Genomic DNA, 57,671 nt, shown 5'->3' with positions numbered 1-57,671 from the left:
AGATCAAAAGCTACAAGCAGCTGCCGGCCAATTTCTACCAGGTACAGACAAAATTTCGCGATGAAATTCGCCCGCGCTTTGGTGTGATGCGCGCGCGTGAATTCACCATGAAGGATGCCTACTCCTTCCATATCGATGCGGATTCCCTGCAGGAAACTTACGACATTATGCACGGCGCCTACTGCCGCATTTTTGATCGTATCGGCCTGGACTACCGCCCGGTGCTGGCGGATACCGGCTCTATCGGCGGCTCCAGCTCCCATGAGTTCCACGTTCTGGCACAGAGCGGTGAAGACGATATCGCTTTCTCCACCGAATCCCGCTACGCCGCCAATGTTGAGCTGGCCGAAGCCTTGGCCCCTGCTGGCGAGCGCGCCGCACCGAGCCAGGAAATGCAGGAAGTACACACACCAGGGCAAAAAACCATCGCCGATGTCAGCGAATTCCTGAACAGCGACCCCACCCATTCGGTAAAAACCCTGATCGTGCTGGGTGAATGCGAAGAGGGTGAAACCGCGCCCCTGGTTGCGCTGGTGCTGCGCGGCGACCATGAACTGAACGAACTGAAAGCAGAAAAATTGGCCGGCATCGCCAGCCCATTGCAGTTCGCCCCGGAGCAACGTATTGCCGATGAACTGGGCTGCAATATCGGCTCTTTAGGACCCGTCGGCATGAAGCTCGAAACCATTGTGGACCGAGCTGCGGCACACCTGGCGGACTTTATCTGTGGCGCCAACCGCGACGATTACCACTTCACCGGCGTGAACTGGGGCCGCGACGTGGAACTCGGCCGCGTTGAAGACCTGCGCAATGTCGTTGCCGGTGACGCCAGCCCCGACGGCCAGGGCACCCTGGAAATCAAACGCGGAATCGAAGTCGGCCATATATTCCAGCTGGGTGACAAATACAGCCGCGCCATGAACGCCACCGTACTCGATGAGAACGGCAAGGAGCAGGTCATGTCCATGGGCTGTTACGGCATTGGAGTATCCCGGATTGTCGCTGCAGCTATTGAGCAAAACCACGACGACTCCGGCATTATCTGGCCAGACGCCATAGCGCCGTTCCAGTTGGCAATTGTGCCCATCAATATGCACAAGAGCGATGTGGTACGGGAAAAGTGTGAGCACCTGTATGAATCCCTGCGCAGCAAAGGCGTCGATGTACTGCTAATGGATGAGCCCAAGGCTCGCTTGGGTGGCATGCTCGCAGATGTCGAATTGATTGGTATCCCCCACCGCATCGTTATCGGCGACCGCGGCCTGGAGAAAGGCATTGTGGAATACAAGGGCCGCGCCGATGCTGAAAGCCAGGAGTTTGCGGTATCCCAGCTGGAGGAAGTACTGCTGGAGAAATTCGACCTGCGCTAATCTGATGATGAGATAGATTTTCTTTATCTATCTCAAAATACCTCCGTGAAATACCAACACAGCACTTTAAGTCCGTTGGTATTTCACAGCCCCATTCAATTCAAATGCCTTTCCCTGTCCAGATTTGCGTAAAAGGTCCATAAAAGGCGCTACCCAATCTCCCTGGATCTCGTAAAATTCCCAACATGATAAGAAAAGCTATTACCGCGATGGGGTTCTGCCTTATCTGCTGCGGTGCGATATCCCAGACTAACACCAAGCAAGTGGACCCCGAGTTGCGGCTCGCCCTGCGCGAGGCCATTACTCAGGCAGACAGCTTTGTCGATCGCTTCGATGCGGAGGTGTGGCTGATGTCAAAATCCCAGCCCTTAGCACGCTACATCAAAGACCCTAAAAGGCGCATGCACATTCTTAAGGCTGTGCATCGCGAGGCAACCCGAGCGGGTTTACGCCCGGAAATTGTTCTAGCGGTAATCCAGATCGAGAGTGCCTTTAACCCCTACGCAGTATCCCGGGTAGGCGCACAAGGCATGATGCAAGTAATGCCATTTTGGAAGAAAGAGATCGGCCGTCCCGGTGACAACCTGATTGATATGGATACCAACCTGCGTTACGGCTGCACCATCCTCAAGCACTACATCAAAAAAGCGAAGGGCAATCTGGCCAACGCCCTCGCCTACTACAACGGCAGCTATGGCCGCCACACCTATAGCAGTAAGGTGCTGGATGCCTGGGCCAACCGCTGGAGATAAGTCGTGACTTCAGGCTATTTATTTTTTTCCGGCGGTGCCTGCGCCTTACTCTTACTGGCCGCAACCAAGGTTTCTGTCAATCACCGACGTCTCGCGGCGGGTCGCTGGCTGATTTTGGTTTTGATCGGTGTTATCTGTTATTTACTGTTACCGACACTCCCTCCCCTTGTCGGGCTCATGGGGCTGCTGATTCACCTGCCGGTGATTCTGGTGCCCGCCGCCTTCTGGCTGTTTACCCACTTGCTCTGTCGCGAGGAAGAACCCTTTCCCCGCTGGGGCTGGATGCCTATCGGCCTCTCCATTGCCTTTAGTGTCGCCGCTAGTCACTCACCAATCCCTTTAGGCAATAGCGCCGAAGAGGTTTTTTTTAATCTGTCCCAATTTACCCGCTTAGGTCTGATTGGCCTGGGCATGCTCACTCTACTCGGGCAGTTTCACTCGGATTTGGTGGAGGAGCGCCGTCGCTTGCGCGCCATACTGTTGATTGCGGTAGGCACTTATATGCTGATCGTTATCAGTGCTGAATCATTGTTTGCCTACCGCCCCGTCCCCAATGGTGTGCCAACTCTTCACGCCCTACTCGCCAGCCTGCTGTCCCTGGCAGCCTGTTTATGGCTGCTTGCGCTCTCACCCAGCGCCCTGGGCGACTCTCTACCACAACCAGCAACAGATATCCCTGAAGAGGAAGCACCACCTCCAGCACCTGTACCAACCTTGGATGAGCAGCAGCAGATGCAATTGGCTAAATTGCAAAAGCATATGGAAGGTGGAGGCTATCGACACACCGGGTTGACCATTCGCGAACTGGCGGAGCAACTGGATACCCGCGAGCACCTGCTGCGCACCCTGATAAACCGCCACTTGGGCTATCGAAACTTCAACGAATATCTCAATCAATTTCGTATTGATGAGGCCAGCGCCCGCCTGGCCGACCCGGAACAGGCGCATCTACCAGTGCTGACCATCGCCCTGGATATCGGCTACCGATCTCTCAGCCCGTTTAATGCCGCTTTTAAGCGTCGTCACAACCAGACCCCAACCGAGTACCGTCGCGACAAGCTGCCCGCCTAAGAGGGCAGCAATTCGGAATTCGTCAGCATTTTTTCATTTTCCGTAAGCCTCAGTCAGCAAAGCCCCCCAGACTGCAAGCACTGATGCAAAAGCTCCCCATGTGAGTAGCACCTAGAATCCCAATAGATCCTCAATATCCAACGCTGCCCCTTTAGCAACGCCGATGAAAAAGGATGGTGAAAAAGATGGATTTCTTCGCAGATGTGGCTGATTACGGAACCACCCACTTTAAATTGACCCTATTTCGCTATGTGTTGGCGGCTTCTGTGATGAGTATCTTCGCGAGCTGGCTGTTTCGCGCCTGGATGAACCGGCGCCGCATCCAAAAACGGCGTGCTAGCTGGGGGGATATTCGCCGGGAAGTCAGCTACTCCATGCTGACCGTTTGTATTTTCACCCTGTTTGGTATCAGCATAAATTTGCTACAGGATATGGGGATCGCCAAGCTGTATTGGAACTGGAGTGACTACCCACTCTGGTGGAGCATCTTGAGCCTGCCTGTGGTAATTCTCCTGCATGACGCCTATTTCTACTGGACCCATCGGGCAATGCACCACCCAAAGCTGTTTAAGCACTTCCATAAGTTGCACCATATGTCGCGAACCCCAACTCCCTGGACTGCCTATAGCTTTTCTATCGGTGAAATATTTATCAACGGACTTTTCTCTCCACTGATCGCCCTAACGATACCATTGCACCCAAGTATCTGGCTTAGCTTCCTTTTCATAATGATTTTCCGCAACGCCATGCTGCATACAGGCCGCGAATTCCACCCACGCAGCTGGGTCGATGGCGTGCTGGATAATATGACCACCACAACTCATCACGACCTGCATCACCAGCGTTTTCAGGGCAATTACGGTTTTTACTTCACTTGGTGGGACCGCCTAATGGGCACGGAATTTAAGGACTACAAAGAAGTTTTCCGCCAGGCTGTAGACGGCAAACTACACGGCGGACAGCAGGTGGAAACTACCACGCTGGAACAGCACTCCGCAGATGACAACTCTGGGAAAATAACCGCCTGATCAATGGCTACAGTGCAATCACTGGCTTTCAAAGTAGAGAGTCAACGGAAGTGTTATCAAACTGATAAAAGAGGTGGCAACCACCATTGCGGATGCAACACCACCATCGCATCCATAGCGTTTCGCCAGTACGGCGGCAATCGCCCCAGAGGGCATTGCCGCCTGTAAAACCAATAGCTCCCGCTCGATGTGCGGTAACTCAATTGGCATTGCCAGAGCCCATGCCACCATAGGCTCTGCCACCAGCTTTAACAGGACGACCACCAGGATCAGGCCCGCCAGTTGGCGCACAGCGATGGGGCGCAGGGCCAGACCGATACTAAATGCCACCAGCACTATCAAGGATTGTCCGGAAATCCGTAATATATCCTCCAGCAGCTGCACAGTAACATTCCCCTGGGGCAGGCCAAATAGGGAAATAATTGTGCCTAAAACCATCGTGATAAAAATTGGTGATACAAAGAAAGGCTTACAGGCCTGCCAAACATTGACCTGCTCTCCCTCATCCCGGCCGAAATAAATGGCCACAGCAACACCGACAGTAAATACAGATAAAAGTGCGCCATATTCACCAATGAGAACACTGTCTCTCATAACCAGAGGGTTATCGTGAAAAATTCGACGAATCAGCGATAACCCTAAAGTCGAAGAGCCGCCAAAACCCGCAACCAACACAATCGAGCCGAGGGTCTTACGCCCCAGCCCCATCAATTTACCCACTGCCCACGCAGGCACCATGATTGCAATACTCACAGCAAATAAGGCCAGTGCGGGAAGAAGAGCCTGGGAAGAAAAAGGGACTTTAATCAAGCTATGTAAAATTACTGCCGGCAGCGCAAAGTCTGTTGCCAGACGCCCAAATACTCCTTGCTCTTCTCTAAGAATCACCCCGCGACTTCGCAACCAAATCGCGCAGGCACAGAGCGCAACCAGGATAACCAGAGCTTCCACCAAACTTTGGAATTGAGACATTACTCATATCCATCAGTGACAGGATGCGGCAAACACCAGGCCAGTGCCTTTAAACACAGGCCAGACTTCTCTCAGTATTAACGCGAAAAGTAAGAACTGCCCTGCCCACAGGCCAAAGTCACCGGTGAACAGAGCTAAGGGCGGTCCCAGTATTTAGCTGGTTTGGATTAATGCCCGTGTTGCAGGGGAAGCCAACGAGATTCCCGATAACAGTAGAGCCCCCAAATTACCATGATCACTTCCAGGGCGAAGAACAGTAAATTGCGTTCATCGAAGCTACCGCTGGAAAACATGCCAAAGAGACGGCCAGCCGCAAATCCAATGTAAGAGATTGAGAGTGAAGCATAGGCGGCACGGCGGTGAGGGCGCATGGCCAACGCAATCAGTAAGAGAACGGCGATTGCCAACATAAAGCCGGCGTAAGTTGCAAGAAACTCGGGCACAGCGGTAGGTGAGGTAAATGAAAACCCGATAGCCGCAGCAAACGACTCCGGATTAAATAGGGCCCCAAGACCGATAGACGCAAAAGCCAATAAATTGAGAGTCAGGTAGACTCGCCCTAAATATTTCAACTGCCACTCCCCTGCACCAGCGGTGATTACCAGCCTCTGGATAGCAGCTTTCCAACCGCTGTCGCTACACAGAAGCCTGTCTAAAGTATATATGAGGTTACAGCCGCCACTCTTTCAATTGGATCACCAACCTCACAAAATGGACATAAAAGGGAGGTAAGTTCTTTAAATTCGTCACAGGATCAAGCCAGACTACTCGCCTGGCAGCTAATTCAACCGATTAGAATCCCCGAAGAAAACGGCTCAAAACAACATGGGCACCCGCCACCTAGGACAGCCCGAAATTAATCTGGCCGACTAGAGACACCACATTTAACACGCTTGTACAAGAAGGCAGGGTTTACCGCAACAAAATTGTCATACGCATGGCACAGACTGAGCAGCTCTCCGCAATCTCTAGGCTAGATAACTATTAATCATGCTCAACTCTTTGAGCTGGGGGCTTCAAGCTATTGAACAAACAGCAAAGAAAGCAAGAGAAAGGATTCCTGACCAGCTGGCAACAGTCTCTATTCGCTGTAGGTATCGTCGAAGAATAAGGATCACTTTTTGACCAGCATGTCAGAAAGTGCAAACGAAAGCCGCACCATAAAATAAGGAGCAGGCAGTGGCATTAAACCTGCCCACTGCCTGGCCTGTTCCTAATCCTGGAAGAGAAGCTCCAATGGATAACCGGTAAAAGGCTTGGTTTTCTCGATCACCAAATGCGAAGTCATACGCGAGATAGCGGCCTCCTCATTGGCCAGTAACTGCTCGGAAACCCGGTTGAAGTCTGCCGCATCAGGGCAAATAAAGCGCAGCATATAATCGAATTCACCAGACATCTTCACGCAGGAAACGATCTGTGGGATATCACTGATAATTCGCCGGAAGTTTTCACTGGTGCGCGCATCCTGGCGCTTCAGGGCCACATTCACATAAAACTCAGCGTGGCGCACCTTGTCCAGATTGATTTCGGCAAGGAACTCACGGATATAACGCTCACTGGTAAGGCGCTTCACCCTGGCCAGGCAGGCGCTCTCCGACAAGCCAATTTGTTCACTCAAATTCAGGTTGCTAATACGGGCGTTAGTTTGCAGAGCCTGCAAAATACGCAAATTATGCCGGTCAATTTTCACGGAACTGATTTCTTTTGAATCTGAAAGGGGGCAAGGATAGCGGTAATCGCCGGAGGCTGAAACTCTATAACCTCCAGAGATGAAAAAGCCAGCCCCCGGCAAGAGAGGCTGAGAGCTGGCTACCGCCACTTGGGTTAACTAGCCTGGCGATTAGCGCAGGTGACAAAACGCTCGATTCGGTCCAGAGCGCGTGACAACTCACTGTCATCGGCCGCTAGCGTCAAACGCACATGATTCACCGCACTTTCACCAAAAGGTGTACCCGGCAATACTGATACCCGCTCGGCTTCCAGCAGGGCCTCGGCGAATACCTGACCAGAGCTGGCCAACTCGGAAACATTGACCATCACAAACATACCCGCATCCGGGCTGTAACAGCTAAGCCCCGGAATTTTGCCGATTCTCTCAACGATCAAATTGCGGCGACGCTCATAGGCGTCACGCATCTGTTTCACGAAATAGGTATCGAACTCCAGGGCAAAAGCCGCAGCTTCCTGGATAAACTGTGGACAGCCGAAGATAGTGGCTCCGGCGAATGCCGCAAGGCGCTCCACCAGGGGGCCACGCGCTACCGCCCAGCCCAGACGCCAACCACTCATGGCATGAGACTTAGACAGACCATCAATCACCACAATATTGTCCAGAGACTCTGCTGCTGTGCGCAATGAGGTATGGCGGCGGGCAAAAGTGATCATGGAGTACATTTCATCGGACACCAGCCAGATGTTGCGCTCACGGCAAAAGGCAGCCAGTTCACGCAACTGTTCAGGAGTTGCCATTGCACCGGTGGGGTTGACCGGGGTATTGATCATGACCACTCGGGTCTCTTCAGTGACTGCCGCTTTGATCGAGTCCACATCGAACGCAAAATTCTGTTCCGCCGGGCAGGCTACCCGCTTTACAGACAGCCTGAGACTGTCACAAATGGGGACATAACCGATATACATCGGTTCTGGGATAACAATCTCCTCACCAGGGTTCAACAGGCAGGAAAGTACCGCGTAGATAGCATTGGTACCGCCGGGAAACACCACAACATCATCGGGATTGCAAGGGTGGGGTGAAACCTTACTCTCGATATCCGCGATAGCTCTGCGCAACACCGGCTCACCGGCGGCGGGAGAGTAATGAGTCCGCCCGACACCCAGGCGAGCGCGGGCAAAATCCAGAATTGGCTCGGGGGTATCGAAGTTTGGGTCCCCCACACAGAGGAAAATGACATCCTCCCCCTTATCGGCAAGATCATGGGCCCGGTCACTGACCGCCCAGACATTGGAATCCTCACAGTTCAGAGCCTCGCTTTGAAGGCTGAATTGGGGGGTAAAATCTGTCACGTTTTTCACTATTTATCTGCCATTTATGCCTGCTAAGGTAGCAACCATCAAAGTAATCTATACCGCTATATAGCCGCATATTTCGCATTACTCAGGAGTTTCTATGGGTATTACCGCAGAAAATTCTGAAGGCATTGTCTATGCATAAAGGTGGGATAGACTATTTGAGATCAGCCGGTCATAAAATATTTATCGCAGGCGACCGAATAGCCTATTAGGCAGATGCCAGTACATCTGCTTCCTCCGATCACACACAGAAACAGATTCTCCAAACTGGCTCTATAAACGAATCCAGACTCCAAAGATGGCGCCCAGTCTTGGGCGCATTTCAACAGCAGAAGAAAAGATAAGAGTCATACATCTGTCACTTACAGCCAAGCCCCCAGTCAACCCCTCCCTACCGACTTAACTGAGGCAAATGTGCCAGAAATTATCTTTGGCGGCCTCTTTTTTCTGCAATCCAGGCCCATATATTGATTTCGAGGGAATAACGAAAACAGAGGGTTACTGTAATGAAGAAATATCTAGCGGTTGTATTCTTGCTTATCTCATCGCACGGCTTCTCCGCCACCTTCTCAGCAGAGCAAAAAAAGTCTCTCATCGATGCCCTTGAGCTTGAGATTTCCAACCGCTATATACTTCAGGAGAACATCCCCTCAATTCGTGAAAGCTTGCAAAAAATTGCACACTCCGAGGCCCTAAAAAAAACTAAAACTCCAAAACAAACAGCCGATCTACTTACTAAGGCACTGGAAAAGCACGATAAGCATTTTGGTGTGCGTTGGTACGATCCAAACATCCCAAAGAAACGACCAAAGCGAGAGGATTGGTTCAGTAAACTAGCCAGGAAAAATTCTGGTTTTACGCGAGTTGAAGTACTCGAAGGTAACATTGGCTATATCGATTTCTGGGGCTTTGATCATGTCAACGAAGTCTCAAAGAAACGTCTAGAAGCCGTAATGACCTTGATTGAAGATACCGATGCCATCATCTTCGATCTTAGAAATAATGGCGGCGGTGATGGCAATATGGGCCGCCTAATTAGCAGTTATCTTTTTGAGAAGCCCACCCACCTAAACAGTATTTACTGGAGAGCAACAGATAGCACCACCGAATTCTGGACTTTCGAAACCCTCAATGGCAAAAGAAAAGCCAAAGTTCCAGTCTTCGTTTTAACCAGTAAAAATACCTTTTCGGCCGCGGAAGCATTTACTTATTATCTAAAACATCTTAAACGAGCCACAATCATTGGCGAAGTCACCAAAGGTGGAGCCCATCCCATACAATTTCTCAGCCTTGATAAGGAGTTCAAGGTATCAATTCCTATCGCAAGAGCTGTAAATCCAATTACCAAAAGCAACTGGGAAGGTACCGGCGTTTTACCAGATATTATCGCTTCAAAAGAGGAGGCTTTTGATATTGCTTACCAAAAGTCTCTACATATCATTCAAAACACAACAAACAATCCACAACAACTCAAGGAAGTTAGTGAACAATTAGAAGTATTGACTAACAAAGAAAGACGCAACTAGATCAACTTCAGCCTGAGTGATTTCCTCGAATGAAGAACTTAAAGAAGAATTTAAATCAGACAAAACACATCGGTCTTGTTGGTTGCTCCTCTGAGGGCGCAGCCCTATGCTATAAGACAATTTGCACAGAAAGTGGCAAATATCTTGGTGAACATGCTCATCCCGAGATATCCATGCACACTCATTCACTGGCTCGATATGTAGAATATTTGGATTCCAATGATCTTCAAAGTGTTGGCGATCTAATGCTCTCTTCCGCTGACAAGCTCGAATCCCAGGGGGCCTGTTTTCTGATCTGCCCCGATAATACTATTCACCAAGCCTTTGACTATGTAATAGAGAGATCCCCCCTACCCTGGCTACATATTGCCGACAGTGTTATTGCTGAAGCCACCATCAAGGGCTATAGAAAACTGGGCCTACTCGGTACCCGATGGTTAGTTGAGAGCGATGTTTATCCGTCGAAAATAGAGGCGGCAAACATAGGTTGGTTACGGCCGCCTAAGAAGGCTGTTGAAAGGATCGGGCAGCTGATTATGGGAGAGTTAGTCACTGGGGTATTTCGACAGGAAACAGTGCAATACTTCCAAGACACTATTAACAACCTCAAACAGGATGGATGTGATGCAGTTGTCCTGGGTTGCACCGAAATACCATTGATTATCGATGATAGTAATTCTGCGTTACCAACGTTAAACTCTAACCACCTTTTAGCTGAGGCCGCGATAAAAGAGGCGATTGTAGCCTCTTGAGTCAGGTGTCAGTCAAAGAATCATAGTACCAACTTTCAATTAGTTAAAAGTTTCTAGCAGTGACTCCTCACCTACCAGCTGTATTAGCTACTCTTCTGTCTCTAATTCCACTAAACGCAACAGCCAATATCTACAAGTGGATCGATGAAAATGGCCAAGTCCACTTCAGTGACAAGAAAATAGAAAATATTAAACAAGAAGTTATTAAGCCTAGAAAGCACAAGTCTGATTGGTCTCGATTTGATATTTCCGTCGAAGCCATTGACACCAACCTGAGCAATCAGGAATTAAACAGGATTGTTACAGATGTCAACCTCGTCTATGAGTTTTACGATCGCGTTCTGTTTTTTGACTTTTACAAAACGGTACCCGTTAAGGTCTTGGTTCTAAAGGATAAAAAAGCCTACTACGAACACCTAAGAAAGAGAATGGGAAAAGAACCATCAGCCTCTTATGGGATATATTTCTCTCAAGATAACCAAATTATTGTTTACATCCAAGAGGATAGAGCCAGAACATTCCGCACTATTAAACACGAGGTTAGTCATGCAATAACCGATACTGTCACTCCCTACGCCCAATCCTGGCTAAATGAAGGTTTGGCCGAGCAGATGGAAACCCTCACTAAAGTGAACGGGCAACTGCGCATCACTAGTCACTGGGAAAATTATAGATGGGTAAATCCTCTCAAGCGCCATGAGAGGCTTATGGATATCAGTACATTCCTTAGGATCCCTAACACAAGATGGCGACATGCACAAAGAAATGGGACTGCGCCTTTACAAGCACAGGCCGGGCAATTTTTATACTTTCTATTATCAACACCAGTCGGTAAAAGCTTTGTAATTCGTTTAGTCCATAAGCTGGAGCGTGGTGATCGTACGCACTCGTATTATCTGGTCGATAAAGACTATATTGGCGGGATCAGAGGTCTGGAAATCAACTGGAGAAATTGGTTAAGTGGGGAAACTGATAAATACATCACTTTCTAAACTGAAAGATTAGTTCACTCTTATAAAATTTATTGAGCTAAAACCAATAAAAACATTAGATCGAGCATTACATACAAGACTCATCATGAAAAATCGTTTAACTATTGCAATTACACTTTTACTTTTAAGCCCACTCTCTTTTGCGAAGAATAAGGATTCATTTGATCATATGGTTGACATTGCGAGCTTCAAAAGCAAAGTATCGAGCTCCACATGGAATTACAAATGGAGGAATCGAAACTATATTTTCACTTTTGAACCCGACGGCACCATCTCCAAACTTAAAAGTTGGTCAGGGGTGACCTGGGATATCACTCAAAAGAATGAAGTCATTCTTAAAGCAAAAACTGACAATATGTATCTTTACTTTAATGAAGCCGTAACAGAATTTCAGACAGTTGACTGGAATAGAGAAAAAGCGAGCGGAGAGTTGGTATTCAAAAATAACAAATAGATCACTCACCTCAAAAATACAACCTTCTTCGCGAGTATTTTAGACGACCTCCATATTACAATACTGCTAATTAATTTAGATTTATCCGGCACGTTTATGGAACATAAAATAAAAATTTAAGGCTAGGTTTTTTTAATTTATGTACTTATAGGAACACCCCTATAATGAAAACTCTAAACTGGCAGCAGTTAGCATGACCACCATCTACTTCCAACTATACAAAAAAGGCCAGGGATAAGAGTGAGCTTATACAAATTAACAATATCTTTTTCTGTACTGATAAATACCGCACAAAAATCAACCAACCCAAAAAATTAAAAAAACTATCCCCAAACTCTTAAAACCAAGATCATCCACCTCAAATATAAAGCCAGACATTATTCCGGCATATAACTTGAAAGCTCTTGACAATCTGACCACAATCGATACTTTATGGTCATACTCTTCGAAAAAAATAATTGAAAAATCAGAAAATAACGTTACTAAAAATCATTAAATTTAAGAAACCTGCAACACCATATAACTAACAACTACATAGCGCAAAAGCTTACCTGCCGTCACCAAAATCAAAAACCATAACAATCGTATTCTTAACACCCCCGCCATAACGGTTAATGGATCTCCAACAACTGGAACCCAAGCAAAAGCTAATGAAATCAGGCCATATTTTTTAAAACGCTGCTCAGCCTTTACAAATTCATTTTCTGACATCCTTAACCATTTTTTTATAATACCCAAACTGGCCCAATAGCCAAGAGCATAATTCACCAATGAACCGGCCACATTACCAATTGTTGCAACAGTCACCAATGCAACTGGAGAAAAACCATTGATCAGCAGAGTGGTTAATACGATCTCCGAACTTACTGGCAAGATTGTTGCCGCTAGAAATGCTGAAACAAAAAGACCGACAAAGCCTAATTCGACCAAACTCCCCATTTAACAAAAACATCCTCCAGGAAAACCATAAGAAACCTATAGGGTTTATGCAAAAAAATTTACTATCTTACCATTTCATTAACCCCTAAAACTGTCAACACCCATACTCAAGAAAATAAATATACTCCCCTTGAGCAATCACATACCTCAACTCCCCAACACTACTAATTTCCTAGCTAACTTATTAGCAAGAATTACAGAAAGATAGAATTTCAAAATATCACTCCAGACATTCAACTAGAAATAAAATCATTCTGGCATTTTACGTAGGCTTTAACCTAAAATTCAAAAATCTCGAATTAGATAGGCTTTACTTCAGCATGAACCCAATCCTAGAAGAAACTATTCAATGTCCCTACTGCGGCGAACACTTTAGTACACTCATTGATATTTCTGTACTTCCGCAAGAATATATAGAAGACTGCCAGGTCTGCTGTAAGCCCATAGTTTTTCACGTTACCGCTGACCTAGAGGGCTCTATTTCTATCAATTTATACAGGGAGGATGAGTCGTTTTGAATACTATCAAATAGTCGACATAGTTCTCTTCTATTTATCTAGAGTACCTGCTCTACAAAACTTATCTCTGCCTACCAACCTGCCTCTGAACATGGTTATTTAAGGTTGGCAAATACCTCTATCGCTCGCTTGCGCCCGGCACTCACATCACAAATTACTTGGGGATACCCTTCAATCATTGGGGGCTCATGAATCTCCTTATTACTTAGTGAGGAAATTTCCGGCACATAATGTCGAATAAACTCTCCGTTAGGATCGAACTTCTGCGACTGGCTATAAGGGTTAAATACCCGGAAATAAGGTGCTGCATCCGTACCGGTTGAGGCGGTCCATTGCCAACCGCCATTGTTTGAGGCAAAGTCACCATCAATCAAGTGCTGCATAAAATAGCGTTCACCCCAACGCCAGTCGATCAGCATATTTTTACTCAAGAACGAGGCGACAATCATTCGTAAGCGGTTGTGCATCCAGCCGGTTTCATTTAGCTGGCGCATTGCAGCATCGACAATAGGCACTCCGGTTTCGCCACTTGCCCAAAGGGAAAATAATCCTTCATCATAGCGCCAAGGAATTTGTTCTGTTTCCTCTTTAAATGGCCTGCCCATACTCAAGCGGGGAAAGTCAGTCAGTAAATGTGTATAGAATTCCCGCCAGATAAGTTCGATGATCCAGCAGGCAATCCCTTCATCTCCACCCTGCCAAAGGCCTTTATTCTGGCTGAGGGCCATCTTGACGCACTGGCGAATAGAAATAGCTCCACTATTTAAATAAGGGGAAAGGCGAGAGGTACTATCTTTCGCTGGAAAATCTCGTTCGGCCTGATATTGATCAATAATTTTGGCAAAAACTTTCAAGCACTTTTGCGCAGCTTGCTCACCACTCTCCCAACCTTTAACACTACCTGATCCATCAATATTGAGTGAGTAGCCCAATAACTGGTTAGGTATTTTCTGCGTTAGTTTTCGATTTCCTTTTACATCCACTGCGAACCACTTCGGCCAATGTTTGCTATTGGCAGAAGGTGGTATTTTCCTGGGAGTGGGCAAGGGCTTAACCTCGCTCCCTGCACATAACTGGATTAGGGCACGCTTGAAAGGGGTAAACACTTTGTAGGGATCACCACTCGCCGTTCTCACTGCTCCTGGCGGTAATAAGGTGCGGTCACTGTAGTATTCAACCGAAACATTGTGTTCCAGCAATTTTTCTCGAACGGCATTGTCTCGACGCAGCTCATTCAGAGGATACTCAGCATTGGCAAACAATGCCTCTACTTTCAGACGCTGAATAATTTGCTGCAGCGCGTCCGGAACCAGAGAAAACTCAGGGACTTCGAGGAAGTACAGGGGAATATTGCAAGTTTGCAACTGCCCTTGGAGTTTCTGCAAGCAGGCCATACGAAAAGAAACCAGTGCATCGCCTTCATCGTGGTTTTTCCAGGTTTCTGGACAGGCGATAAAAATTGCGGCCAATTGTTCGCATCGAGTACTGGCATGATACAGCGCCGAATTATCCTGTATACGCAAATCGCTGCGGAACCAGACTAGGCCCCGCTGTATTGATATTTGTCGGCTCATCGCTTCAGCTGCTCCCGCAGTTGCGTTACCACGAAGTCTGTAGTACCTGATAATACTGATATCATCGGTATTTTCTTTAGGTTATCCAAGCTTGCAGACTGTAACTCTACGAAATCCCCCACAAGCCTAAGAGGCTTGCTTAGCTCCTGAAATGAACGTGGTAATTCCTCCTCAAGTAAGGGTTTTGGCAGTGCCCGATGGCTGTACCAGAGCAGCGCATGCACATCCAGCTTTCTCATATTTTCAGTAAGCCCCGGCAGAACGGCCCGATAATTCAAAACCACTACGCCAATACCGGCAGCCAAAAGTGTGGCGCAAAATAATTGCACAAAGGCCCGCTGATCTTCACCGGGGAAATCCAGCAATAGGACTCGACTCTCGCAAGCCAAACGATCTTTATTTAAATTTCTGCGAGCTATGCCGTTGGCCAATAACAATTGTTCATTAACCAGCTGCCAAAAGAAACCTTGCGCGGCTTGCGATCGCCTCAGCCTAGCCAACTCGGTATGCAGCGGCTTGAGCCAATGATCGAGTAATAGTGATGCCGGTAAGGTGGAAATCCAGTGGTCCAGTTGCTTGCGAAGCTTTGGCTCGTCAAAGTTTTGTGACAAGTTTAAGGCTTCATCGATCATCTCACGCCAACCACCTGCAGTGTTTGCCTCTCTCTCTTTGGCTGACAGGGAGGATGGACCACGTGCCAATAATTCCCGCACCTGTCCAATAGCTACACCTCGGGCCAGGCAGGCCAGTACCTCTTCGATACGCCTGACCTCTTCTTCACTATAAAGTCGGTGCCCCTTGCTGGTTCTGGCCGGTGTTAACAGGCCGTAGCGCCGCTCCCAGGCCCGAAGGGTGACAGGGTGCACGCCGGTACGACGCGCTACCTCACGAATTGGTAAGCTGGCTTCAGTAGGGGGGGCAATCTCAACCATCACAATTCTCAGCGAAATTCACACAAACCCAGCTCTGCCGGCTCAGCGGCGAGCAACACCTGACTATGGATAAACTGGTGAGGAGTGCGCGGCAAATAATGGCGCAACATCGTTAGCACCGCCGACAAAGGCTTATTACCCTGACGGTATTCGTCAATGAGTAGCGCCAGCTCGGCTCTCTCTTCCTTGCTCAGGTAGCTCTTCAGGTGGCCCTGGCTGTGCATCAAGGCGTTGGTGCGGTCCTTACGGCTGGCCAACTGGCTGAGAATCTCCATTATTTTACCTCTCACCTCATAGGCAAACTCCTCCACCGGCAATGCGCGCGAGTTAGAAACAAACTGACCCAGTGCACGGGTCATTGGCTGACTGTGTGCCAACAGTAGATATTTATAAGCGGTGTAAAATTCAATGACCCTGGCTGGGCGCAGGTCGGTGGCCACATAGCGATGCCAGGCGTCGTAAGCAAAAACACGGGTGAGGAAATTCTCGCGTAAATCGCTGGCATTGAGCCGCCCCACTTCTTCCATCGGCAAATGGGGAAAATGCTGGCGCAGGCGTGCCGCGAATAAGCCGGAGTCGTGCGCCAGCACCCCGGTACCATCTTCTTTATAGTGGGGAGTGGTTCGCACTCCACAGCTGGGAGATTTCTGCATCAGAATAAAACCACGCAGATTCTCCACTTCAGGGACAATCGTATCCGCGTAGTCCTCTAGAGCCTCGGTAACATCTAAGTTCTGATCTTCCCGGCCAACCGCACGCAACCGGTCACTCACAATAAGGTGAATAGGCGGTCTGGGCACGCCCATGCCAATGGCAACCTCGGGGCAGTAAGCCTGCAACTCAAAACAATTGCCCAGCAGTTGGGTGCAGACTTTACTGTGCTTGTGGCTGCCGTTGTAACGCACCGGATCACCCACGGCGCAGCGGCTAATGCCCACCGGAATTTTTTGAGACAAGAGCTGTATATGCATAGTTTTGCTGCACAGAATCGGTTCACGTTCTTCTTTTATAGACTCTCACAACTAGTTGTACAAGAGATAGCTTTGTACAACTTTTGGAAAGTAATCAAGTCTCTATGGCCGCTTGCGCCCATACACACCATAGCTACAATGCAGGGCCGCATTTTTACCGAGCGGCAGAGCTGTGATTCTTTATCTCACCAGCTACCCCGGCAATTTGCGGCCTCCTCCTCCCCGAAAGTACGGATTAGCTCATGATTCCAGCATTGCGCGAAGTCGACGAGGTTCAGGCGCTCTATTTGCAGTTTTTGCAGGAGCTTGCAGACGCGGGTTTCCGCGGTGACACCACACCCAGTTACGCCAGCCGCACCGTTTTAGCCACCGATAACTCTATTTACCAGGTTCTACCTCAGGCAGTGGTGTACCCACGCAATCACCGCGACCTGCAACTACTGGCGGAACTGGCCGAACGGGAGGAGTTCCACTCCGTAGTGCTCTCACCCAGAGGCGGTGGCACCGGTACTAACGGCCAATCGCTTACCGATGGGCTGGTGGTGGATATCTCCCGCCATATGAACCAGATCCTTGAGATCAATGTGGAAGAGCGCTGGGTTCGCGTACAGGCTGGCGTGGTCAAAGACCAGTTGAATGCCGCACTTAAACCCCACGGCCTGTTTTTTGCGCCAGAACTTTCTACCAGCAACCGCGCTACCATCGGTGGCATGATCAATACGGATGCCTCAGGCCAGGGATCCTGTGTTTACGGCAAGACCCGCGATCACGTGTTGGAATTACACACAGTGTTAATGGGCGGGGAGCTGTGGCACTCCACTGTTATAGGGGACGCTCAGCTACAAGAAATATGCGCTGAAAATAGCCGCGTCGCAGAGGTGCATAAAACCTGTGACAAGATTGCCAGGGAAAAAGCCGAACTCATCGAGCAGAAATTCCCCAAGCTCAATCGCTGCCTCACCGGCTACGACCTGGCCCATATTCGTGAAGGCAATCGCTTTAATCTCAACAGCGTATTGTGCGGTTCCGAAGGCACCCTCGGGTTTATTGCAGAAGCCAAACTCAATCTGCTGCCCATTCCCAAGAGTGTGGCTCTGGTCAATTTAAAATACGACCACTTCCAGGAAGCGCTGCGCGATGCCAAGGACCTAATGGGCGCAGGCCCCATGTCGATCGAAACAGTGGACAGCAAAGTACTGCAGCTGGCCATGGAAGATATCGTCTGGCACAGCGTCAGTGAATTTTTTCCCGCAGAGGATCGCCCGGTCAAGGGTATCAACCTGGTGGAGTACGCTGCAGATACCGAGGAGGAACTGGAAAAAGCTCTGCAGCAATTTATTGCACATATCGAGGCTGCCATTGGCCAGCCAGGCAAGAGCTTCGGCTATTCTATCGCCCGCGGCCACGCCGAGGTGAATCGTATCTGGGCCATGCGCAAACGCGCAGTGGGTTTGCTGGGCAACGCCCAGGGGGAAAAGCGCCCGATTCCCTTTGTAGAAGATACTGCCGTACCACCAGAAAACCTGGCCGATTTTATTGCAGAATTCCGCGCAGTGCTAGATGAGGCCGGCCTCGACTACGGTATGTTCGGCCATGTGGATGCCGGCGTATTACATGTACGCCCGGCAATTGATATGAAAGATCCACAACAGGCCGCACAAATTCGCCCCATCACCGACCGGGTGGTGGCACTGACACAAAAATATAAAGGGCTGCTGTGGGGAGAACACGGCAAAGGTGTTCGTTCCGAATATGCCCCGGAATTTTTCGGCGAGCTGTATCCAGAGCTGCAGAAAATTAAATCCGCTTTCGATCCACGCAATCAATTAAATCCCGGCAAAATTGCCACACCCGATGACAGCGCCAGCCTGCTGAAAATTGATGTGGTGAGCACCCGCGGTGAACACGATCGACAAATTCCCGCGCAAGTATGGGAGGGATACGACGAGGGTGTGCACTGCAACGGCAACGGTGCCTGTTTTAATTGGAATCCAGACGATGCCATGTGCCCTTCCTACAAGGCCACGCGCAACCGGATCCATTCCCCCAAAGGGCGGGCCTCGCTGATGCGAGAATGGTTGCGTCTATTGAGTAAACACGGTGTAGACGCAGTAGCCAGCGCGCGTAAATACCGCGAGCGCTCTTTTTTTGTCGGCCTGCCCAAACGCATCGTAAATACCCTGGCAAAAACCCGCGGCGAGTACGACTTCAACCACGAAGTCAATGAAGCCATGCAGGGCTGCCTAGCCTGTAAATCCTGTGTAGGGCAATGCCCTATTCGCGTGGATGTACCGGAATTTCGCAGCAAGTTTTTGGAGCTTTATTACAGCCGCTACCTACGCCCGCTAAAGGATTACGCCGTGGGCGGACTGGAATTCCTGATGCCGCATCTAGCCAGACTACCGCAATTGTACAACTGGCCGCTAAAGCTGAAGCCTGTATCTTTTTTGATGGAGCGTGTTTTCGGCATGGTGGACAGCCCACAGCTCTCACAAAAAACCCTGCAAACCAGCATGAGAGAACTGGGAGTACCCACCGCTACAAAAGCCTGCCTGGATACTCTGGGGCCCTCCCAGCGCAGCCGCGCGGTCATCATTGTGCAGGATGCCTTCACCAGCTATTTTGATGCCGAAGTGGTAGCGGATATTTTGCGCCTGCTCAAACAATTGGACTTTGTGCCGATTCTCGCTCCCTATCGGGCCAACGGTAAACCCCTCCACGTTCATGGTTTTTTACGCCAGTTCCAACGAATTGCCGAAGGCAATAGTGAGATGCTTAACAACCTGGCGGAGAGCGGTATCCCCCTGGTGGGCATTGATCCCTCCATGACCCTTACCTATCGCTCTGAATACAAGAAACTCCTCGGGGAACGCGCTCCGAAAGTACATTTGTTACAAGAATGGCTGGTTCAACAAGAAGATCACCTGCAGCAACAGCGCGCTCGGGTAAAACCTGGCAGCTTTCAACTACTGCCGCACTGCACCGAGCAAACCAATGCCGCCGCCTCACTCAAGGATTGGCAAACGGTATTCGCCGCCTTGGGCCTGGAGCTGCAGAGTGAAAATCTCGGCTGCTGTGGTATGGCTGGGACCTATGGCCACGAGACCGCGCATAAGGAAACATCGCGGGTGATCTTCCAGCAGTCCTGGGCTCCCAAACTCAATGGTGGGGAGCACAACCAACTCGCCACCGGATACTCCTGCCGCTGCCAGGCCAGCCGCTTTGCAGGTGTTAGTCTGCGCCATCCTCTGCAGGGATTACTGGCACAACTCGATAACTAGGGATTTACTGACGTATGAGGGCCGTAACTATGGCCCCATACGTCATCGGGCCAAGCGCGAAAATCCCTATGCATAAACCACTGCCTCATTTATACATATTTTTTTATGCACTTTTCTGCCTAACCGCACTATTAGCGGCAGTCTCCCTTATTTCGGACGTTCTCCCCAACAATACCCAGACTCACAGCGCTCAATCTCACGGGGGAGAAACCCTAGGGGCGATCCACTGGGTCAACGAAGCGGAGGCACTCGCCCGCGAGGGTAATTTTGGCGATGCCTTGCCACTCTATGAAAAAGCCATTTCCGCTCTCGGCGCCTATCCCTCCCAGCAGCACACCCTGCGCTACCGCTACGGCATAGTACTAAATGCCTTGGGGGCCAAATCGAGGCCAGATCTCTACCCGCTGGCGCGGGCCCAGTTTCAATCAGTTCTGCGCTACCTGGATTCAGGTGCACAACTACCTCACTCCAGCGCAAGAGTGCGCTCTGCCCTGGCACACACTTACCACCGCCAAGCTGCCAGCGAAGAGTTGGCCACGCAGCGTGAACACCTCCTCAGCACTGCTTATCTCCTCTATAAAAGTGCCCTTGAAGGTCTGCTCAATCAGGAGGAATGGCACAACCTTTCTATTACTTATTTCAATCTTGGGCAGGTTTGTGAGTGGCAAGGAAATATTGAAGAGGCCATTCGTTGGCTGGAGAAAGCGGTAGAACTGGATTTACAGCACAAATTACCCGACCTAAAAGAGGATAGTGACTATTTGGCCGCGCTTCGCCAGCAGGTAGAACCGGTACAGCAGAACCGTGGAACCACCCTTTAGCCCTCACTTTTCCCCAAATTGTTTGCCAGAAAATGAATCGACGAAGCCGTTTTGCTGCGTTAAACCACGTTTTTTCTTCAATTCAGACTAATTTGGTGGGGCAGTCACAAATAGTTTCAGGGAAATTTTTTACTTTTCTCATCTGAATTAGAAAGCCGATCCGGAAAAATAGCTTGTTAACCGTAGGATGACATCGCTGTCACTGTAAACCCCACCTAAAAAATGAAATTTCTTAATCATAAAAAAAATAGGAATTCTGCAACCATCAATAGCGTATAAGCGCGAACAAAATCCTTAAATATAAAATAAAAAGGGTTATTGATTTCAAGCACTCAAAATAACCAGCAATTCTTTAAGGTCTTTTGTCGCCAAATAAGAAAAAGTTGCCTCAACCCAAATCCCCAGTAATATAACCAGCGTTGATTAAATATTGATCAACCATTTCCAAAAGCACTTGGAAATTTCGTAAGCACCTTTTGGCTTGCGACCATTTGATTCCTGGAGGTAATGGGACATCATGAAACAGACTCTGCGTAACACTGCTTTTTTCATCGCCGCCCTGCTTGCTATTGGTGTGAGTGTCAATGCATCAGCCGCTCTTAAGAAAACCATGATTGTCGACGCTACCGCGTATAACTCGGTGCCCGGCCAGACAGATAGCGACCCTTGGGTAGCTGCCTGGAACAACCGCCTGCGTCCAGGCGATAAAATCATTGCCGTTTCCCGTGATTTGGAAAAGCACGGCCTGACCAACGGCGCTAAAGTACAGATTGAAGGTCTGCCCGGTACTTACACTGTGCGTGACCGTATGAACAAACGCTTCACAAACCGTATTGATGTTTGGATGGAAAAAGATATCCGCAAGGCTCGCGCCTGGGGTAAGAAGAAACTGAAGATTGTTTTTGAACCGGTAAAGTAAAGCAGAACTGATTTCAACGACCCTTTTGGCCCCGCCCTCCAGCGGGGTTTTTTTATTTCTGCCGTTAGGTAAACAATCAAAAGAGAGAATTACTGCTCTCTAATTTCATGGCAGAGATTATTAGTAATGATTAATTAGAGGCTTATTCAAACTTATGCGCCTGGAACGTTGAAAGAAGAGATCCTTGTATCCCTATATCCCTATATCCCTATATCCCTATATCTCTGTATCTCTGTATCTCTGTATCTCTGCAGCAGAGTCTACTTCCTATATCTCACCACAGATAGTCGAGCCTCTACAACAGAGTTAGGTAGCCACCCTTTAGCTCTTATTTACCCCATTTCTTTGCCAAAAAAATCAGTGACGAAGCAGTTTTTCCACCTAAAATCAGGTTTTCCCTTCAAACCAGACAGTTTTGGCGGAATGGTCACAAATAGTTTCAGGGAAATTTTTTACTTTTCTCGTACGAATTAGAAAGCCGATCCAAGAAAATAGTTTGTAAACCGTAGAATGACATCGCTGTCACTGCAAATCCCACCTAAAAAATGAAATTTCTTAATCAGAAAAAAATAGGAATTCTGTAACCATTAGTAGCGTCTAAGCACAAACAAAAATCTTAAACATAAGACTAAAAAGGGTTATTGATTTCAAGCACTCACAATAACCAGCCATTCTTTAAGGTCTTTTGTCGCCAAATAAGAAAAAGTTGCCTCAACCCAAATCCCCAGTAATATAACCAGCATTGATTAAATATTGATCAATCATTTCCAAAAGCACTTGGAAATTTCGTAAGCACCTTTTGGCTTGCGACCATTTGATTCCTGGAGGTAATGGGACATCATGAAACAGACTCTGCGTAACACTGCTTTTTTCATCGCCGCCCTGCTTGCTATTGGTGTAAGTGTCAATGCATCAGCCGCTCTTAAGAAAACCATGGTTGTCGACGCTACCGCGTATAACTCGGTGCCCGGCCAGACAGATAGCGACCCTTGGGTAGCTGCCTGGAACAACCGCCTGCGTCCAGGCGATAAAATCATTGCCGTTTCCCGTGACTTGGAAAAGCACGGCCTGACCAACGGCGCTAAAGTACAGATTGAAGGTCTGCCAGGTACTTACACTGTGCGTGACCGCATGAACAAACGCTTCACAAACCGTATTGATGTTTGGATGGAAAAAGATATCCGCAAGGCTCGCGCCTGGGGTAAGAAGAAACTGAAAATTGTTTTTGAACCGGTAAAGTAAAGCAGAACTGATTTCAACAACCCTTTTGGCCCCGCCCTCCAGCGGGGTTTTTTTATTTCTGTCGTTAAGTAGGAATCAGAGTAAAAAGTGGATGACCGCTAATTACATACCGGTCCATTATTAATAAGGACTTGATTAGAGAGCACTATAATTGTTCTCTCGAGGCCCTTATGCAAAGAAGCCCCTAAAACAATGCCGGCTCACTCTCTCCTCAAATGACTGAAAAAGGCCACAATTTCTAGGGCTCCATTTCCATCAAAATCCCCGGTAATTCCTTACAGTTCGCACTCTCCAAATGGAAAACACTCGGCTGATGCCCCTCTACGTAACGGTGCTCCAGATTTTCACCCGTGAGTAAAAGCAGGTATTCAGACTTGATCCAAACATCCCCCGACCGGTACTCGGTCAACCATAACAGTGAAGGCAGCCCCTCATAGCAATAGCCGTAAAACATACGGGTTTTTTCTACCAGCTTTTTCGTCATATAGTCGAGATACCTACCCGGATAGGTATAACGATCACCATCTGACTGATTATTACCACCTACTTCACCCGGCCTGGCAATACGTCGTATATAAATCGCTAGATTCTCATCGCAATCAATGCAGTGGCGCCCTGCCACTATTGCGTAGCCATGCAGCTTCGCAACTAGGCGAACCTCCTTGAGGTCTGCATAAAGCTGCTGTTGGACAATTGGCACCAAGGGGTCGGCATGGAGGGGAAGGGGCGGGATCTGCAAGCAGACCATGATAAAAATACCGCGCATTATCATGGGGAAGGCAACCGCTGGTTTGGTAGCACCGCCGGAGACAAAAGCTCCACAGTTGCCTCGCGACGGCGCTGTGATTGGGGTGTGCTGTCACACAGTCGCGATTCCCTTCACCATAACCATAGCAGTTATCGGCATATTGGGCGCAAAGAGCCGCCTCCCAGGACTACCGGGAAGACATCCACCAGCAGCAGGTGCACTTTGAGGTCACAGCAAAACTATCTACCAGCCGCCATCCGCTTCTTGAACAGGGCCGACAAAAGTAGAGATGCCCTCTTCCCGCAAAGCGTCCAAGGCTTCCTCAAGGGCATCCTGCTCTGTCTCAAAGGCATCCTCCCACACGGTGGAGTTGTTATTCTCATCGACAATTTCGAGCAGCCAACCGCCCTCACCATCCTCGAATATATCGATTTGCACAGATACCTCGCCCTCGCGGTAGATCTGGCTCAATTCTGACTCTTTCGGTGCAAATTCTTCGCCCATGGGGTTCACCTCGCTATGACCCTGAAAATTCGGCCAGAACTTTGACAAGTTGCGGCTCCCCGGTCAACAAATATTGTTGTGCTGGGACAACAGCTGGAGCGCTTGCTAAATGTACGACAAGCTCTTTTTTTTGCGATAAAATGCGCGGCGATTTTTTCTGCCCCGGATTTACGCTCCGGACTGCATTTAAGGAAGTACCATGAATCAATTCGTTGTCTGTGCACTCTACAAGTTCGTCACTCTGGAGGACTTTGAGTCTCTGCGCACTCCCCTGCTTGACGTTATGCTGGAAAACCAAGTGCGCGGCACCCTACTCTTGGCCCGAGAGGGCATTAACGGCACTGTTGCTGGTTCCCGCGAGGGCATCGACACCATCCTCGCCTACTTGAAGTCAGACGAGCGCCTTGCCGAGCTGGATTACAAGGAGTCCTACACTGGCGAGATGCCGTTTCTGCGCAGCAAGGTCAAATTGAAGAGGGAGATTGTCACTATGGGCGTAGAGGGCATTGACCCCCGCCGAGTGGTTGGCACCTACGTCAAACCAAAAGACTGGAACGCCCTAATCAGCGACCCAGAAGTCGTTGTTGTGGATACCCGCAACGACTATGAATTCCAGGTGGGTACTTTCAAAGATTCTCTCAACCCCAATACCGAAACCTTCCGAGAGTTTCCCCAGTACGTCAAAGAGAACCTGGATCCAGCCAAACACAAAAAAGTCGCCATGTTCTGCACTGGTGGTATCCGCTGTGAAAAGTCCACCGCCTATTTGAAAGAACAGGGCTTTGAAGAGGTTTATCACCTGCACGGTGGCATCCTCAAGTACTTGGAAGAAGTACCCAAAGAGGAATCTCTGTGGGAGGGGGAGTGCTTTGTTTTCGATGAGCGCGTCACCGTCAACCACGATCTGGAGCGAGGCCAGTACGATCAGTGCAATGCCTGCCGTATGCCTATCACCAAGGAGGACCAGCAGTCAGAACAGTTTGAGCAGGGAGTTAGCTGTCCGCATTGCCATGACAAAGTGAGTGACGCCGATCGCCACCGCTTCCGCGAGCGCGAGAAGCAGATTCAACTGGCGAAAAAACGCGGGGAAAAACACATGGGCCAAGATGCCCGTGAAATGACTACCGCTAAACGCCTGCAGAAAAAAGAAGAGCGGCGCCGCCAGGCGGAAGCTGAGCAGGCCAAAGCCCAGTAGGCGTAGCAATCAGCGAAGTCCCGGCCTGGGAGCGCCCTTGATCTGGGTGAGCCAGGCCTCAGCCTCAGCTTCGGCAACGAATTCCCGCGAACTATGCCGGCACAGGCAGGTGCCGTCGGTCGACAGGGGGGAAGTACAACGGTTGCGCGGATGTAAAACGGCAATATAAGCGCAGCGCAACACCGGGTGCTCGGCTATAAAGCTGGTGAACTGCCGCTGCTCCTCCAGGGTAACCCTCGTGCGCGCATAGCGCATATCCAGTAATACCCGCAAAGGTACACGGTGGCGGTACTTTTCTACCAATCGGGCAGCCGCCTCCATTTTTTCTGCAAATCCCACGGGCCCATAAAATAAAACCCGCGCTATACCCCCTATCGGTCGATAGCTAATATTAAAATTCATGGATGAAAGCACTCGCGCTTTTGTCTTTGTTATTTTTATCGACTACAGCTACTGCAATGCCTGATGTATGCCCTACCTGAGACCAATAACACGGTGGCCACCACAGGTTTGCACTCCTGATATTATTGCCCTCGGCGCAGTATGTCTGTACCACGCAACCGAGTGTTATCCACGAACCGACTAAACATCTCCCGGTATATTCCGTGGATTATCGCGGCTTTTCTGATTATCCGAGTTGTCCCTCCAATAAAAGTAAAATCACATAAATACCTTGACGATTGCCAAAGGATATTCAGCAGGAATACTTACTCTTTTTACCGCAGAGGCTGAATTCGAGCAGTCATAGGCAAAACTGCCATAAGTATCTACAGAATAAATTGGGTCTGTTAAAAAAATACTAAAACCCTGACGATTAACTCGGCAGCGTACCAATAAAGGCTAACAGGCACACTAGCGCGAGCGAAGGCGCCGTAAATACAAAATCGCAATAAATAAATTATTTAAAGACCCATTTTTCAATGGCTCAACTGCGACCCATCAACACAAGTCATTATTACGAATCTTTACAGAGACATGAAAAGCCTGCGTTAAATTCTGGCTTATCAAGATTGAGCGCTCCTGCAAAAACGAAATTTCACAGAGGCGCCCGAAGGAGTTCAATATAGGGAGTTTTGCCCCTTTAAAAAACCACAAAAAATAAAAAGTTAATGCTTTGTGATCAATATCGCGGTTGGGTTCAACTAATTTCGATTTCCGGCAGTTCCTCGTCGCTGCTGGCATTCAACCAAACCTGGGCTGCAGCTTTGCGGGCAATTTCCCGGTAGAAACCGGCAATTTCACCCTCGGGGTCTGCGGTTACACTGGGGCGACCACTGTCGATATCGGCGCGAATTTTCTGTGCCAGAGGCAATTCGCCAAGCAGGTGGGTATCGTATTCCTCAGCGATACGCTCACCACCACCTATGCCGAAGATCGGCTCACTATGGCCACACTTGGAACAGGTATGAAGGGCCATATTCTCAACAATGCCAAGCACTGGTACCGACACCTTGCGGAACATCTCCACGCCTTTGATAGCATCCTTCAACGCCAAATCCTGTGGTGTAGTAACAATCACCGCACCCGCTAAAGTGGTTTTTTGCGCCAGAGTCAGCTGGATATCTCCGGTACCCGGGGGCATATCCACAATTAAATAATCCAGCTCTTCTTTAGCATCACACCAAAGTGTTTGTGTGAGAATTTGATTGAGTGCACCACTGGCCATAGGGCCGCGCCAAACTGCCGGGGTATCCTCAGTCATCAAGTACCCCAAAGACATTGTCTCGATACCTAATGCATCCACCGGCACGAAGAACTTCTGTTCCTTCACATGCGGGCGGACCCCTTCGGTACCAAGCATGGTGGGCAGGCTGGGGCCATAAATATCCGCATCAAGTAACCCGACCCGCGCACCCTCTGCCGCCAGCGCCAAGGCCAGGTTCACGGCTGTGGTGGACTTGCCAACGCCACCCTTACCAGAAGCAACTGCGACAATATTCTTTACGCCACGCAATGGCTCTGGGGCGTTGGCCGATGAGGTGGCAGGGATATCGCTGAATAATTCAAATTGCAAGCCATGGCCGCCTAGGGGACCACTCTTCATCAGGGGCTCACAGGCCTCGGTAACCCGCTTGTGCCAATGTACTTCCTGGCTTGCGCAGGGGTAGCCGAGGGTAATACCGACGTACACGGTATCATCTTCGTAGCCCACCTCAATATCTGCATCCAGTTGATCCAGCGGCAGGCCACTGGCCGAGTCCTGCAACTGACCAAGGCACTCTGCCAGACGCTCCAGTTCGGCCTGCACTTCCTTTGATAACTCTTCATGATCGTGGTGGTGATCGCTCACGGTATCTCCCTCTAGGTGCTTCTTGTCAGAACCGCATTGTGTCGGATGAAGCGGCCCAGCGCCAGCGACGGGCTCAATCCCGACCGCTTTATACACGAGCATGGCCCACACCTCCCCGGCATAGTACAAATCTGCTATATTTCGCCGTCTTTTGACGATCTCCGGCCACTCCAGCGGAGCCTCCGGCCGCAACCCCACAGCGATGGAAAAACCGATGCCCGATACGCGCAAAATCCTAGTCACCAGCGCACTCCCTTACGCCAACGGCTCCCTGCACCTGGGCCACATACTCGAATATATACAGACCGATATCTGGGCGCGTTTTCAGCGCTCCCGCGGTAACGACTGCCTGTACATCTGCGCCGATGATGCGCACGGCACCGCAATCATGCTCAAAGCTGAGCAGCTGGGTCTGACACCGGAGCAACATATCGCCAATATGCAAGCGGAGCACGAGCGGGATTTCGCCGACTTCCTAATCGGCGTGGACAACTACCACTCCACCCACTCGGAGGAGAACCGCGAGCTGTCCGCTATGATCTATCGCCGCCTCAGTGAAAATGGCCACATCGCTTCGCGCACTATCACTCAGGCCTTCGATCCGGAGAAACAACTCTTCTTGGCGGATCGCTATATCAAGGGCACCTGCCCCCGTTGTAGCACTCCCGATCAGTACGGTGACAACTGCGAGGCCTGTGGTGCCACTTACAGCCCCACGGAGTTGATTGATCCAGTGTCCGCCATCTCTGGCGCCACGCCGGTGGAAAAAGAGTCAGAACACTTCTTCTTCACTCTCCCCGCCTTTACCGAGTTCCTGCGCAACTGGACCCGCTCCGGAACCCTGCAGGATGAAGTGGCCAATAAGCTAGCCGAGTGGCTCGAAGAGGGATTGCAGGAGTGGGACATCTCTCGCGATGCGCCTTACTTCGGTTTTGAAATCCCCGATGCGCCGGGCAAATACTTTTACGTATGGCTGGACGCCCCCATCGGCTATATGGCCAGCCTGAAAAATTACTGTGATAAAAATGGCAGCGACTGGCTCGATTATTGGAAAAAAGACAGCAATGCCGAGGTATATCACTTTATCGGCAAGGACATCGTCAATTTCCATGCCCTGTTCTGGCCGGCCATGCTGGACTCCGCCGATTTCCGCACCCCCAATAAAGTGTGCGTACACGGCTTCCTCACCGTTAACGGCAAGAAAATGTCCAAGTCCCGTGGCACCTTTATTAATGCCCGCAACTACCTGGACCATCTGAGCCCGGAATATCTACGCTATTACTTCGCCGCCAAACTCACAGCGGGCGTGGATGACCTGGATCTCAACCTCGATGACTTTATCGCCAAGGTAAATTCCGACCTGGTGGGCAAAGTCGTCAATATCGCTTCCCGCACCGCCAAGTTTGTCAATAAGGCCGGCGGCAAGCTCGCCACCGAACTGGCCGATGAGCAGCTTTGGGACCAGTTTGTCGAGGCCGCACCGCGTATTGCCGATTACTACGAGCAGCGCGAATACGCACGCGCCATGCGCGACATTATGGCCCTGGCCGATGCCGCCAATGCCTGGATCGCCGACAAAGCGCCCTGGTCCCTGGCCAAACAGGAAGGCACTGAAGCCGAAGTACTGGCGATTTGCTCTCAAGGCGTAAATATGTTCCGCGCCCTGATCACCTGGCTGGCACCGGTACTACCCAATACCGCGCAAAAAGCAGCGGAATTCCTCAACAGTGAACTGGATTGGACCCAGGCCACCACACCGCTAGCGGACCACGAGATCAAAAAATTCAAACCGCTGCTACAACGGGTGGAAAAAACCCAGGTAGATGCGGTGATGGAAGCCGCACAGGAATCACTGGCCCAGCTACAGGCTGAAGTCAAAGCGGCCAGTGGCCCGCTGGCAGAAGACCCTATCGCCGAGCAGATCCAGTTCGACGATTTCGCCAAAGTGGACTTACGCATTGCCCTGATCGCCGAGGCGGAACACGTCGAGGGCGCCGGCAAACTGCTGCGTTTGACATTGGACCTGGGCGGAGAGACTCGCCAGGTATTCGCCGGTATCAAGAGTGCCTATGCGCCGGAAGAGCTGGTGGGCAAGCACACCGTTATGGTAGCTAACCTGGCGCCACGAAAAATGCGTTTTGGCGTGAGTGAAGGCATGGTGCTGGCCGCCGGTCCAGGCGGTAAAGACCTGTGGATTCTCGAACCCCACACAGGCGCCAAGCCCGGTATGCGCGTAATGTAATTTATTTTTGGGGTGGGCACTGTCCACCTTAGCGCAGCGATACCGCAATTAAACCGGCACATACCAGCCCCACGCCTAACAGCTGGGGTCTGTGTGCCGGTTCTCCCAACAGCCAGATAGCAAACCCCACTCCCAATGGAATACTGAGCTGGCGTAAAGCGACCACGTAGCTCACATTTTCCGTCATCGTCATCGCCAGCAACACCAGTCCATAAGTCGCTCCCATCATCAGGCCGGTCAAGATACCAACCTTCAAATCCCGCAGATTTTCTAATAATTGTCCGCGTCCCACTCGACTCATACAGCCACATAGTAACCAGACTCCACTGACAAAAAACTGCAAGCCCAAGTAGCTATACGCCACCACCGCAGGTGTTACCGCGTCGCCAAGCGCCTCTTCCAAATAAAGCAGTGCGCCCTTATCCGCCAATGAATATCCCACCGTACCCAGTGCCGCTACCAGAGCCCAGGCGCAGTCCGCTCTCCAGTACACGCTCCAGTGCCATTGACGAAAATACACCAGCGGCACCAGCAAACAGCCGATCGTCACCAACAACATGCCCAGCCAGGCTTGCCAGGGCAGAATCTGTCCTAACAACACCGTTGCCAGTGCCACAAGGAGTACCGGCAGAGCCCGTGCGATGGGGTAAACCAGGCTGATATCGGCGCGCTGATAGGCCAGTGCCAGCCCCCCCATATAAATCATCTGAAAAAAACCGCTGGCCAGTAACAACAACCAGAAAGCACGCGGCAGTGAATGAGCCTGTGACAGGACCCAGAGACCAAGGGGGAGAAGTAGTAGACCCACACTGAGGGTGGCGATACAGAAAAAAGCTGGGGAGGGGGTGCGGGATTTTCCCAGTAAATTCCAGCCCGCGTGAAGAAATGCCGAGATTAAAACCAATGATGCTGCAGTTATCGATATTCCCATAAAGGCCCTCTTCATTTGTGACAGAAAGGCCCGTAAACAAACCGTAGCCAACCCTACAAGATCTGCAGCCGTCCTATAAAAGCCATTGCATTCGACCTCTGCTGACGTAGCATGCCGCTATCTCACACAGGAAATTGAGGAGATTCCATGCGCGGAGTATTTCTGGACGCAATGACCATGAAACTTGGGGAGTTGAATATACAGTCCCTAAAAAACAGTCTAGATCATTGGGATTTCTATGAGGCCACCTCAGCCAAGCAAACCGCCGAACGTATCGCCGATGCGGACGTAGTTATTACTAATAAAGTGGTTTTGGACCGCACGCTTCTGGAGCAGGCCCGCTCTCTCAAGCTGATCTGTGTGTGCGCTACAGGCACGAATAATATTGACCTGCAAGCCGCACAGGACTTGGGCATTCCCGTGCGCAACGTGCAGGGATACGCCGGCGCTTCGGTACCACAGCACACCCTGGCACTAATTCTCGCCCTCGCTTCCCGCTGGCATCACTACCATCAGGACGTCATGACCGGCCGCTGGAGTCAGTCGGAAATTTTCTGTTTACTCGATCATCCTGTCGTAGAACTAGCCGGTAAAACCCTGGGAATAATCGGTTATGGCGAATTAGGGCAAAGAGTCGCCAAACTGGGGGAAGCCCTGGATATGCAGATTTTGGTGGCGGAATCCTTCAGTGGAGAAAAACGCGCTGACCGGGCACCACTGGCGCAACTTACAAAGGAATCCGATGTAATCAGTCTGCATTGCCCCCTCACGAAGCAGACGGAGAAATTGATCGATCGCGATTTCATCGCCAACATGAAATCCGGCGCACTGTTGATCAATACCGCGCGGGGCGGTTTGGTGGATGAGGAGGCCGTAGCCGACGCACTGCGCAGTGGAAAGCTCGGCGGCGCCGCACTGGATGTTTTGAGTGAAGAGCCCCCACCGGCAAGTCACCCCCTACTGGCCACTGATATTCCCAACCTGATTATCACGCCTCACAACGCTTGGATCAGCCGTGAGAGCCGCCAGCGCTTACTCGATGGTGTGGTAAACAATATTGAGGCCTGGAAACGGACACTCACACCATAAATGCCATCAGCCCCTGTAGAGACACCGATCAATAGCGATATAACTAAATTCACCAAAACAGTTCGGAGTTATTTTTTATTACCCTAAATAAAGAGCCAATGCGCCTGTGAATTGATTGCTGCGACTATAGAATTCTGCGGCAATCATCCCCTGAAAAGGAGCAACCCGATGGCAACTGCAAGATCTCCACATAACTCCAGCAGGGATAAGCTGCAACAGGCCTATAATCTCGCAGGAGAGGCCGCTTCTGATGCTGCTGAAAACCTGAGACAGAGAGCGAGATCTTCTGTCCAGCAACAGAGGCAACGCGCTTCAGAGGTTATGGAAAAAGCGGAGTCTTCCCTGCGGGAAAGACCGATCCTCGCAGTCGGCTGTGCTTTTGTGGTCGGCTGGGCAATCGCCAAGCTTTTTAAATAAAGCCAAAGCGTTTGCCGTTTTAACCGGTAAGGAAACCGCCGATGGGCAATGGAGAAAAACGCCAGGGAACTGACCAGAATTCCGACCCGACCGCGCAACAGCGCGGGCGGGACGGTTCCGCTGAAGGCAGCGGTAACGGTGATAGTAGCGACACTGGCGGCAGTTTAGAGGAGACTATGGCTCGTGTTGAAGCCACTCTCACTCTTATAACTGCATGGATGGGTAATATTCAGCGCTTATTTCAGCTAGAGCTGGAGAGAACCCTAACAGCCGGGAAAAGGCTGATTATTCTGCAGTTGATGCTGGTACCCCTGGGAACCGCACTACTCGTCAGCCTTTGCGGTGGCATTGGTTTGATTGCCTACTATTTTAGCCAATCGATCTATATCGGTTTCCTCGTATTTGTACTGATACAAATTGCCCTTTTCCTCGGTGTGTTGCTTTATCAGCAAAAGCTGCGCCCTCTGCTGGGATTTGAAGAAACCAAACGGCAGGTAAAAGAGGCCCTACAAGATGTCGCTGAGACAATTAAATAGAGAAATTACACAATGCCGTGTGGACGCTGAAAAACAGCGTCGCAGTGCGCTGCGCTTGTTTGATCAACAGCAAAGGCAAATTAACCAGCAGCTGGGCAAAATTCCTATAGTGGCCATTCTCGGCGTCGCTTTTGCCGCCGGCTTTATTACCGAAAAACTCTGGCAGCTGCCACACACCTCACAAATCATTCAATTCGCACTCTCTATGCGCGCCCTATAAGCTATTTCGCTAAAGCTAAATAAGCAGAGAGACAACCATCTCACCCTGGGCGTGCAATAGAAAAAACTGCCATTCAATACTGCTCAGCTGTCTTTTTGCGCCATTTTGTCCTGGGTTTTTTCATCAAAATCACTGGCGTCATGGCGTTCATGGAGCTGCTTACTGGGATCCCCCCAGGTGCGGTTCACCATACGCCCACGCTGTACCGCCGGTCGCTGTGCAATTTCATCAGACCAGCGCACAAGGTGTTTGTAACTCTCGGTCTGCAGGAATTCCCTGGCATCATAGGCCTCATTACGGATCAGGGCTCCGTACCAGGGCCAGATGGCTATATCTGCAATGGTGTATTCACGCCCAGCGATAAACTGGTGCTTAGCCAGTTGCCGGTCCAATACATCCATCTGCCGCTTTACCTCCATGGCGAAACGATTGATGGGGTACTCCAGTTTCTCGGGCGCATAGGCATAAAAGTGCCCAAAGCCTCCACCGAGATAGGGCGCCGCCCCCATCTGCCAAAACAGCCAATTGAGAGTCTCGGTACGCTGCTCCGGTGTATGCGGCAGAAAGGCGCCAAATTTCTCTCCCAGATACAGAAGAATTGATCCGCTTTCAAAAACCCGAATTGGTGGTGTCGTACTGTGGTCCACCAGGGCCGGGATCTTTGAATTCGGATTGATATCCACAAAACCACTGCCGAATTGCTCGCCCTCAGTGATGCGAATCAAGTGGGCATCGTATTCCGCCCCTTCAACCCCCAGTGCCAGAAGCTCCTCCAGCATAATCGTAGCCTTGGCACCATTGGGGGTTCCCAGGGAGTACAGTTGCATCGGGTGCTTGCCCCGAGGTAATTCTTTATCATGGGTAGCTCCCGCTATGGGGCGGTTAATTTTGGCAAACTGCCCACCACTTTCCGCATCCCACTTCCAAACCTTGGGCGGAGTATAGGGTTGATCCGGCATTACAGAGCTCCAACTGGTGTTACGGGTTAATCCAATAGAGATAAGGGCATACTCCCCGAGAGTAAAGGGTCGCGCCAATAAATCCATGGAAACCTTAAATCGCCACTCGTAAGCATCGCGCAGTAGCCCAGAGGTACCAACTATTCTCAAAGCCAGAACCTAGCTTGGCGCCTTGCAGGGGTCCTCTGCTGCCAGAAGATCCCCGACTGAGTTGAAGGCCCCCCGCGACTCACCCATAATACCGGCCCTGCGCGACATTCGACGGAGCCCCAGGCCCTCTGCCTCTCACCGGGGCACCTCGACTCCGCCAAGGCGCTAGCATCATTTTGTTCCTGGGCTTCAACCGGACCTGATATGACCGAATTTGCAGTCATCCTGCTCAGCACCATCCTGGTCAACAACTATGTGTTGGTGCAGTTTCTTGGGCTGTGTCCCTTTATGGGTGTCTCCAACAAACTGGAGACCGCCGTGGGTATGGCTGGCGCCACCACTTTTGTACTCACACTGGCCTCAATCTGCTCTTACCTGGTGAATACCTATTTGCTTGAGCCCTTTGGCATCGAATACCTGCGCACTATTTCCTTTATTCTGGTGATCGCGGTAGTGGTGCAATTCGCCCGTATGTTTATCGAAAAAACCAGCCCACTGATGTACAAGGTATTGGGCGTTTTTCTGCCGCTAATTACCACGAACTGTGCCGTACTGGGCGTAGCGCTGCAAAACACCATGAAGGCCCACACATTTATACAGTCCACCCTATATGGCTTTGGCGCCGCGGTAGGCTTCTCCTTGGTATTGATTCTTTTTTCCTCCATGCGCGAGCGATTGTTTGCCGCGGATGTACCGCTGCCATTTCGCGGCGCCGCTATTGGCATGGTCACCGCAGGGCTGATGTCCCTGGCATTTATGGGCTTTAGCGGTCTGGTATAGGGTTACGTGATGCTGGACTGGATTTCTGAAATTTCCTCCCCCCTGCTGGTTCTCGGCGGTATGGCTCTGGTGTTTGGCGCCCTGCTGGGATTTGCCGCCATTCGCTTTAAGGTGGAGGGGGACCCTCTGGTAGAGCAGGTCGATGCCCTGCTGCCGCAAACTCAGTGCGGGCAGTGTGGCTATCCCGGTTGCCGTCCCTATGCCGAAGCAATTGTGCATGGAGACGCCATCAACAAATGCCCCCCAGGCGGTCAAGCCACCATCAACGAGCTGGCCAACCTGCTGGATATGGAACCCATGCCCCTGGATGCAGAGCACGGGGTCGAAGATGTAAAAAGAGTGGCCTTTATTCGCGAAGCCGAATGTATTGGCTGCACCAAGTGCATTCAGGCCTGCCCGGTGGATGCCATCGCCGGCGCAGCCAAATATATGCACACCGTAATTGCCGACGAATGCACTGGATGCGATCTCTGCGTAGAGCCCTGCCCCGTGGATTGTATTGATATGGTGCCCGTAGATATGCCGCTACAAGATTGGCATCCACAAAAGCCCGAAGACGGTATCCAGCTGATTGCCACCGACCGTCGCCCGCAGCAAACAGATCAACGGGGAGGTGCAGTTTGAACCCCGAAAATGAAAACCGCACAGCGCTACAGGAAAAAAACCAGCGGCGCGAAGCGGTAGAGGAGCGTCGCGCCGCCCGCGAGGCACAGCTAATCGCCAGCGAAAAGGCGCGGGAACTGCGCCCCAATGATTTCCACGGCGGCGTACATCCACCGGAAAACAAGCAACAGAGTACCGGCGAACCCATTGGCAGCATTCCCCTGTCCGAGGATTTGATTGTGCCTCTGCTGCAACACAGTGGTGCCACTGCATTGCCCCTGGTCAAACTCGGCGATGACGTACTAAAGGGCCAAAAAATTGCCGAGGCGGATGGCCTGATCAGCAGCCCTGTGCACGCCCCTAGTTCCGGTAAAGTCGTGGCCATAGAGCCCTGCGCCGTCCCCCACCCCTCGGGGCTCGCCGAGGACAGTATTGTGATCCGTACCGACGGCGAGGAGCACTGGTGTGAACTGCAACCCTGTGAGGATTACACCCAGCTTTCGCCTGTTGAGCTTCTGGAAAAAATTCGCGACTGCGGCATCGCCGGTATGGGCGGTGCGGGCTTCCCCACCGCGGTAAAGCTCGATCCCCACGGCGGGGCGGAAATCGACACACTGATCATTAACGGGACAGAGTGCGAGCCTTACATTACCGCCGACGATATGCTGATGCGCGAGCGCGCTGAAGAGATTATCGCCGGGATTGGCATCATCTCTTATATCCTTGATGAGCCCGAGCGCGTATTGATCGGGATTGAGGACAATAAGCCGCAGGCCATTGCCGCCATGCGCGAAGCCGCCAGAGATACCCGCTTTGATATCGTGGTGTTCCCCACCAAGTACCCCTCTGGTGGGGAAAAGCAACTTATCCAGATTCTCACCGGCCGCGAAGTACCCAATCAGGGCCTGCCGGCCAATGTCGGCATCGTCTGCCAGAACGTGGGGACGGCCTGGGCCATTTATCGCGCCGTTCGCTTTGGTGAACCGCTAATCAGCCGGGTAACCACGGTTGTGGGACAAGCCCTGGAGCGCCAGCGCAATATCGAAGTGCCCATCGGTACCCCCATTCACCATATTCTCAAACACCACGGTATCCACCGCAATCAGATGCAAAAGGTGATTATCGGCGGCCCCATGATGGGTTACACCATCGACGATGAGCGCGCCCCTGTAGTCAAAACCACCAACTGCCTATTGGTGCCCACCAACCAGGAGTTGCCACCAGCACCGGTAGCCAAGGCTTGTATTCGCTGCGGTTACTGCGCCGAGGCCTGCCCTGCTTCACTGCTGCCACAGCAGCTGTACTGGTATGCACGCGCCGATGAGCGCGAAAAGTTGCAAGCTTATAATCTGTTCGACTGTATCGAATGCGGCGCCTGCTCCTATGTCTGCCCCAGTACCATTCCGCTGGTGCAATATTACCGCGCTGCCAAAGGGGCAATACGCCTGGCGGAGGAGGAGAAAGAAAAGTCCGACCGCGCCCGCGATCGTTTTGAGTTCCGTAAGCTTCGTCTGGAAAAGGCCGAAAAAGAAAAAGAAGCCAAACGTGAGGCACGCCGCAAGGCAGCCGAACTCGCACGCCAACAGCGCGAGCAGAGCCCCGAGTCCGAGGAAGCCAAAGAGAGTAAGCAACAAGCAGATATCGTCGCCGCTGCCCTGGCCCGGGTTAAATCCCGCCAGGAGGATCCCCAGCAGCTGCTCGCCCGTGCCCAGCGCACCTTCTCCAGCGCCGAAAGCCGCGTCGAACGCCTGCGCAATAAGGTGGAGGCCGCAGAAGAAGGCCAACGCGACCAGCTGGCAGCCCAACTCAAGGCTGCCGAGTTAAAACTGCAGGAAGCCGAACACAAGCTCACCCTGGCCAGGCGTCGCGCCGATCGCGATCCCGCCAGAGAGCCCAGTCAGGAAGAGACCAGTGCCGCCGTGCGCGCTATCACTAAGGCGCGTGCCTCGGCAGAAGCTCGCTCTCAAATGAGCGATGCCGAGCGACTCACCGCAGATATCGAGGCCCTGCAGAAGCGTCTTGGCAAAGCCGAGGCAAGGTTGCAAAAAGCCAAAAATGAAAATGATGCCAACCTGGCGGCCTTTGAGACTGCCTTGGAAAAGCTGCAGAAAAAGTTGGAAGACAAGATGCGAGAGCAAAAAGCCGCACAGGATGGTCGCCAGTAATGTCCTTGATGCGAGCCACCTCCCCCCACGCCCGCTCCGGCGATAACACGGCCAAAGTGATGTTGCAGGTAGCGGCCGCCACCGCACCTGGTGTTCTGGCCATGGTGATTTATTTCGGCATCGGCGTGTTGATCAATATTGCCTTCTCTGTAATTACCGCTCTGCTGTGCGAAGCCGCAATCATGAAACTGCGGGACAGGCCCGTGGCTTTCTACCTGCGTGACTACAGTGCCATGGTCACGGCACTCTTACTGGGCATTGCTCTGCCTCCATACTGTGCCTGGTGGTTGCCGGTAGTCGGCAGCGCCGTGGCCATCGTATTGGCTAAACAGCTATATGGCGGCATGGGGTACAACCCTTTCAATCCGGCCATGGTGGGTTATGTGGTATTGCTGATCAGTTTCCCGGTGGATATGACCCGCTGGGTTGGCGCGGCGGATGTGATCGGTGGTGCACCGGATATTGGCGAGGCCATCTCCCTGGTCTTTGGCAGTTACAACGTGGATGGTTTCACCCGTGCCACCCCCCTGGAAATCGTGCGCCTCAACGAGTCAGTGTTGCTGTCACAACTCTACGAGATGGAACCGGTTTTCAGCCAGGGGACTTTTGCCGGGGCAGGCTGGGAAACCATCAGTTTCGGGTTCCTGTTGGGCGGACTTTTTCTATTGTTTCGCGGCATTATCACTTGGCACGCACCAGTAGCCATGCTCGCAACCCTGACCCTGATCTCTCTGTTTTTCTACGACAGCGGCAGCTCTCTTTCCGAAGGCTCACCACTGCTGCACCTGTTCTCCGGCGCTACCATGTTCGGGGCCTTTTTCATCATCACAGATCCGGTCAGTGGCTGTACCAGTAATAAGGGGCGCCTGATCTTTGGCGCCGGTGTTGGACTCTTCACTTATATTATCCGCGCCTGGGGCAGCTACCCGGATGCCGTGGCCTTTGCGGTACTGCTGATGAACTTTGCCGCACCCACCATTGATAATTACACCCTGCCACGCACTTATGGCCACAAGCGGGCGCGTCGCGCTACTGACTTGGAGGAGCACTGATGCTCAAGCAGTCTATGGCCACCAATGCCGTTGTGCTGACCCTGTTTGCCCTGGTCACTGCAGGCACTCTGGCAGTGACCCAGATCACCACCCGAGAGCCCATAGAACGGGCGATACGCGCAGCCTCTGCCAAAGCCCTGCTGGAAATTATTCCTCTGGATCGCCACAGCAATGACCTACTTGTGGACACCTATCCAATTCCCAAGACCTACTGGAATCAACTAGGGCTCTCTCAGGGTGGCGATATCAACTTAGCGCGTGGCAAAGACGGTAAGATTTCAGCGGTCATTGTACCGGCGGTGGCACCAGACGGTTACTCGGGCCCAATCAAAATGCTGGTAGGCGTCAACCGCGATGGCACCATAGCTGGTGTACGGGTCACCAGCCACAGCGAAACGCCGGGCCTTGGTGATAAGGTCGAACTTAAAAAAAGTGATTGGATTCTTCAGTTCGATGGCCTCTCACTGAAAAACCCTCCCTCTAGTGAGTGGAGAGTTCAAAAAGATGGCGGGGTCTTCGACCAATTTACCGGTGCAACGATCACCCCCCGCGCAGTGGTTGCTGAAGTACATCAGGTGCTGGAGTTTGTCGCCAAAAACCATCAGCAAATATTCAGTGCACCGGTGTCCAAGCGAGCCGTTGAGGTGGAAAATCCTGAAGCGGAAAATACTGATGAGGCTCAGCCCAATACGGAGCAGAATTAATGGCGACCCCCGGTTACGCAGAAATTACCCACAACGGACTCTGGAAAAATAACCCCGCCCTAGTTCAGCTTTTGGGGCTCTGCCCCTTATTGGCAGTTACCGGCTCAGTGGTCAACGCTATTGGTCTGGGGCTCGCCACCACTGGTGTACTCACCTGTTCCAACTTGGCAGTCTCCCTAGTACGGAAACAGATGCCCGACACCGTGCGTTTACCCGCTTCGGTGATGATCATCGCCACCTTCGTCACCTGTGTCGAACTCTTGATGAAGGCTTTCACTTATGAGCTCTACCTGGTGCTGGGAATTTTTATTCCATTGATTGTTACCAACTGCGCCATCCTCGGCCGCGCCGATGCCTTCGCCAGTAAAAATCCAGTACTGCCGTCACTGGTCGATGGTTTTATGATGGGGGTTGGCTTTACCGCAGTGCTAATTGCTATCGGCGCCGTGCGGGAAATACTCGGCCAGGGCACTTTGTTTTCGGATATGGATTTGCTATTAGGGCCTATGGCCAAAGACTGGAGCCTAAACTTGCTGGGAAGTAATTATCCCGGTGTGCTGGTGGCGGTGTTACCGCCCGGTGCATTTCTGGTAGCCGGTCTACTGATTGCAGCGAAAAATGCTATTGATACAGGTATTGAACGGCGCCGCAGTCAGCAAATCAGAGTTGTACCTGGCTCCAAACGGGTGCGCGTTACTGGAAAAATCTCTTAAGATTGCCCCAAACAAGCCCTTATTCCCTACGACAATCGTTTAGTGTAGCGAAAGCTATTCGATTGTCGCTGACCCACTTGCCGAGTAATTGTCATATTCCGGTGAGATAAAGACCTAGGGTTGACGCCTAAATCTTTATTTTCTGATTCAATAAAAGCCCCCTATACAAAAGTGCACCATATTGAGGAGATTCACGTAGAAAAACCACAAGTGAAGCCTCTGACTTGTGCAATCTTCGTGTAATCGAATGTAATAGCTTTATTCTCTCTTTTTGAATTCGTTTGGCTAGAATGGCACGACCGAACAGCTTGCTAGAGCGATCGGAGCCAACACAAAAAGAACAGGGATACTGCTATGACTGTAGACAATGGAAAGTCTGATCTGGTCTATCACGGCCGCCGCGCACAGCGTGCCGACAGCCGCCTGCGCCGCAAGGCCATCCTAGAGGCCACCCTGCGACTAATCGTAAAAGAGGGGATTCGCGGTATCCGCCACCGCGCCGTAGCTCGCGAAGCGAATGTACCACTGGCCGCCACTACCTACTATTTTAAAGACCTCAACGATCTGATCAGTGATTCATTCACTTACTTCGTTGAGCAGGGATTGGAAAGCACACGCCAACTTCAAGAAGAAAGTTTCAATGCGGCTCGCAACCTCTCTTCACAAGAGCGCGCATCGAATAGTAGTCACAAACTGTTGGTGCAGCAGCTCACCCGCTTCATCCTCACACATGTGCGCAACCAGGCTGAAGATCGTGACCGCCGCTTGGTTGAGTTGGCCTTCCGCAATGAGGCGCTGCGCAACGAGCAACTGACGCGGGCGGTACGCATGTCAAGCCATGCGAGAGAGTCCCTAATTCAGGAATTCTTCCACTTGCTAGGCGTTGTTGATCCAGAAGCCGCTGCGCAAATCGCTCACGGCACTATTCTCAAGTTGGAATATGAAATTTTGAGTGGCTCCATTGCACTGGATTCTCCATTGCTTGAGCGCACAGTCACCATGATGGTTCGCGGCTTAATTCCTACAACAGCTACCCAAGTTGCCGAGACCGCAGCATACGGCTGAAATATAAAGACTATCTCACAGGTTAGCGGCACGGTGCCCAAACACTGTGCCGCCTTCTTCCTTAAGTGGCCAGCCTGATATCACTCACTGCACTATGAGCAGCTTCCCGACATAGCCGCCACCCACTGGCGTAGTAAGCTCACCCCCTCTTCATGTACCAAACTTCGCCCTAACTCCGGCATCATCGCGCCCGGATCGCTGGACTCTACACGGAAATTCAAAATTGAGTGATCCGGCTCTCCCGGTACTATGGCAAATACCCGTCCTCCACTGCCAGTACCCGCCGCTACTGGTGGTTTACACAGGCCCATCTTGCGCCAGTCTGTTTCACTGTGATGAAGCATCAGCCCCGATGTGTCAGCTGCACCGGCCGGGTTATGACAGTGACCGCAGTTGATATCGAGGTAAGCGCGAGCTCTATCTTCTAGCGATTTTGAAGTATCTGCATAACTAGCCTGGCTTGGTAGTGATATCAGCGCGGGAAGCCCTTTGAGATATCCCACTTTCTGCCAGTGGGATAACTGATTCTCTGTTCCACTAAGATAGGTAAAATCTCGATTTAAGTGTCTTGCTCTCGGGCCGAGTGGAGAAATCTTCTTTCCAGTAAAGTTGTCAGCATGGCAACCGGCGCATTGATTGGCATCGGGCACCACATAAGTAAATTCTGAGACATCCCCAGAGTCGTTCACCAGTTTAAAATGTGTGGTATCACCAGCGATTTCATAAACGGCTTCAGTTTGAGCCGCATTCCAAATATAGGGGATCGCCTGCCAGCCCCTCTGACGCTTTACTAACAGACGGGTCTCAATCAAGCGCACAGCCCGCATATCCAAAGCTTCTCCACTGCGCCCCTCAAGGTAGTCCCGAGTAAAATTATCGGTGCGCAGAACTGTATCACCCTCTCCTCTTGGATAGTAAAAAGTCTTGGTAAGTACCGTGCCCACCGGATACTCAAACTGCTCCTCACCATACTCTGCCGAGGTGCCTGCGGGCATCCACACGGTTCGCAGTTTATGGGCGTAATCGGTAAAAAGCCCAGTATTTAAATCGTACGGCAGCACACCTGTGTTGGGGGTCAAACCGTTATCAATAATATTGACCAGATTCCAGTCACTAAGCCTCTCAGGAATAGCATCTTCGGCAAATAGCTGAACTGGGGCTGGGGCTTGGGCTTTCTCGCAGCCACTAAGGGTAACCATTAATGTTGCAATAAGGAGAAGGAAAGAACTCACCAAATATTTCCACTTATTCATTCCCCCCCTCCAAGACAGCCAAATGATCTCCCGCGCTTTTTTCTTCATCCGGTCGGTCAAATTTCAAAACGACCTCTGGTAGCTTTTTCAGACGGCACTGATGAGCAGAAATATCGGTGGAAATATTCTGATAGTTATTTTGGAAGTCAATATTCAATATGCCCACATCCGTGTTATCGATGCATAGCCGAAGGTGGTCTGGCAGGGCGCCCTCAAACATTTTCTTGCTATCCACAACACCATCCCAAAGTACATCGGGCAAGCTTCCACCTAGTCCAAAACGCGCTAACTTTAGCGCCTTAAGTTCCAAGTGGTCTGGTGATGAACCACCTCCTGCAAAGTGATTGTTATAGATATAAATACCTTCTGGATATGGATCAAAGTCTGCCTGAGTCGACTTATCGCTGTAATAACCCGCAGTAAAGTAGCTACTCACGATAATATTGGCAGTATCATTATCCGCAATCTTGTTATCAAATATCTCAACCTGATCATTGGAATTAATCACGATACCCGATCCTGCAGGAACTGCAGCCACAGGGGTTCCTTCATGCCCAAAGTTTTTTACATTGTTTTTAAATATATCGTTATCATAAATACGCGTACTATGCCCAGGCTGAGGCAAATTTGGCATATTAAAAACCAGAATACCCCCCGTATTATTGGTTGCCACATTACCATACACATCAGCACCGATAGTATTTTCTATTTCGATACCCGCCACATTAAACTCAGCGCGATTGTTTCGCACAATCACATTGCGAGACTGACCGACATAAATGCCAGCATCTGAGGCGCCAATAGCTACTGAACCTTCCACCAAGGTGTTTCGTGTCTGCACCGGATAAATTCCATAGGCACCATTTTCTGTAGATGGACCATTAGTCCACTCAACACGAATATTACGAATAATAATGTTTTGCCCTTCATTAATTTTTAAGGCATCACCCACCGTATCCTCTATTGCCAAGTTTTCTATCGTGAAATCGTTGGCATTGACCAGCAGTCCCTCAGCCCCTTGAATTTGACTCTTAAATGAGAGGATAGATTTATCCATTCCCATACCACGAATAGTGACATCATCAACATTTAGAGAAAGACTACGATCAATCTGAAATTCCCCTTCAGGAACAATAATGACATCACCTGGCTTAGCAGCAATAAGTTGCCTCAACAGTTTTTTCTGAAAATCAACGTCATTAGTTGCAGGATTTGATTGAGGGGCTTTCTTCTCTCCGCAGGCGGAGACTAGTAATAACGTGAGAGCCACCCCGATGTAGGACAAGGTCTTCATGCTTCACCCTTTGTTTGAATTATTGTTTGTAGCTACTACATCTGGCTTTGATAGGTACGAATGTACCAATTAAGTCGCGCAAAAAAACTTGCTAGGCAAGCTTCTGCATACTATCTGACCCCTAGATACCCTTCAAGACACTATTATTATTTGAAAGACTAGAAAACATGCAGGGCTACCAGCTTGGCGCTTCATGCAACCAATTATTGAAAGCACGTTTGCCCGTACCCCACATTCCCTAAGGAATCGCAATCAAGATGGAATTTCGCAAGTTGATTTTAATGCCATTTGCCTTTCTAGGTTTTCAGGTGCTTGCTCAACCGACTTTAAAAATTGAGATTACAACCCCAGAGGGATGGCAGTTTCATACTCAACAGATATTGAGTGAATTAACCCTAAGTAAGGAATCTAAGTCTACATCTGCCCAAACAGCGCCCTCAGAGTACCAGGCAATTCGCTGCGATGGCCCCTGGGGGGCTGTAAAATATACTATCCCCCTATTAAAGGGCCCCGGCATTAAAATCTTATATGGGACAGATAGTCTTTTTCTGCAAGTTATTGAATATTCTGTTGACAGTAAAGAAGGTGCCATTTATTCAATGAGTATTCAATGCATTGATGTCGAGCCCACACAGATAATCAATGCGATCACTGAAATTGAACTCTCTATTGGAAAAGAAGCTTCTGAGCAATTGGAGCTCAGCAATGGCTATATTCTTAAGTACCATTACAAGCCTGGCTGAAGAATTTACAATAATTTAGCTGTTCAGAAATCTACCTATTTTTTCATAAGCTTCTGCACAAATATCTTTGAGCAAATCTTCAACATTTAAAAATCCATGTATAACACCCTCAAAGTGTATATACTCAGCGTGTGCACCAACCGACCTCACCCTCTCAAAGTAAAATTTACCCTCATCACACAAGGGACAGAACTCTGCTGTAATCACCAGAGTTTTTGGCAGCCTTTGAGTAAAATCCATATAAAGTGGAGATGCCGACTTTCTACACTGGCCATCCCGAAAATATTTTTCAAAGAACCAGTAACATTTCTCAGCTTCTAGAAAATATCCTTTCCCATATTTTTGGTAAGATTGACAGCCTGCCGTATAGTCAACACAAGGATAAATAAGAACCTGTTTGTCTATATAAATCCCAGTGTCAAATTGTGCTATATGCGACAAAGTTGCCGATAAAGAACCACCTGCAGAGTCTCCCGCTACTGAGAGTAACTTTTGATAGTCAATCTTGTGTCGGGAAAGGCTCGCCCAAACTCCACGAGCTACAGCGCAAGTATCTTCAATATTGGCTGGATAAGGATTTTCTGGAGCAAGCCGATATTCTGGTGCCACCACAATATGCTGTGTAGCTATCGCCATTTTACGACAAATAGGGTCATAGGCTTTAACACTGTCCAGCATATGACCACCCCCATGCAGATATAAAAGAACCGGTAGTGCCAAGCTCGAATTAGGGTTAAATATCCTCACAGGGACATTGTATCCACTGGTATAGATTTCATCATCTATCACCTGGTCAATGTCCGGGATGTCTGTAACATATTCCTGTATTATCCTTTCCGACCTCTCGCGAGAATCGATAACACTAAAGGCATGACCTTTGGCTGTACGCTCTGATAACAACTCATTGCATACTCTGAGAAATTCAGAGAGGTTCGGATTTACTTTCCTCAAAAGAGACCTCCAAAGAGTAACAGCACCCATAGTGTTTTGTGCAAAAAGGAATATTACAATTGAGTTGAGATAAAATAGATTCAAGACAAACTGATAAATGAAGGGGGTAAGCCAGCCGGCTCAAGTAAAACCGACTGGCAGATAAACACAAAAATTCACAGGTAGTGATCTGTAAAAAAAATCAGTGGAAAACAGGAGCGGACACATAGCTCCAGAACAATACCGTGCCTACCATAATTATTACAGCGATAACCAGGGAAACAGTAATAATTGCACTGGCAAAAAGAAATCCTCGCTCCTCTGAGACACCCATAACAATAGGAATCCCTAGGTAAAGTAGATACACCGCATAAGCTACCGCCACAGTTGCCAACAAAATATCCAACCACAACACCGGATAGATTCCCGCAATACCTGCCAAAAATATTGGAGTCGCTGTAAACCCTGCCACGACTACACCTTTCATCGGGTGCGTTTCTGCACCATAGGTTCTCGCCATCCAGTGAATTAAGTACCCAATTGAGACAACCGCCAACACCATCGTACAATAGAAAACCGCTACCAATTCCAACGCACTCTGGCCGGTTATTCTTACCGGATTCCCATTGCCGATACTCCAACCCACCTGAGTAGTGCCAAAATACCAGGCGATTGCAGGGAATAGTGCCAAAATAATAACGTAGGAGATTTGTCGGCGAAGTTTTTTCTCGGGGAGGCAGCTAATCAACTCCCACTGCTTGCGAGGTTGGAGCATCAGGCCGAACATATGGGTCAACATTCTGTTTTCCTCAGGTTCTAGGGAACTCTGAGTGCGACCTATCTAGTCAAATTGATCTTGGAACTGCCGGTCAATATGAAGGTACTACCAAAAGGCCACCCCAAAAGCTCCAGTGCGTTTCTTCTTGTATCGAGTTACTTGTAGGAGCAACAGTCGTTCAAGTCAACCGTAGAAAAGAGATTGGCGGGAATGCTTACATGCACGTTTCTCGCGGAAACATTTTTAAAGCGTGAGGTGATACCAAACAACCCCAGACTAAAGGGAAAGAGGCAGAAGTAGAGAAAAATCAAATGCTGCCATGCTAATTTCGCTAATTAAAAAAAGTAACCAGCCACCAACCTACAGCCGGTTACTTTTAATAATTTAGCTAAGCTCAGAAGCTCGCAGGTTCAACAGTCTGCATCCAGCCAAAGCGATCCTCTGCCCGCCCCTCTTGAATATCCAGAAGCGCCTGACGTAAAGCTTCGGCCACAGGACCTGGAGCCTGCTGCAGCTCATAGCAATGCTCTGCATCACCAATAACGCTAATAGGGCTGATAATAGCAGCAGTACCGCAGGCAAAAGCCTCTGTACAGCTGCCAGAAGCTATCTGGCTGAGTAATCGATCAACCGGAATGGACTCCTCTACGACCTGATAGCCCAGGCTTTCGGCCAGCTCCAATAGTGAATAACGGGTAATACCCTCCAGGATGGAGCCGGTCAGTGCTGGCGTATGCAATGTCCCTTCAATTACCGCAAAGAAGTTCATGCCAGAGAGTTCATCTACGCTGTTTCGGTCAGACGGATTGAGCCATAGAGACTGATCGTAACCGCGCTCCTTGAGCCGTCCTACGCTCAATAGAGAGGCCGCGTAGTTACCGCCAACCTTGGCATCCCCTGTGCCACCCACTGCGGCGCGTGCATCTTCCCTCTCCACCCAAAGACGCATGCTACCGGAGTGGTAAGCCTCTGAGGGACTGGCAATCACATAGAACTCATAAGAGCTGCTAGCAGATACGGTAAGGTCCGCCTGGGTGCCAATCAGAAACGGCCGCAAGTAGAGAGACTCGCCGCTATTACCGGGTACCAGGTTGGCACAATAGGAAGCAACAGTACGCACGGCATCGAGAAACAGGGATTCTGGCACCGGGGGCATACACAAGCGTTTGGCAGAAAAGGCCATTCGCTCAGCATTTTTCTCGGGACGGAATAGAGCAATACCACCAGCCTGGGTCCGGTAGGCCTTCATTCCTTCAAAACACGATTGAGCGTAGTGCAGTACTTTTGCTGCAGGATCTATCGACAAGGGTGCATAGGGAATCAACTCACCCTGACTCCAAAAACCGTCCTGATAGACTGCACGAAACATTATAGGGGCCATTGCCGTCCCGAAGCCCAGCCTCTCGGGTACTTCATATCCACGCAGGCTTGCGGCCACTTCGGGATCGATATAGATGCTCACCGACACTCTCCTCTCATTCGAATCGGCTGATTATGGCGCCTGCCGGCCAGCAATCCAAATGTAGTGACCACAGACCCCATGGCTTTAGCCGTTTTCACCTAATCAAACCTATTCATATAGGATGAAAATCCAAATACTCCTGTTCTTACCCCTGCAGCGCAAAGCCATCGAGTAGTCACTTAAATTTACTCTAAAAATTTTTGGCACTTACTTGCCGACCTTCGGCACTGCTATTTCTCCCCAGCTGCTAAACCGAAAGAGTGCCCGCAGGCATCCCGGTAACCTATTCACCGGTTGGTTGAAGTCTCCGTCACAATCCCTCTGATGACAGACTGTGCTGGCTATACTGTTTAATACGCAGCCAGGAGCGCAAAAATAAGCCTCCGGATGCGGCTTCTCTGAGCGGCTATGAGTAAAAAAGACGTGCCTTCAGAGTTGTAACAGAACCACATTTCAGGAGAGAGCTTCCACCGTATCTGTCGGTTTTCCGGCGATCGGGCGGAGACGAGATCCACACCCCTGCGTGATGGCTAAGGCCTATTGCACAGCTGTGGGCAAAGTAAACCGGAATGGAAGTGGTTCAATCGTGACACAGATAGATACCTGCAATCGCCTTGCTATCGGCTTGATGTTTACAGCCACAGCACTGCTGTGTAACGGCGCCATTGCCGCAGATGACGCCACTGCGAATCCAGATCCGAAAGGCCCTCCCCAGGCCTTTATTGAAGCCGCCTCCAAACCGCTGAAAAAAAACCGAAGACAACTGCGCCCCTCAGAGGCTGTCGAATATTACCGTGAACGCATTGAAGATCTTGAAGCTGAGTATGGTGCCTATGGTATCGGTATTGATGAGCAGCTGCTGGGCCTGGCCACTGCACTGCAGAAAGCTGGAGCCCATGAGGAAGCCGCCACCGAATTCCGCCGTGCAATGTTAGTTAATAGAGTGAATGAGGGCCTCTATTCCCTCAGTCAGATACCGATGATTGAACGCTTGATAGAAAGCCAGATTGCGTTGAATCAATGGGAAGAAGCCAACGACAACCAACAGTATCTCTACTGGTTGCACGAAAAAAATTACGGTAAAAAAGATCCTCGGATGTTGCCTGTAATCAATAACCTGAGTCGCTGGCACCTACAGTCTTATGTTGAGAAGAAAGGTGAAACTCTGGTCGAGCACCTAATCAACGCCACCAAGCTCTACACCCTCGCAGTCGATATCATCAGCAAAAATTTTGGCTCCAACGATCTGCGTCTTGTGGACGCACTACGCGGGCTGAAAGCAACGAATTACTATCTCGCCAATTACAAAGGAGAGGCCCAGGCGCCGCTCGTCGTCAATACCAGCTTTGGCGGCGGCCCCGATGTAAGTCAGCGCAGTATGGTAGACCACTATCGAATGAAGAGCTTCAATACTGGCAAAAAAGCGATTACCCGAATCGTTGATGTCTACCAGCGTAACCCTCAATCGCCCCCGGCCGCATCTGCAAAAGCAAAAGTCGAGTTGGGCGACTGGTATATGATGTTCAATAAATGGCATTCCGCGCGCCGCACTTATGGAGAGGCTTATAAATCTCTGTGGGACAATGGTGCCTCCAGCGATGAAATTGAGGATATTTTTGGTCGCCCGATCGCACTTCCTGCCCTGCCGATTTTGGAATCGGAAAGCAAAGCCCTGGCCAACTCACATATCACTGTTTCTTACGATGTCACTGCCTTTGGCAAAGCACGCAATATTAAAATCCTCAGAGCCTACCCATCCGATAAAGTACAGATTCGCTCCAAAGTCCGAAACATACTTAAACGCGCCAAATTCCGGCCGCGCTTTGAAGATGGTGAAGCGGTAGCAACACGCGGTATTGTTCAGCGCTTTGTTTTCGATTGAGTGATTCACTGAAAAGACACTGAGTGATGTGTTGTGGAGAGCGCGCAAATAATCAAATAACAACTACTTTTAAATTTCCACACCAGCCATTTTCCGGGCAGCCGGGGAGTCGCAGAATTGATCGCGGCCTCCCGGCATAACGCCAAGCCCTTCTAGGAGAAAAGAGATGACAACTCGGAAAGCGGTACGAAAAAGTCACCGCCAGGGCATTAGCTGGCACACTCTGTTCTCTGTCGTTGTACTGACTACAGTGATTACTGGATGTAAAAGCCAGCAAACCCAATCGCAACCACCGGCGATGCCCTCTTCCAGCTCGCAATCTCAGTCTCAGAGCAGCGCCTCATCAAGCAGCAGTTCTAGCAGTAGTTCACAGAGCTCTAGCCAGTCACAGTCCAGTAGCAGTGGTGGGCAACCCAGTAGTCGTTCTTCGAGCCAACCCAGCGCGAATATGCCAACGGCACAGCGAGAGTCCCAACAAAAGTCCGGCACAGCTTCCAGTGAAAATCAACGTTCCTCCCGTGAACCCTCAGCAGGTGATAGCATGCCGGAGGCAGATTCCCGCAATCGCTCTCCATCATCCCCTGTCTACAGTGATTCACAGCAATCTCCGGATGAAAGACGTACGCCTCCAGATCCCTCTTCTAGCCAGGACGGCACCCCGCCGGATGAGATCGACTTCTCCGAGGAGGAGCAAACAGCTTCGGCTTCAAGTAGCTCCTCATCAAGTAGTTCTTCCTCGAACAGCTCCTCGTCGAGTAGTTCAGCCTCAAATAGCAATGCGTCCACCAACGGTCAACCCAGTAGTGGCTCTACTCGCGCTGGCAGTGCGCCCAATGAAGTTCCCAGCACAGCCGCGGAGAGAGTCGCAGAGCTTGAGGGCCGCTTCGAATCCACTATGGTGAGCTACGACGGTATGATCCTGCGTGAACGGGACTATGTCCGTAACAGGCCTGGTTCCGCTTCAAAAGAGGGCGAGGAAGAGGCAATGGATGAAGCGCCACCTGGAGAATCACTGGAAGATCTCATTGAATCTGCGGAAGCCGAAATCCCCCCTCCACCCGGAAGCGGAGCACCCAGCGGCGGGGGCCCACAGCAAAACAATTCCAGCGGCCAGGTAACAGGCCCCGGTTTACCCACTAAGGGGCGCCAAGGGGAGTACAACCACAGCGGCTCACAGCCTGTGGTGCCTGCAGATATTCCCAGTGGTACCGATGACGATGTAGTGGCAAGACAAATTCGTGAAGCCGCCACACGGGAGACCGATCCTGAATTACGGGAAAAGCTCTGGGAAGAGTATCGAAAATATAAAAATGCGACGAAGTAGTTACAGAGGACGCATAGATGGCACTTTTAACTCGAAAAAACTATCGCTGTTTATTTACAGCTCGGCTCGCATTGATAACTGCTGGGTTACTGCTAGCACTACTTAGCGGATGTACCACAACCGAAGTACGAACTACTGCATTTACTCCCCTCACCATTGAGGACAAAAATATTGCGGAAGAGCGCCTGCTGGACGTCGGCGTTATCCAGTTCGATCCCGGTATAGATACTGTTGAAGTTGACGAAGACACCCTGGTCTTTCCCGAATTACGCCAGGCTGAGTCCCGCTTTATGGCAGTCACCCTGGCTGACTCATTGCAGTCCAGCCTGGGTTGGGGGGCAGTGAGAGTTATCCCATCTGCCCGCACCAATATTGATGTAACGGTTTCTGGAAAGATAATCCAATCCGATGGTGAAATTCTCACCATGGAAGTGACCGTTACCGATTCCCGTGGTCAACGCTGGTTTACCAAGGAATATTCGGAATACGCTTCTCACTACGCCTATGATCGTAAGCACCCTACTGAAGGAGATGCCTTTCAGGGAATCTATAACCGGGTTTCCAATGACATGTTGAATTATCGACAAGGGCTATCCAATCAACAGATTGCTGAAATCCGCACTATCTCTGAGATGCGCTTCGCCAGGAGCTTTTCCCCCGAAGCCTTTACGCGCTATCTGCAGCAAAGCCAGGAAGGTATTTACTACCTGAGCGCTTTACCTGCAGAAAATGATCCTATGTTGCAGCGAGTACGAAAAATCCGTGAGCGCGATTATCTATTTGTGGACACACTACAGGAATATTACGGCACTTTTGCCAAAACCATGGAAGTACCCTACCAGGAGTGGCGAGCACGGAGTTATGAGGAAGTTCGGCAAATGCGCGAACTCAAGCGTAAAGCCCGCAACCACACCATCATGGGAGCCGCGGCCATTATCGGCGGTATCGCCGCAGCCGGTGCAGGAGGAGGCAGTGCCCAGGCTGCGGGACAGGTAGGTATTGGTGCTGGCGGTTATTTAATTAAGAGCGGCTTTGATCGTCGCGCAGATGCCAAGATGCATCTGGAAGCTCTGCAGGAATTGGGAGACTCGATGGAGGCTGAAGTCGAACCACAAATTGTCGAACTGGAAGATCGCACCGTCACCCTGAGCGGCACAGTAGAGAACCAATATCGTCAATGGCGGGAAATCTTGAAAGAAATTTATGAAGCCGAAACAGCGTCTTCCGAAACCAGTATATGAAGTGCAGACCTTATCGAGGTAAACCGGTCAGATTTTAACCCTTAGCAAGCACCCAAGATCTTCACTGGGTAACTTAATAAAACGGCGGAATCACTATGCAGCACCGCAATAACACCAAGGAAGATTCAACTCCGATCGAGCCCGCAGAGTTTAGCTTTGGCGGTGAGGAAGCTCGCATCCCCAAGAAAACCAGCCCTAAAACTGACAAGCCGGAAAGGGAAAATTCATACTGGCCTTTTTTGCTGGGGGCAGTAATGCTCAGTGGCTTGGTAGGGGTTTTCTGGGGACTTCCCCAAGTTGTGCAAACTCCAAAATTACAAACCGATAAAATGGCTGTTGCCAAAACAATAAATACACCAGAGGAAGATCCGGCACACGCATCCCCCTACTCCGATGCTGAAATCATGCAGCAACGCAGGGATGTGCAAAAAATTCTGCAAGATATTCTCGCCCTTAAAGAGGAGCTACAAGAACGTCAAGTTGAGTTATGGGCATTCGAAGATTACTACTCCGCTGAAGACCTAGCTCTAAAGGCTGATAGCCTTTATCGAAAAAGACAATTCATGCAAGCCCTGGAAAAGTACCGGGAATCCTTACAAGCACTAGAGACATTGCGTGACAGTATTCCCGAGCGAATTGAGTTACACCTTAGCGAGGGTAAACGTGCTTTGGATATAGGGGATAAGGATTCTGCACTAGATGCATTTAATCTAGTACTTACTATCTCTAAAGATCACCCAAGAGGTCTCAAGGGACTTGAGCGGACCGATAAATTACCCTCTGCCTGGTGGAGATATATTCAGGCAAAAGACGCCTACTCCGATTCCGACCTAGACCAGGCTAAGTCATCTCTTGAGCAATCACTCTCGGTTGACCCTGAGACTGTTGAAGCTCAAGCATTACTGGCAAAGGTTGAAATAGAAATCACTGAGAGAGACTATCAAAAGGCTATGTCTTCGGGCTACGCAGCGATTGCCGATAAAAATTACACATCCGCTAAACAATTCTTCAATCAAGCGCAAGTATTAAAGCCTACTGCTAAAGCACCGACCATCGGCCTACAACAGGCAAAAAATGGTATGGAGCGGGAGAAAATTAATAAACTACTGAGCTTGGCACGCTCACAGGAAAAAAAAGAAGATTGGCGTGATGCTCTTAAAAGTTATACGGCCTTGTTGAAAAAGGATAGTAGCCTGGTTGCTGCAGTTACGGGGAAGGCACGCTCTTCTGCCAGGGCCAAATTAGATGATCAGTTACAAGAATTACTCAAAGACCCCCTTACCCTTAGTGAGGGTAAGCGCAACCACTTTGCCCGCACTGTCTTAGCCGATGCACGTAAAGTAAACGGTCAAACACCACGCTTAGTTCAGCAAATAGAAGACCTAGAAAATGCGCTTACCCAAGCTCTGATACCTCTACCCGTTCGTTTCAAATCCGATCGTAGTACCAGTGTCACGATTTACCATGTTGGACGACTGGGTAATTTTGACCAACGAGAAATCGCCTTAAAACCCGGTCGCTACACAGCCATTGGTACCCGCGATGGGTATCGGGATGTACGGCGTGAGTTCATTGTAAAACCCGGAAAACCTGTCACCGAAGTGGTCATTCAGTGCGCAGAGAAAGTAAACGGCGCTAATAATAGCTGAAGACAAGAACCCCTGAGCGAGATGAAAATCCAATAAAGAAGATATTCGCAAGGGGCAAATCCTGAGATGAATCAGAAGATTCATTCACAGGAAAAGAGGTGTTCTGTGACAAACGGCTCGCTGATCGCCAACCCTCCGGTGGCAGCGAGCTAAGCTTTATTTCACACAAAAAAACATCCAACCCAGCCTTGGTATCGGCTGCGCTTTAGCGTGTATTTCATCGGTGCCAGATTATTGCGATAACTCCATAACGACACAGCAATAGGGAAGTGTAAATGGCAGTGAAAGAGGCGGTCTCAGTTCGTGATAATGAGCCTGTAGTCGATGACTCACCTCTCATCGAACCTATAGGTTTCACACCGGTTCAAGTCAGCTCTAACCGTGCTCGCCTGTTCCTGTCCAAGCGTGCACTGGTAGTAGCGGCCTGCCTGTTATTAAGTCTCTTGGCGCTGACCTACTTAGTCATCGCCCGCTCCCTCATATTTGAAACCGTGCCTAACAATGCAAAAGTCAATATTAATGGCTTTGCCCTGCCACTGGGAGATGGACATCTGGTGCTTCCCGGCAACTACAGTTACACCATCAGTGCAGATGGTTATTTATCCAAGAGTGGTGAGGTTGAAGTCGGCAGCGATGGGCACAGCCGCCATGCAGTGACCCTGGATAAGCTGCCAGGCCATCTGCAAGTTGAAACAGACCCCCCGGTTCCAGTCAAAATAATAATCAATGGCGGTGAAGTGCCCAATACAAACGGACTGGTGGAAAATATACGCCCAGGTTCCCTTCGGGTAACAATTCTCTCCGATCGTTATCTCCCCTATACCCAAGTAATCAAAGTCGAGGGGCTCGACAACACTCATCGCTTGCAAGCAAAACTTCGTCCAGCCTGGGCCAATATACGTATTAGTAGTAATCCCCCAGGTGCCACTGTCACCTCCAATGGAAAAACTCTTGGCACAACACCTCTCAATACAGAGCTGGTGCAAGGGGATAGGGTTGTCTCCATCTCCCTACCAGAACATAAAACTGTCGATGTCCCAATAGCCGTTACCGCCGGTGTGGACCAAGCCCTTCCCACGGTAAATCTGGGCCCAGCCGATGGACTATTACGAGTTGTTTCAATTCCCGAAGGCGCCAGTGTAACTGTTGATGGGGAGTTCCGCGGACACACTCCTCTTGAACTTGAATTGTCATCAGGAGAAGCTCATCGATTACGCTTTTTTAAAGAAGGTTACGCCTCTGTAGTGCACACCATAGACCTTTCCGCCGGAATGGAACGGGATCTCAGCGTTAACTTAAACGCCGTGTACGGTAGGGTATTTGTAACGAGTGTACCCACTGATGCAGAGGTTTATATTGATGGGCAATATGCGGGTAAAAGCGGACAGTCATTCAACCTCCCAACGAAAAGTCACAAAATTGAAGTGAGGAAGAATGGCTACCAAGCATTTGATACCAGAGTAATCCCAAGCGACAAGCTGGAGCAGACGGTACGCGCAGTATTGTTGACCAAAGAGCAGGCTCGCTGGCAGCAGGTTCCGGCATCCTATCAACATGGCGCGAATGGAACCATGAAGTTGATGCGCCCCAATGCTGTATTCACTATGGGATCCTCACGACGTGAACAAGGGCGCCGTGCCAATGAGGTGATGCGCCAAGTCGCTCTCAATCGTCCTTTTTATATCGGAGCCACCGAAGTCACTAATGGAGAATTCAGACGCTTTAAACGTATGCATACCTCAAGGCATGTGAATGGAGTTAGCCTGGATAATGACAACCTACCTGTCGTCAATGTCAGTTGGGCCGATGCGGCTTTATTTTGCAACTGGCTCAGTGAACGTGAAGGTCTTAACCCTGTATACCTAACCGAGCGCGGCAAAATAGTTGGGTTTGATTCAGCAGCAGACGGCTATCGCCTTCCCACAGAAGCCGAATGGGCCTGGTTGGCACGCTATGATAAGGGCACCATGCGTAAATACCCCTGGGGCAATGAACTACCTATCGGCGCCAACTCTGGTAACTATGCTGACAGCCACGCTGCCAAGCTGGTCCCGGCAGTATTACGTACCTATAGCGATCGCTATGCAGCCACAGCTCCCGTCGGCAGTTACAGTCCAAATCCTCTTGGAATATACGACTTGGGTGGCAATGTTTCTGAGTGGATTCACGACCTCTATACCATTGGTACCGGACTCTCATCGCGCCTGGAAGAAAATCCGATTGGCCCACAGGATGGCGACTACCATGTAATTCGCGGCTCCAGTTGGCGTCATTCTGGGTTAACCGAGTTGCGTTTATCTTACCGTGATTATGGTGAAGCTCCCCGCAATGATATTGGATTTAGGGTCGCGCGCTGGATTAATTAAAGAAGGAGTGAAGATGTTCAGGATCATTTTAATACTCATCATTCTTTTACCCTCTTACTTATTTGCCCAGGAGAAAGAAGATACCAATGAGATGACCGTTGCTCAGGCGAACAAGGAGAAAACAGAAAAAAACAAACGCAAGGGCAATCGTTCAGATGATTACAAGTCTTCAGAAGAAATTTCTGAAGATTTATCTGTTTCTTATCCTGTGGATATTTAAAAGAGAAGCCGCCAAGGGCACCATCATGAAATTCAAATCCTCAGACTTTGTGTTCCAGATTTTTGCTCTGCTGGGATCTATTATCCTGGTTCACGCCATTTATGTTGCCATCATTCGCCCTAACGCAGATGCCTTGATAGAAGAACAGCTTGCACGGGAGGCAGCAGGAGAAACCTACGTTCAGCAACGTTCCATTTATATTGTGATGAAAGACTACGAGCAGGAAGCTTGCTTTGTACTGATGCTGTGGGCCATGGCAATCATGGGCCTAAAGGCACACCGCAGCATACGCGAGCGCAAACTGCTCGATAAAGCCCTTCTTAATATCAGCGAAGGCACACCTATATTACCCGAAGACACCCGCGACCTGTCCCGCCCCATACAAGCACTACCCGAAGAGGAGCGAAGTTATCTCGTGCCAAGAGCACTGCTCACCGCGCTACAAAGATTCGGTTCTACCAAAAATGTGGCTGCGGTTTCCAATTCAGTGAAAGAAGTGTGCGAAACAGAGGGCGATCGGCTCGACTCGGAATTAGCAATGGTGCGCTATATCACTTGGGCAATTCCTTCGATCGGGTTTATCGGAACCGTGCGCGGCATCGGCGAGGCACTTTCTCAAGCCCATAAAGCAGTAGAGGGTGATATTGCCGGGGTTACCGTAAGCCTTGGGGTCGCCTTCAACTCAACCTTTATTGCCCTGGTGATCAGCATTGTCATTATGTTTTTTACCCACCAGTTACAGCTTATGCAAGAAAGACTGGTCTTGGATACACAGAACTATTGCGATAACCGCCTGCTGAGATTTCTCAAAATCAGCTAGCCGAACTCGAAATTATCATCTCGGATATTCGCCGCGAGGAATACTCCATGGGACAAGGTGTCCTTGAAATCAATGATTGTGGTTTAAGAGTTTTTATCGATACCACGGAAGTTCTGGAAAGCCCCGGTATTGCGGTAATTGAACCGGGACGTATTCACATAGGCACCGCAGCGCAAATGCGTGCCCGCAGTCACCCCACCCA

General features: G+C 50.2%; 54 protein-coding genes (2 of these 54 cut by a window edge). 35 read left to right on the top strand and 19 right to left on the bottom strand.

The features are described 5' to 3' along the window. The 4 genes from ACJJIB_RS04905 to ACJJIB_RS04890 all read left to right on the top strand — a co-directional run. Positions 1–1,370, top strand: partial view of a proline--tRNA ligase gene (locus tag ACJJIB_RS04905; RefSeq protein ID WP_444888051.1) — the 3' portion only. The gene continues 361 nt to the left of window position 1, outside the view; the window shows 1,370 of its 1,731 coding nt (coding positions 362–1,731); the start codon falls outside the window, past its left edge; its stop codon occupies positions 1,368–1,370. A 209-nt stretch (positions 1,371–1,579) separates the two neighbouring features. Then, positions 1,580–2,122 (top strand): lytic transglycosylase domain-containing protein, encoded by a 543-nt coding sequence (locus ACJJIB_RS04900; RefSeq protein ID WP_444888907.1) that lies wholly within the window; start codon positions 1,580–1,582, stop codon positions 2,120–2,122. A 3-nt stretch (positions 2,123–2,125) separates the two neighbouring features. Further along, a complete protein-coding gene (locus ACJJIB_RS04895; RefSeq protein ID WP_444888050.1) occupies positions 2,126–3,193 on the top strand; it encodes a helix-turn-helix transcriptional regulator in 1,068 nt (355 codons plus the stop codon). Positions 3,194–3,378: 185 nt separating this feature from the next. Continuing rightward, positions 3,379–4,221 carry a sterol desaturase family protein gene (locus ACJJIB_RS04890; protein ID WP_444888049.1) on the top strand — a complete coding sequence of 281 codons (843 nt, stop codon included), beginning with the start codon at positions 3,379–3,381 and terminating at the stop codon, positions 4,219–4,221. A gap of 18 nt (positions 4,222–4,239) precedes the next feature. On the opposite strand, the gene ACJJIB_RS04885 is transcribed toward ACJJIB_RS04890, so the two are convergent. The 4 genes from ACJJIB_RS04885 to ACJJIB_RS04870 form a co-directional block, all read right to left on the bottom strand. Continuing rightward, a complete protein-coding gene (locus ACJJIB_RS04885) occupies positions 4,240–5,193 on the bottom strand; it encodes an AEC family transporter (protein WP_252084612.1) in 954 nt (317 codons plus the stop codon). A 167-nt stretch (positions 5,194–5,360) separates the two neighbouring features. Then, positions 5,361–5,765 (bottom strand): DUF4345 family protein, encoded by a 405-nt coding sequence (locus tag ACJJIB_RS04880; RefSeq protein WP_444888048.1) that lies wholly within the window; start codon positions 5,763–5,765, stop codon positions 5,361–5,363. A gap of 641 nt (positions 5,766–6,406) precedes the next feature. Continuing rightward, entirely contained in the window at positions 6,407–6,883 is a 477-nt protein-coding gene (locus tag ACJJIB_RS04875; RefSeq protein ID WP_226644702.1) for an Lrp/AsnC family transcriptional regulator, read from the bottom strand. 134 nt (positions 6,884–7,017) lie between these two features. Beyond that, positions 7,018–8,217 carry a pyridoxal phosphate-dependent aminotransferase gene (locus ACJJIB_RS04870; protein WP_444888047.1) on the bottom strand — a complete coding sequence of 400 codons (1,200 nt, stop codon included), beginning with the start codon at positions 8,215–8,217 and terminating at the stop codon, positions 7,018–7,020. A 512-nt stretch (positions 8,218–8,729) separates the two neighbouring features. On the opposite strand from ACJJIB_RS04870, the gene ACJJIB_RS04865 reads away from it, so the two are divergent. The 4 genes from ACJJIB_RS04865 (at position 8,730) to ACJJIB_RS04850 (ending at position 11,947) form a co-directional block, all read left to right on the top strand. After that, a complete protein-coding gene (locus ACJJIB_RS04865) occupies positions 8,730–9,749 on the top strand; it encodes a S41 family peptidase (protein ID WP_444888046.1) in 1,020 nt (339 codons plus the stop codon). Between the two features lie 29 nt (positions 9,750–9,778). Then, positions 9,779–10,501, top strand: a complete 723-nt coding sequence (locus ACJJIB_RS04860; protein ID WP_444888045.1) for an aspartate/glutamate racemase family protein — start codon at positions 9,779–9,781, stop codon at positions 10,499–10,501. A 59-nt stretch (positions 10,502–10,560) separates the two neighbouring features. After that, on the top strand, positions 10,561–11,493 hold the full coding sequence (locus tag ACJJIB_RS04855; RefSeq protein ID WP_444888044.1) for a DUF4124 domain-containing protein: 933 nt from the start codon (positions 10,561–10,563) through the stop codon (positions 11,491–11,493). Between the two features lie 85 nt (positions 11,494–11,578). Continuing rightward, on the top strand, positions 11,579–11,947 hold the full coding sequence (locus ACJJIB_RS04850) for a hypothetical protein (RefSeq protein ID WP_444888043.1): 369 nt from the start codon (positions 11,579–11,581) through the stop codon (positions 11,945–11,947). A 498-nt stretch (positions 11,948–12,445) separates the two neighbouring features. On the opposite strand, the gene ACJJIB_RS04845 is transcribed toward ACJJIB_RS04850, so the two are convergent. Next, positions 12,446–12,886 (bottom strand): YqaA family protein, encoded by a 441-nt coding sequence (locus tag ACJJIB_RS04845; RefSeq protein ID WP_444883796.1) that lies wholly within the window; start codon positions 12,884–12,886, stop codon positions 12,446–12,448. Between the two features lie 320 nt (positions 12,887–13,206). Here ACJJIB_RS04845 and ACJJIB_RS04840 point away from each other — a divergent pair, with 320 nt between their 5' ends. Continuing rightward, positions 13,207–13,404 (top strand): CPXCG motif-containing cysteine-rich protein, encoded by a 198-nt coding sequence (locus ACJJIB_RS04840; RefSeq protein ID WP_444883795.1) that lies wholly within the window; start codon positions 13,207–13,209, stop codon positions 13,402–13,404. Between the two features lie 95 nt (positions 13,405–13,499). On the opposite strand, the gene ACJJIB_RS04835 is transcribed toward ACJJIB_RS04840, so the two are convergent. The 3 genes from ACJJIB_RS04835 to ACJJIB_RS04825 are packed head-to-tail and all read right to left on the bottom strand — an operon-like array spanning position 13,500 to position 16,881. After that, positions 13,500–14,978, bottom strand: coding sequence for a cryptochrome/photolyase family protein (locus ACJJIB_RS04835; protein ID WP_444888042.1), 1,479 nt, complete (start codon positions 14,976–14,978; stop codon positions 13,500–13,502). Then, positions 14,975–15,910, bottom strand: a complete 936-nt coding sequence (locus ACJJIB_RS04830) for a MerR family transcriptional regulator (RefSeq protein ID WP_444888041.1) — start codon at positions 15,908–15,910, stop codon at positions 14,975–14,977. The genes ACJJIB_RS04835 and ACJJIB_RS04830 overlap by 4 nt, the downstream gene beginning before the upstream one ends. 8 nt (positions 15,911–15,918) lie before the next feature. Next, positions 15,919–16,881, bottom strand: coding sequence for a YbgA family protein (locus ACJJIB_RS04825; RefSeq protein ID WP_444888040.1), 963 nt, complete (start codon positions 16,879–16,881; stop codon positions 15,919–15,921). Positions 16,882–17,123: 242 nt separating this feature from the next. Between ACJJIB_RS04825 and ydiJ the strand changes: the two genes are divergently transcribed. From ydiJ to ACJJIB_RS04805, 4 genes are all read left to right on the top strand, one after another. After that, entirely contained in the window at positions 17,124–20,162 is a 3,039-nt protein-coding gene (gene ydiJ / locus ACJJIB_RS04820; RefSeq protein WP_444888039.1) for a D-2-hydroxyglutarate dehydrogenase YdiJ, read from the top strand. A gap of 68 nt (positions 20,163–20,230) precedes the next feature. Next, on the top strand, positions 20,231–20,983 hold the full coding sequence (locus ACJJIB_RS04815) for a tetratricopeptide repeat protein (RefSeq protein WP_444888038.1): 753 nt from the start codon (positions 20,231–20,233) through the stop codon (positions 20,981–20,983). Positions 20,984–21,500: 517 nt separating this feature from the next. Further along, complete coding sequence (locus tag ACJJIB_RS04810; protein ID WP_444883789.1) at positions 21,501–21,902, top strand: 3D domain-containing protein; 402 nt, start codon at positions 21,501–21,503, stop codon at positions 21,900–21,902. An 840-nt stretch (positions 21,903–22,742) separates the two neighbouring features. Further along, on the top strand, positions 22,743–23,144 hold the full coding sequence (locus ACJJIB_RS04805; protein WP_252084600.1) for a 3D domain-containing protein: 402 nt from the start codon (positions 22,743–22,745) through the stop codon (positions 23,142–23,144). 238 nt (positions 23,145–23,382) lie between these two features. Here the strand turns inward: ACJJIB_RS04805 and ACJJIB_RS04800 are convergent, their stop codons facing one another. Then, positions 23,383–23,916 carry a hypothetical protein gene (locus tag ACJJIB_RS04800; RefSeq protein WP_444888037.1) on the bottom strand — a complete coding sequence of 178 codons (534 nt, stop codon included), beginning with the start codon at positions 23,914–23,916 and terminating at the stop codon, positions 23,383–23,385. A gap of 219 nt (positions 23,917–24,135) precedes the next feature. Next, positions 24,136–24,396, bottom strand: coding sequence for a hypothetical protein (locus tag ACJJIB_RS04795; protein WP_252084598.1), 261 nt, complete (start codon positions 24,394–24,396; stop codon positions 24,136–24,138). Positions 24,397–24,595: 199 nt separating this feature from the next. Here ACJJIB_RS04795 and trhO point away from each other — a divergent pair, with 199 nt between their 5' ends. Beyond that, a complete protein-coding gene (gene trhO / locus ACJJIB_RS04790; protein ID WP_444888036.1) occupies positions 24,596–25,591 on the top strand; it encodes an oxygen-dependent tRNA uridine(34) hydroxylase TrhO in 996 nt (331 codons plus the stop codon). Between the two features lie 9 nt (positions 25,592–25,600). Here the strand turns inward: trhO and ACJJIB_RS04785 are convergent, their stop codons facing one another. After that, positions 25,601–25,993, bottom strand: coding sequence for a hypothetical protein (locus tag ACJJIB_RS04785; RefSeq protein ID WP_444888035.1), 393 nt, complete (start codon positions 25,991–25,993; stop codon positions 25,601–25,603). A gap of 736 nt (positions 25,994–26,729) precedes the next feature. Beyond that, positions 26,730–27,881, bottom strand: a complete 1,152-nt coding sequence (apbC, locus tag ACJJIB_RS04780; protein WP_444888906.1) for an iron-sulfur cluster carrier protein ApbC — start codon at positions 27,879–27,881, stop codon at positions 26,730–26,732. A gap of 214 nt (positions 27,882–28,095) precedes the next feature. On the opposite strand from apbC, the gene metG reads away from it, so the two are divergent. Further along, on the top strand, positions 28,096–30,123 hold the full coding sequence (gene metG, locus ACJJIB_RS04775; protein WP_444888034.1) for a methionine--tRNA ligase: 2,028 nt from the start codon (positions 28,096–28,098) through the stop codon (positions 30,121–30,123). Positions 30,124–30,151: 28 nt separating this feature from the next. Here the strand turns inward: metG and ACJJIB_RS04770 are convergent, their stop codons facing one another. Continuing rightward, on the bottom strand, positions 30,152–31,054 hold the full coding sequence (locus ACJJIB_RS04770; protein ID WP_444883784.1) for an EamA family transporter: 903 nt from the start codon (positions 31,052–31,054) through the stop codon (positions 30,152–30,154). A 147-nt stretch (positions 31,055–31,201) separates the two neighbouring features. Between ACJJIB_RS04770 and ACJJIB_RS04765 the strand changes: the two genes are divergently transcribed. From ACJJIB_RS04765 to ACJJIB_RS04750, 4 genes are all read left to right on the top strand, one after another. Continuing rightward, complete coding sequence (locus ACJJIB_RS04765) at positions 31,202–32,143, top strand: D-2-hydroxyacid dehydrogenase (protein WP_444888033.1); 942 nt, start codon at positions 31,202–31,204, stop codon at positions 32,141–32,143. A gap of 168 nt (positions 32,144–32,311) precedes the next feature. Continuing rightward, positions 32,312–32,560, top strand: coding sequence for a hypothetical protein (locus ACJJIB_RS04760; RefSeq protein ID WP_252084591.1), 249 nt, complete (start codon positions 32,312–32,314; stop codon positions 32,558–32,560). Between the two features lie 41 nt (positions 32,561–32,601). Next, positions 32,602–33,096 carry a hypothetical protein gene (locus tag ACJJIB_RS04755; RefSeq protein ID WP_444888032.1) on the top strand — a complete coding sequence of 165 codons (495 nt, stop codon included), beginning with the start codon at positions 32,602–32,604 and terminating at the stop codon, positions 33,094–33,096. Continuing rightward, positions 33,074–33,316, top strand: coding sequence for a hypothetical protein (locus ACJJIB_RS04750; protein ID WP_444888031.1), 243 nt, complete (start codon positions 33,074–33,076; stop codon positions 33,314–33,316). The genes ACJJIB_RS04755 and ACJJIB_RS04750 overlap by 23 nt, the downstream gene beginning before the upstream one ends. A gap of 83 nt (positions 33,317–33,399) precedes the next feature. Here the strand turns inward: ACJJIB_RS04750 and yghU are convergent, their stop codons facing one another. Further along, positions 33,400–34,275 (bottom strand): glutathione-dependent disulfide-bond oxidoreductase, encoded by an 876-nt coding sequence (gene yghU, locus ACJJIB_RS04745; RefSeq protein ID WP_444888905.1) that lies wholly within the window; start codon positions 34,273–34,275, stop codon positions 33,400–33,402. A gap of 354 nt (positions 34,276–34,629) precedes the next feature. Between yghU and rsxA the strand changes: the two genes are divergently transcribed. From rsxA to ACJJIB_RS04710, 7 genes are all read left to right on the top strand, one after another. Next, the gene (rsxA, locus tag ACJJIB_RS04740) at positions 34,630–35,205 is read left to right on the top strand and encodes an electron transport complex subunit RsxA (protein WP_444883780.1); all 576 of its coding nucleotides are present in this window, start codon (positions 34,630–34,632) and stop codon (positions 35,203–35,205) included. 9 nt (positions 35,206–35,214) lie between these two features. After that, positions 35,215–35,829 carry an electron transport complex subunit RsxB gene (rsxB, locus tag ACJJIB_RS04735; RefSeq protein ID WP_252084588.1) on the top strand — a complete coding sequence of 205 codons (615 nt, stop codon included), beginning with the start codon at positions 35,215–35,217 and terminating at the stop codon, positions 35,827–35,829. Positions 35,830–35,945: 116 nt separating this feature from the next. Further along, positions 35,946–37,973: an electron transport complex subunit RsxC gene (gene rsxC / locus ACJJIB_RS04730; protein WP_444888904.1), complete on the top strand. Its 2,028-nt coding sequence runs from the start codon at positions 35,946–35,948 to the stop codon at positions 37,971–37,973. Further along, on the top strand, positions 37,973–39,025 hold the full coding sequence (locus ACJJIB_RS04725; protein WP_444883778.1) for an RnfABCDGE type electron transport complex subunit D: 1,053 nt from the start codon (positions 37,973–37,975) through the stop codon (positions 39,023–39,025). The genes rsxC and ACJJIB_RS04725 overlap by 1 nt, the downstream gene beginning before the upstream one ends. Then, positions 39,025–39,729 carry an electron transport complex subunit RsxG gene (rsxG, locus tag ACJJIB_RS04720; protein WP_252084586.1) on the top strand — a complete coding sequence of 235 codons (705 nt, stop codon included), beginning with the start codon at positions 39,025–39,027 and terminating at the stop codon, positions 39,727–39,729. Before ACJJIB_RS04725 ends, rsxG begins: the two co-directional genes overlap by 1 nt. Then, the gene (locus tag ACJJIB_RS04715; protein ID WP_444888030.1) at positions 39,729–40,442 is read left to right on the top strand and encodes an electron transport complex subunit E; all 714 of its coding nucleotides are present in this window, start codon (positions 39,729–39,731) and stop codon (positions 40,440–40,442) included. The genes rsxG and ACJJIB_RS04715 overlap by 1 nt, the downstream gene beginning before the upstream one ends. 354 nt (positions 40,443–40,796) lie before the next feature. Beyond that, on the top strand, positions 40,797–41,507 hold the full coding sequence (locus ACJJIB_RS04710) for a TetR/AcrR family transcriptional regulator (RefSeq protein WP_444888029.1): 711 nt from the start codon (positions 40,797–40,799) through the stop codon (positions 41,505–41,507). A 92-nt stretch (positions 41,508–41,599) separates the two neighbouring features. Here ACJJIB_RS04710 and ACJJIB_RS04705 read toward each other — a convergent pair whose 3' ends face one another. Both ACJJIB_RS04705 and ACJJIB_RS04700 read right to left on the bottom strand, forming a co-directional pair. Next, positions 41,600–42,760, bottom strand: coding sequence for an SO2930 family diheme c-type cytochrome (locus ACJJIB_RS04705; protein WP_444888028.1), 1,161 nt, complete (start codon positions 42,758–42,760; stop codon positions 41,600–41,602). Further along, positions 42,753–44,054, bottom strand: a complete 1,302-nt coding sequence (locus ACJJIB_RS04700; RefSeq protein ID WP_444883774.1) for a parallel beta-helix domain-containing protein — start codon at positions 44,052–44,054, stop codon at positions 42,753–42,755. The genes ACJJIB_RS04705 and ACJJIB_RS04700 overlap by 8 nt, the downstream gene beginning before the upstream one ends. A gap of 257 nt (positions 44,055–44,311) precedes the next feature. On the opposite strand from ACJJIB_RS04700, the gene ACJJIB_RS04695 reads away from it, so the two are divergent. After that, positions 44,312–44,797: a hypothetical protein gene (locus ACJJIB_RS04695; RefSeq protein WP_444888027.1), complete on the top strand. Its 486-nt coding sequence runs from the start codon at positions 44,312–44,314 to the stop codon at positions 44,795–44,797. Between the two features lie 15 nt (positions 44,798–44,812). Here ACJJIB_RS04695 and ACJJIB_RS04690 read toward each other — a convergent pair whose 3' ends face one another. The 3 genes from ACJJIB_RS04690 to ACJJIB_RS04680 all read right to left on the bottom strand — a co-directional run bounded on the left by ACJJIB_RS04690 (position 44,813) and on the right by ACJJIB_RS04680 (position 47,967). Then, positions 44,813–45,748 carry an alpha/beta hydrolase gene (locus ACJJIB_RS04690; RefSeq protein WP_444888026.1) on the bottom strand — a complete coding sequence of 312 codons (936 nt, stop codon included), beginning with the start codon at positions 45,746–45,748 and terminating at the stop codon, positions 44,813–44,815. Positions 45,749–45,929: 181 nt separating this feature from the next. Next, on the bottom strand, positions 45,930–46,526 hold the full coding sequence (locus ACJJIB_RS04685) for a Yip1 family protein (RefSeq protein ID WP_252084579.1): 597 nt from the start codon (positions 46,524–46,526) through the stop codon (positions 45,930–45,932). Positions 46,527–46,899: 373 nt separating this feature from the next. Next, positions 46,900–47,967 (bottom strand): branched-chain amino acid aminotransferase, encoded by a 1,068-nt coding sequence (locus tag ACJJIB_RS04680; protein WP_444888025.1) that lies wholly within the window; start codon positions 47,965–47,967, stop codon positions 46,900–46,902. Positions 47,968–48,553: 586 nt separating this feature from the next. Between ACJJIB_RS04680 and ACJJIB_RS04675 the strand changes: the two genes are divergently transcribed. The 8 genes from ACJJIB_RS04675 to ACJJIB_RS04640 all read left to right on the top strand — a co-directional run. After that, a complete protein-coding gene (locus ACJJIB_RS04675) occupies positions 48,554–49,849 on the top strand; it encodes a tetratricopeptide repeat protein (RefSeq protein WP_252084577.1) in 1,296 nt (431 codons plus the stop codon). 166 nt (positions 49,850–50,015) lie between these two features. Then, on the top strand, positions 50,016–51,173 hold the full coding sequence (locus ACJJIB_RS04670; RefSeq protein ID WP_444888024.1) for a hypothetical protein: 1,158 nt from the start codon (positions 50,016–50,018) through the stop codon (positions 51,171–51,173). A 17-nt stretch (positions 51,174–51,190) separates the two neighbouring features. Next, positions 51,191–52,414: a hypothetical protein gene (locus ACJJIB_RS04665; RefSeq protein WP_444883770.1), complete on the top strand. Its 1,224-nt coding sequence runs from the start codon at positions 51,191–51,193 to the stop codon at positions 52,412–52,414. A 95-nt stretch (positions 52,415–52,509) separates the two neighbouring features. Then, positions 52,510–54,063 (top strand): tetratricopeptide repeat protein, encoded by a 1,554-nt coding sequence (locus tag ACJJIB_RS04660; protein ID WP_444888023.1) that lies wholly within the window; start codon positions 52,510–52,512, stop codon positions 54,061–54,063. A gap of 275 nt (positions 54,064–54,338) precedes the next feature. Further along, positions 54,339–56,429 carry a PEGA domain-containing protein gene (locus ACJJIB_RS04655; protein ID WP_444888022.1) on the top strand — a complete coding sequence of 697 codons (2,091 nt, stop codon included), beginning with the start codon at positions 54,339–54,341 and terminating at the stop codon, positions 56,427–56,429. Positions 56,430–56,442: 13 nt separating this feature from the next. Continuing rightward, positions 56,443–56,649, top strand: a complete 207-nt coding sequence (locus ACJJIB_RS04650) for a hypothetical protein (protein ID WP_444888021.1) — start codon at positions 56,443–56,445, stop codon at positions 56,647–56,649. Positions 56,650–56,674: 25 nt separating this feature from the next. Then, on the top strand, positions 56,675–57,469 hold the full coding sequence (locus ACJJIB_RS04645) for a MotA/TolQ/ExbB proton channel family protein (protein ID WP_252084571.1): 795 nt from the start codon (positions 56,675–56,677) through the stop codon (positions 57,467–57,469). Positions 57,470–57,516: 47 nt separating this feature from the next. Then, positions 57,517–57,671 carry the 5' end (the start) of a hypothetical protein gene (locus tag ACJJIB_RS04640; RefSeq protein ID WP_444888020.1) on the top strand. It continues 1,150 nt past the right edge of the window, so 155 of the gene's 1,305 nt are visible here — the first part of the coding sequence; its start codon is at positions 57,517–57,519; the stop codon falls past the right edge of the window.

It is taken from the genome of Microbulbifer mixtoriginis (SeqCode) (assembly GCF_052467705.1).
The sequence above is the reverse complement of the archived record's forward strand: the minus strand, read 5'-3'. Positions and strand labels throughout refer to the sequence as shown.

What these genes read in the sequence shown, in the direction of transcription:
- ACJJIB_RS04850 (WP_444888043.1), top strand. Translation starts at nt 11,579, where the DNA reads ATGAAAAATCGTTTAACTATTGCAATTACACTTTTACTTTTAAGCCCA.
- metG (WP_444888034.1), top strand. Translation starts at nt 28,096, where the DNA reads ATGCCCGATACGCGCAAAATCCTAGTCACCAGCGCACTCCCTTACGCC.
- ACJJIB_RS04835 (WP_444888042.1), bottom strand. Translation starts at nt 14,978, where the DNA reads ATGAGCCGACAAATATCAATACAGCGGGGCCTAGTCTGGTTCCGCAGC.
- ACJJIB_RS04810 (WP_444883789.1), top strand. Translation starts at nt 21,501, where the DNA reads ATGAAACAGACTCTGCGTAACACTGCTTTTTTCATCGCCGCCCTGCTT.
- ydiJ (WP_444888039.1), top strand. Translation starts at nt 17,124, where the DNA reads ATGATTCCAGCATTGCGCGAAGTCGACGAGGTTCAGGCGCTCTATTTG.
- rsxG (WP_252084586.1), top strand. Translation starts at nt 39,025, where the DNA reads ATGCTCAAGCAGTCTATGGCCACCAATGCCGTTGTGCTGACCCTGTTT.
- ACJJIB_RS04655 (WP_444888022.1), top strand. Translation starts at nt 54,339, where the DNA reads ATGGCAGTGAAAGAGGCGGTCTCAGTTCGTGATAATGAGCCTGTAGTC.
- rsxB (WP_252084588.1), top strand. Translation starts at nt 35,215, where the DNA reads ATGCTGGACTGGATTTCTGAAATTTCCTCCCCCCTGCTGGTTCTCGGC.
- ACJJIB_RS04885 (WP_252084612.1), bottom strand. Translation starts at nt 5,193, where the DNA reads ATGTCTCAATTCCAAAGTTTGGTGGAAGCTCTGGTTATCCTGGTTGCG.
- ACJJIB_RS04860 (WP_444888045.1), top strand. Translation starts at nt 9,779, where the DNA reads ATGAAGAACTTAAAGAAGAATTTAAATCAGACAAAACACATCGGTCTT.
- ACJJIB_RS04830 (WP_444888041.1), bottom strand. Translation starts at nt 15,910, where the DNA reads ATGGTTGAGATTGCCCCCCCTACTGAAGCCAGCTTACCAATTCGTGAG.
- ACJJIB_RS04695 (WP_444888027.1), top strand. Translation starts at nt 44,312, where the DNA reads ATGGAATTTCGCAAGTTGATTTTAATGCCATTTGCCTTTCTAGGTTTT.
- ACJJIB_RS04795 (WP_252084598.1), bottom strand. Translation starts at nt 24,396, where the DNA reads ATGGGCGAAGAATTTGCACCGAAAGAGTCAGAATTGAGCCAGATCTAC.
- ACJJIB_RS04670 (WP_444888024.1), top strand. Translation starts at nt 50,016, where the DNA reads ATGACAACTCGGAAAGCGGTACGAAAAAGTCACCGCCAGGGCATTAGC.
- ACJJIB_RS04645 (WP_252084571.1), top strand. Translation starts at nt 56,675, where the DNA reads ATGAAATTCAAATCCTCAGACTTTGTGTTCCAGATTTTTGCTCTGCTG.
- ACJJIB_RS04825 (WP_444888040.1), bottom strand. Translation starts at nt 16,881, where the DNA reads ATGCATATACAGCTCTTGTCTCAAAAAATTCCGGTGGGCATTAGCCGC.
- ACJJIB_RS04705 (WP_444888028.1), bottom strand. Translation starts at nt 42,760, where the DNA reads ATGAATAAGTGGAAATATTTGGTGAGTTCTTTCCTTCTCCTTATTGCA.
- ACJJIB_RS04840 (WP_444883795.1), top strand. Translation starts at nt 13,207, where the DNA reads ATGAACCCAATCCTAGAAGAAACTATTCAATGTCCCTACTGCGGCGAA.
- ACJJIB_RS04755 (WP_444888032.1), top strand. Translation starts at nt 32,602, where the DNA reads ATGGGCAATGGAGAAAAACGCCAGGGAACTGACCAGAATTCCGACCCG.
- ACJJIB_RS04800 (WP_444888037.1), bottom strand. Translation starts at nt 23,916, where the DNA reads ATGATAATGCGCGGTATTTTTATCATGGTCTGCTTGCAGATCCCGCCC.
- ACJJIB_RS04665 (WP_444883770.1), top strand. Translation starts at nt 51,191, where the DNA reads ATGGCACTTTTAACTCGAAAAAACTATCGCTGTTTATTTACAGCTCGG.
- ACJJIB_RS04725 (WP_444883778.1), top strand. Translation starts at nt 37,973, where the DNA reads ATGTCCTTGATGCGAGCCACCTCCCCCCACGCCCGCTCCGGCGATAAC.
- ACJJIB_RS04700 (WP_444883774.1), bottom strand. Translation starts at nt 44,054, where the DNA reads ATGAAGACCTTGTCCTACATCGGGGTGGCTCTCACGTTATTACTAGTC.
- ACJJIB_RS04750 (WP_444888031.1), top strand. Translation starts at nt 33,074, where the DNA reads ATGTCGCTGAGACAATTAAATAGAGAAATTACACAATGCCGTGTGGAC.
- ACJJIB_RS04785 (WP_444888035.1), bottom strand. Translation starts at nt 25,993, where the DNA reads ATGAATTTTAATATTAGCTATCGACCGATAGGGGGTATAGCGCGGGTT.
- ACJJIB_RS04865 (WP_444888046.1), top strand. Translation starts at nt 8,730, where the DNA reads ATGAAGAAATATCTAGCGGTTGTATTCTTGCTTATCTCATCGCACGGC.
- ACJJIB_RS04815 (WP_444888038.1), top strand. Translation starts at nt 20,231, where the DNA reads ATGCATAAACCACTGCCTCATTTATACATATTTTTTTATGCACTTTTC.
- ACJJIB_RS04685 (WP_252084579.1), bottom strand. Translation starts at nt 46,526, where the DNA reads ATGTTGACCCATATGTTCGGCCTGATGCTCCAACCTCGCAAGCAGTGG.
- ACJJIB_RS04760 (WP_252084591.1), top strand. Translation starts at nt 32,312, where the DNA reads ATGGCAACTGCAAGATCTCCACATAACTCCAGCAGGGATAAGCTGCAA.
- trhO (WP_444888036.1), top strand. Translation starts at nt 24,596, where the DNA reads ATGAATCAATTCGTTGTCTGTGCACTCTACAAGTTCGTCACTCTGGAG.
- ACJJIB_RS04805 (WP_252084600.1), top strand. Translation starts at nt 22,743, where the DNA reads ATGAAACAGACTCTGCGTAACACTGCTTTTTTCATCGCCGCCCTGCTT.
- ACJJIB_RS04715 (WP_444888030.1), top strand. Translation starts at nt 39,729, where the DNA reads ATGGCGACCCCCGGTTACGCAGAAATTACCCACAACGGACTCTGGAAA.
- ACJJIB_RS04710 (WP_444888029.1), top strand. Translation starts at nt 40,797, where the DNA reads ATGACTGTAGACAATGGAAAGTCTGATCTGGTCTATCACGGCCGCCGC.
- ACJJIB_RS04845 (WP_444883796.1), bottom strand. Translation starts at nt 12,886, where the DNA reads ATGGGGAGTTTGGTCGAATTAGGCTTTGTCGGTCTTTTTGTTTCAGCA.
- ACJJIB_RS04770 (WP_444883784.1), bottom strand. Translation starts at nt 31,054, where the DNA reads ATGGGAATATCGATAACTGCAGCATCATTGGTTTTAATCTCGGCATTT.
- ACJJIB_RS04765 (WP_444888033.1), top strand. Translation starts at nt 31,202, where the DNA reads ATGCGCGGAGTATTTCTGGACGCAATGACCATGAAACTTGGGGAGTTG.
- ACJJIB_RS04890 (WP_444888049.1), top strand. Translation starts at nt 3,379, where the DNA reads ATGGATTTCTTCGCAGATGTGGCTGATTACGGAACCACCCACTTTAAA.
- ACJJIB_RS04900 (WP_444888907.1), top strand. Translation starts at nt 1,580, where the DNA reads ATGGGGTTCTGCCTTATCTGCTGCGGTGCGATATCCCAGACTAACACC.
- rsxA (WP_444883780.1), top strand. Translation starts at nt 34,630, where the DNA reads ATGACCGAATTTGCAGTCATCCTGCTCAGCACCATCCTGGTCAACAAC.
- ACJJIB_RS04650 (WP_444888021.1), top strand. Translation starts at nt 56,443, where the DNA reads ATGTTCAGGATCATTTTAATACTCATCATTCTTTTACCCTCTTACTTA.
- yghU (WP_444888905.1), bottom strand. Translation starts at nt 34,275, where the DNA reads ATGCCGGATCAACCCTATACTCCGCCCAAGGTTTGGAAGTGGGATGCG.
- ACJJIB_RS04660 (WP_444888023.1), top strand. Translation starts at nt 52,510, where the DNA reads ATGCAGCACCGCAATAACACCAAGGAAGATTCAACTCCGATCGAGCCC.